The following is a 56,685-nucleotide window of genomic DNA, read 5'->3' as shown; positions in this document are numbered from 1 at the left end:
GGAGGTCCTCTCATCGCTCGGGGTCTCGGCGCTTGCCTGCATCCCTATACTCGCGGAGTCGATCGTCGTCGGCGCGCTCTTTCTCGGGAGCAGGGATAAACAGCGGTTTGAAGACGAAGAACGCCGCCTGCTTGAGGCGGTCGCACGGGAGATCGGTTCGGGTGTTCTCCGGAGCATGCTCCACAAGCGGCTGGAGGCAGCCCACCGTGAGACGAACCTCTACCTTGATATCATGACCCACGACCTTAAAAACGCAGAGAACGTTGCGAACCTCTACTGCGATCTCCTGCTCGATATGCTGGAGGACGACGCCGCGCTGTATGCAAGGAAACTCAAGGGGAGCGTCAGAAAGAGCACCAGGATTCTCCAGAACGTCTCGACCATCCGGCGGATTCATCAGGAACCGCCCGACCTCAAGCCGATCCGCCTCAGCAGCGTGATCCGGGCCGGGATCGACCGTATTCCGGAGGCAAAGGTCGCGTTGTTCGTGGACACCTCGGTGGAGGTCCTGGCGGACGACCTGCTCCCGGAGATCTTTTCGAACCTCGTCGGGAACGCCGTCAAGTTCGGCGGACCGGATGCCGGGATCGCGATCCGGGTGGAGAACGATCCGGGAGAAGACCGCACGGTGGTGGTAACCGTTGAGGATACGGGGCCCGGCATCCCCGACGGGATGAAAGAGGCGATCTTTCACCGGTTCAGAGAGGGCAAGAGTCAGGGGCACGGGGACGGGCTCGGCCTGTACATCGTCGGGATGCTGATCGAGCGCTACGGCGGCAGGATCTGGGCAGAGGACCGGGTTTGCGGGAGACCGGACCTCGGGGCATCGTTCCGGTTCACGCTGCGCGAAGCGGTGCATGGAGAGACCGGCGGGCATAAGGAGTGATGCTCTTCACGCCGCTGCCGCTGCTGTTATGGTCGCGGTCTGTCGGATTTTGAGCCCCGCCGTATACCGGCGCGCCCAGAAATAGCCGAATAGTGCGCCGACCGCGTTTCCCGCGATAACCCCCCACCAGACGCCGGAGAGGCCGAGGCCGAGTTCGATTGCAAACACCCGGACAAACAGGGTCGAGAGGACGACGGTCTGCAGGACCGTGAGCGTGAGAGACCGTGTACCTTTGCCAGTCCCCTGGAAGAACGACGCCGAGAAGAGCCCGAACCCGATCACCGGGAAGATCAGGCTCATAACCCGGAGGAATGCCGTCAGTTCCGGTACGATCTCCGCTGTATCACTCCCCATCGCAAAGAGCGTAGCGATATGGGGGGCGAAGACGAACATGACGGCAGCAAGTCCAAGACCGATACCGAGGCCGAGCCTGACGGCGAAGAGAAGGGCGGATTCCATCCGGACATACGCCCCGGCCCCGTAGGTGGCGCCGGTGACCGCGACCACTGCCGTCGCGATGGCAAGGATAGGGGTTAAGCCGATATTCACGATACGCCACCCGGTCGAGTAGACCGCGACGCTGTCGGTACTCGCTATGAGGACAATGACGCCGTTTAATAGCAGGGTCATCAGCGCAAACGCCAGTTGCTCGGCGGCGGCAGGGACGCCGACCTGCAGGACGTCGCGCACAACTGCAACGTCGGGAGCAAAACCCCGGAGGTGGAGGGAGACGTAGGTATCCCTCTTCACAAAGAGCCAGTAGACCATCGGGACGGCGGAGAGGACCTCAGCGATGATGGTTGCCCAGGCAGCGCCGGCGATCCCCATGCCGCAGGTGTAGATCAGGATCGGATCGAGGATGACATTTGCGAGTGCCCCTACCGCCATCGCATACATGGCCCGTTTTGCATCGCCTTCCCCGTGCATAATCGAGTAGGCAACCTCGCCGAAGAGGAGGGCGAATGTCCCGAGAAAGAGGACCCGGGCATACTCAGCGGCAAGGCCGGCGGCATCGCCTGCGCCCATGAGGACGAAAATGTCCCCGGCGAAGAGGAAGAGCGGGATGGTGACGGCGATGGAAAGGAGGGTCATCAGGAGGATCGTGTGCATCGCGACGCTGCTTGCGCCGTCCCTGTTGCGGGCACCGATCATCCGCGAGAGTGCGGCTTCGCCGCCTGTGCCAAGGCCGCTCGCCAGCCCGATGGTGACGAGGTAGAGCGGAAAGGAAAATCCGACGGCGGCAAGAGCATCGGCACCAAGGCCAGAGACCCAGAACGCGTCGACGACGTTGTAAAGGGTCGTAAGGGTCAGGGCGACCATCATCGGCAGGGAGAGTCTGACGATCGCGGCCTTCGGATCGGCGAGGAGTATCTTTGTTCCTTCTGTATCGTTCTGGTTACTACTGGAGGGTGTATCGTCTTCGGAGTCGCTGGTGGGCATATAGATCGCCTGCTGGCACGTCAACGTCGTTGACGTAATCGAGACGCGTTTACTGATTTGAGAGGACGTTGTGCCGTTATGGGGGGGCTGATTGTCGGACGCGCCCGGGAAGGATGACCGAACTGAAAACGGCCTTCTGGCCGCCGTTCAAATTATCGAATTTCCGGGTAGAATATGACAATACAAGACATATATGGGCCCAGATTGGTAATTATAATTTTGTTCCGGAAGGTTCCGTCCGGAATAGATGAAAAAGAGGAGAGGTATCAGCGGGCGGGTAATTCCGTAACCGCCGGCGCCCCGCGTTTCTTCACGGCACGGTCGTACAAGATCCAGTTATCCTCCCATTCCGGGTTCCGGTCGCGGAGCTGCTCAAGCACCCGCCGCCGGACTTCCCCGGAGGACATCCCGTCGTAGGCAACCCGTTCGACGGCATCCCCGATCGCCCTGGCCTCTTCCAGCGGTGCGCCTGCTTTAAGTGCACTCACGGTCACTTTCTCCCGCACGAATGGTTCTCTCCTGCCATCGAGTTTGACGATATCGACCAGTTCATTCACCTCCTGGATGAGGCTCTGGGCTCATCCGACGATATTAATCTTGTGGTCAGGTCCCATGCCCGGCGGCGACGAGGTTATGCCTTCCCCCGCCCCCGCAGCCGCTCGATCCTCTCCGCCACCCGTTTCCGGGCCTCCGTCGTCGCCGCGACGTCCCGGCGGATCGCGATCTCGAGGATATCCCCTTCCCGCGCGTCGCCGGGGAGGAGGGAAAGGGGGAGCGTGAAGCGGATCGACTCGTCCTCGCGGAGAAGCAGGGCGGCAAGATCCCCCTCGATCCGGTCGAGGCTGACGAGAAACGTTGCTTTGTCCTCCATCATCGCTCCAGGGTGCTGACGGTCGTGCCGTTCGCGGCGGCGAGCGTGGCGGTATCGCCGTCGTTGTTCCAGACCCCCGCTTTCCGGCCCCAGTAGAGGTCGGTCACGGTGTCGTCGCCCTCACCGGAGTGAACGATGACGTCGGCGCCCGGGTCAAGGGTGTAGACAGGGAAGGTATAGGTGTTTCTCATCCCCTCGTCGGCGATCGTCCAGCCGGTGAGGTTGACCGGCGCCGCCTCGCCGTTCGTGATGGTGACCTCCTCGCCCCGGAGGTCAAGGCCGGTGATCTGCACGCCGGCGGGGGATGGAGCGCCGCCGGCCGTCACGGCAAGCGTCTCGCCGTCGGTAGAAACAACGACGGTCCCATCGCGGTCGGTGCGGTAAATGCGCGAGCCGGCCGCCTCAAGGCGTTCGAGCGTCTCCTCATGGGGATGGCCGTAGTCGTTGCCCGCGCCGACCGTGATGACGCTGACCGCAGGGCTCGCCGCAGCCAGGAACTCTGCCGAGGATGCGTAACGGCTCGCGTGGTGGCCGACCTTCAGGACATCGGTATCGAGGTCGAGCCCGGCTCCTATCAGGCACTCCTCCGCGGGTTCCCCGGCATCGCCCATGAAGAGGTAAGAGATCTCCCCATAGGTCGCTTTCAGGACGATGGAATCCTCATTTGGATCGCCCAGCGGCTCGGATGCCGGGTTTAAGACCCGGATCTCGAGATCGGGGTCGAGAGAAATCGTCTGCCCGCGCTCCGCCACCGTGTATGGGATCTTCCGCTCCTCGATCAGGGCAAGCAGATTCTCGTAGGTCGCAGTGGGGTGCGGCTGTCCGGCATCGACGAACAGCCCGACCGGATATGCGGAGATGACTTCCGCAAGGCCGCCGACGTGGTCGGAATGTGCATGGGTCGCCACCACCGCATCGAGTCTTTCGACGTTCTGACTTTCGAGGTACGCAACGACATGCTCCCCCATCTCGCGTTCGCCGGCGTCAATGAGCAGGGTCTTATCGCGGAACTCAAGGAGGATCGAATCGCCCTGTCCGACGTCGATGAAGTGGACGACGAGGTCTCCGGATAGGCCTGGTACAATCGCCGGCTGCTCGTCGAGGACGGAACAGCCGGCGGTGGCGAGACAGGCGAGGATGCAGGCACAGAGTGCGATGCAGGGCAGGTATCGGAGTATGAACGACATGCTTCTCTAGGTTATCAGGCACCCGACTATAAGTGTGCTGAGATCGGGCGGGGAGCAGATCGCGAGTTCCAGACCTATCGAATTACCGGACCGGTCGTCACCGGAGAATCCAGAAGACTGGAAGCCCCGGCGGATCAAAAAGCCTCGTTTTGGGCGCGCAATCGGCCGCCATCGACAGAGAAAGGAGAGCAGCAGGTGGAAGGGACATGCAGGCGCACGAATGGAAAGGGTGATATGCGTCGACCGGCACCAGTTAACAATACGAACTATGAACGGAACCTCTCCTCTGGAGATCTATAACGAGTACCACGACGACGTTCAGGCGATCTTTCGGTCGAGACTGCTGACGCAGGTGCTGATAGCCCTCGGGAGCGGGAGTAAACCCCTCTCGACCCTTCGTGACACCACGGGGAGTTCGTCGCAGGCGCTCATCCCGAAGATCCGGCAGCTCGAGGCCCTGCATTACGTTGAATCGGTGCGAGGCGACTATGTACTCACCCCTCTCGGCAGGATCGTCGAGCCGGAGATCGAGCGGCTGGTAGCGTTGATGGGAGTGATACAGCGCCATCGGAACTTCTGGACCGAACACGATGTCGAGGGCATACCCTATGAATTTCAAAGAGAGATACAACACTTCTACAACGCGGAGGTAATAAAGGATGTCGAAGAGAACATCTTCGTCGTGTACGCGGCCTTTCTCACGATCCTTCGGGAAGCATCATGGATTCACGGCGTGTCGTCGATTATGAGTCAGGTCCTTGCAAACGCGATTAAAGAGGCGGTTCTGGACGGCAGGCCGGTCGAACTCGTCATTTCCCGGAAACTCGCTCAGACATTGTTCACCGAGCCGTATGACGCAGTGCTTGGGTCCCTGAAAGGATATACCAATTTCAATATATATGTCTCCTCCGCGCCGATCAGATTGGGAATGACAGTGACCGACAGATACCTGTCATTAGGTCTGTACAGGCGTGATACCGATGTTTACGACGCCGCTACAGACCTCATAAGTACCGATGCAGCAGCAGTCTCATGGGGCGAGAAACTTTTTCAGTATTATAAAGCAGACTCCAGATTACTGCAAATTTCTGAGTAACCTCTTCTGAATTCTAATCGTCCAATGCTCGACCAGGACCCGCGATACAACGGTACCTCCTGGATTGGTCAGCGGATGAAGCCCCCGTTGAAGTTAGGGTATTTTTTTAGCCGGATCTACCGGGTCGGTCCCGGTCAACATCCAGAACAAGATACGCCTGCTATCGGATCTGGTGCGTGACTGAAATGGAACTCAAGCACCGAAGGGAATGAACAGTATCCGCCGGTAGAGCGACGGATGCCCCTCTCATGCTCCGGGTAGCACACCGCGTTCGGATACCGGGCCGCATCTAACTGATGAATATTCACTGACGCAATAAATGTTCATCAGATTCCCGAAAATACATACATGTTCAACTCAACTTATCGAACCAACCTAGTTCCATCAGCCTGCCAGTCTATCGTTCATCTCATCGTGTACAGTTCCCTGTACCTCTCCATTACAGGGGCAGCGATGGTGTACATCTCGTGCTTTGTGCAAGGCCTTCCCTTCGACCCAGTCGCCGCGGTGATACTGATGTTGATCGTATTCGCCGTCTACAACCTCAATCGCAAAACCGACGAAAACGAGGATGCCATAAACAACATCGAACGGTATACTTTCACAAAAGAGTACGGCTCTCTCCTCTTTCGTTCCGCAGTCAGTGCCTACATCGTCGCCCTCTGCCTCTCTGCTCTCCAAGGATTCGACAGTTTTTTGATAACAGCCGTTCCCCTGATCGCCGGGATCATCTACAGTGTACCGCTCTTTCCCTCCTGGTTCGGATTTCGGCGATTAAAAGAGGTTCCTGTCATGAAAAGTCTCGTTGTGGCGTTTTCCTGGACCGCTCCCACTACCTTCCTGCCGATCTGCCATGCCTCCCTTCCCGTGGATGCCGTCACCGGCATCGTCGGTATCTTCTTCTTTTTCCAGGTATTCATCAACACAGTGATCTTTGACATGCGTGATGTGGAGGGAGATGTAGCTTCAGGCGTCAAAACGATCCCCACGATGTTAGGCATCCGAAGGACACTTATTCTTCTTACAGGAGTGAACCTGATCATCGGAACTCCGCTGTTACTTGTCAGCGGATTTCTGTCAGGTCCCTGTTCAGCACTGCTGCTCGCTGCAGGCGTAGTCTATGCCCAGGGATACCTTCTCTGTTTCCCACGGTTCGGGACAGAAAAATTCTTCTTCGAACTGCTTACTGACGGAGAATTCATTGTGCTGGGTGGTATATTCTACCTGTTCATCCGCGCGATGCCGTATTCGGTATGACCAGAGGCACAACACAGGAACCGGACAACTGCACCTCCATGGTGCTTCCGGCTTCATCCTTTTCAAGGCCCGGCCCGGGCACAGAAGACCCGCGGGATGGCACCTATCCCAACGTCCAGATCTCGGGCCTCCCGAGGTTTCATCAATCCGCTGAAGATTCATCAACGTAATAAATGTGGAGCTGCCCGTGAGCATCTTAGAGTACGACATGAACATACCTGACGACATCAACCTGCTGAAGAATAAACCCGGTGCTCAATATACCGGGACGCCGGAACTGGAAGCACCAGACCGGGCCAGGTATGGCATATACGATGCCGTAACCGGTGAGTTGACCCGACAGAAAGAGAGAAGACCAAAACAATACGAATGTGCGCAGTGTATGTACTATGATCCTGAGCGTGCCTACTGCACCTATATTTATGCGCCCGTGGATATCCTGTTTGTGTGTCCGCAGGTTCTCGATAATCCCATGCGACGCTGAGTGTTGCGCGACAGCAGCAGAGAACGCGACAGTCGTTACAATCCGGATCAGGTATAGAGACGAAACGCGAACCCCCACCACATCTCGGCCAAGCCGGTAGGAACAGCGGTCTCGTCAGGTTAGGAACAGGTCGTCGAACCCGACAATGCCGGATCACCCAACATTTTTGTATCACTCCTGCCATGGCGTAGCCTGATTGCCATGCCAGGTGCGGACTACATCTACCCAAACGTCACAGAAGTCGCGCAACGGGGAGGACTCCTTGAGCGCTGGCATCTTGCCGAACGGTTCGGCTGCACGTATATCGAAGTTCCCGCCGATTTCATCAAGAACAAAACCGAGGTGGAGCGAACCGGGCAGGAGATCGGCTCCATGCTCAACCGGTCGTCTATCCTGCACCTTTACGAGCAGGATACAGACCTTCCAGGCTCTCTCGACTACGTCATGCACACCGAACCGGCCGTCCCGAGAAGAGATCAGCACCATAGGCAGGTGAAAGCGGCGTTGCGGTGGCGCGACCCGGACTGGGTGATCGCGTTCGGGGACATGCTCCTTGAGATCGAGGACCGTCTGGGCATTCCTCCCGGGATCATCGAGATTCACCCCGGCGACAGGAGGAACGCCCACACCGATATCGTCGCGGCGATGCACACCCTGATCGCCGCCCACTGGAACGCGTTTGGGGCAGAACCCCTGGTGCTGCTTGAGAACAACAAGGACCAGAGCATCTCCACCGGGAGCCAGATCCGTGCGTTCTGGACGACGCTCAAGAATGTCCACCCGGAGATCGCCGGACTTGCCGGGATCGCCCTTGACCCCTGGAACCTCTACGCCGCCGAAGGAGAAGATTTTCCGGAAGCGCTCCGGCAGGTCCCGCGCGAGGCCCTGCGGGCCTTTCACATTCACAACAACCTTGCCCCTCCGTCGATGACCGATCCGATACCCTGGCGGCAGGTATTCTCGGTGATCGGCGGCCTTCCCGACACGCCCTGCATCAAACCCGCGGTCTACCGGAAGAACATGGTTTTCGGGGCGATTGCCTTCTGCGAGGAGATGCTTGCCGCCCCAGAGACGCTCTCTCCCGAGCCGCCGGCATGAGATTGGGGGCGACGGCGGTTTACCGAGATCCAGGCCACCGGGCCGGGCCAACATTCATAACGTTAAACCGCCAGAAGGTGCCGCATGAAACTGATAGCAGCCCCTGAGTTCCCCGCAGGCGTTGAGTGGCTCAATACCAATCGCCCGCTCTCCGTCCGCGACCTTGCAGGCAGGATTGTGCTGCTCTCTTTTCAGACGTTTGCCTGCTCAAACTGCATACGCCTGGCACCGGAGGTCCGGCACCTCCAGGATAACCACCCGGACCTGGTAGTTATTGAAGTTCATTCACCAGGGTTTGAGTCCGGCGCGGTTGCCGGGAACCTCCGCGAGGCGGTTCGCCGCGCCGGAGTACGTGGTCCCATCGTCGTCGACCCCGATCGTCTCCTCTGGCAGGCCTTCGGGGTCCGGGACTGGCCGACCCTTATCCTCATCGACCCGGAGGGGAACATAGTCGGGAAGACCACCGGAGAGGGGCTATCTGGGAGGCTCGACCTGAAGATCGACCTGATAGTGAAAGAGTTCGAGCAGCGCGGTTTATTGGCAAGGGGGCCGTTGCAGTCCGGAGCCGATCGGGAGACGGCGCGGGAGGGGACCCTTTACCACCCCGCCAAGATCGCAGCGGACCATGCGGGGGCACGGCTCTTTATAAGCGATACCGGCCACCATCGGATAATCGTCGCCGACAAAGCAGGAAAGATTCTGGAGACAATCGGCTCCGGAGCCGCCGGAAACGCCGACGGGTTGTTTCAGGAGGCGGCTTTCTACCTGCCGGAGGGCCTCGCCTTCGATGAGGAGGCGGGAACTCTCTACGTTGCAGATACCGGGAACCACATGATCCGGCAGGTTTTCTGGCCCGACCGGCGGGTGACGACGGTCGCCGGGACCGGACTTGCCGCCCCCTCGCCCGGTGAAGGCGGACCGGGTACCGATGTAGCGCTGAACGCGCCCCGGGACCTCGTGCTGATGGGCGGCTATCTCTATATCGCAATGGCCGGGGGGAACCAGATCTGGCGGCTGGATCTGGCCGCCCGCACAATAGAACCATACGCCGGGTCGGGCCTGGAGGCCCTGGTCGACGGCCCGTTTCCAAAGGCCGCTTTCGCCGGCCCCGCCGGCATCGTCGCCGACGGCGAGGTGCTCTACGTAGCCGACAGCGGGGCTTCGGCGATCCGGCGGATAAAGCGGGGGATGGTCGAGACGTCCATAGGGCACTCGCTGGAAGACTTCGGCGACCTTGACACCATCGCCGGGATGGCCCGTATCCGTCACCCGAAGGGTATAGCCTACCGGGACGGGGCGGTCTACATCGCCGATACCGAAAACCATAAGATCAAGCAGTTCGACCCGGGCACCGGCTGGGTTCTCACCATAATCGGGAACGGCAGCCGCGGCCACCGGGATGGACTGTCGGGGGACGCGAAACTGAACGAGCCGGACGGCCTGGTCGATTTCGGAGGGCTCTGGTATATCGCCGATACCGGCAACCATGCCGTCAGGGTCTACGACCCGGTGCGCCACGTGGTCTCGACCATGAGACTCTGGAAGTAAAGTGCCCCGGGAGCTCGGGTTCCCGGGCTCTTCTGCCGGTTCCGGAGACAATGAGTTAGAAGGAAAGGTTTGAGTATACAGCCCACAGAGGAGCCATGAGAGCGAAGTACGCACTATTCATAGCCGTTCTGGTTCTCGGGGCGGCGGCCCTCGCCTGCGGCTGCACGGACCCGTCGGAGGACGGCGACCGAAACCAGACGGACGGCACGGCTGCCGCAACGCAGATGGGCGTGAACCTGACAATCGGTGAGGTGCTGGTCGGGGACGGGAACTTCTCGGCATTTACCCGCGCTATCGATGCAGCCGGGCTTGAGAGAGTTCTCGCCGGGCCTGGACCGTATACAGTTTTTGCACCCACCGATGAAGCATTTTCCCGGCTTCCCGAGGCGGTGATGCAAGACCTCTCAAACGACCCGAAGGGCAATCTCGCCGAGGTCCTGCTCTACCACATGGCTCCGGGAACCTATACGAGAGCCGAACTCGCCACGAATGGTACCATCGCAACGGTACAGGGCAACTCAATCTCTGTCGATGCCGACGGCAAGAACATAACGGTGAACGGAGTAGAGATCATCCGGGTCGATATACAGGCTATAAACGGCGTCATTCACGCCATTGATACGGTTATGGTCCCATCCGGCGTTACCCTGTCGGGACAGAACGAGACCGCCGCAAACGTGACGATGAACGTCACCGGCTGAAAGATTGCCTGCCCCGGACGCCCTTTCTGCGGCGCATACGAATTGCATTCGTGCCTGGAGATGTATCCGCATAAAGACCGATTTGATCGCGGATTGTAAAAGAAGCAGCCAATTACGGCTCTGTTGAGACCATATTTTGGTTCCGGAAGTCGTGAAGGCTGAAGGTCTTCAGTGTGCGGCAGGCTGAGCGGTCAAAACGAGAATGTACCGTGTAGCAGACGGAGAACCATCGCCACGGGAGAACGACTGCTAGTCCGGCAGAAACTCGAGCACGGAGGATGTGAGGAGAGGCTGACGGGGAGTGCAATACGCGGAACGCCCGAATCTTGAGAAACCTGAAGGATTTCGAGGGAAGCATCCCTCTCCCCTCACAGGGTCCCCATCCGAAATCCGTGTCAGGGCCGCAATCGACTCTCCAGAGAGGGTTTCAACAGGGGTCCATAACAACAGTTTTCCCGCGACCGCACAAACAGATGAGTCACCGTCGCCATCAGGGAGAACTCCCGACCCTCCCGGCATCGATCGTGAACGCTTATGCCTCGTTTTAACCTCAGTCCGTCGCTCATCGGCTGGTTCTTCTACCACGACTGCGAGCGCCACCTCCGCTACCACGCAACCCCGAGAGAGGAACGGGAGGCCGCCGGTATCCCGGCAGGCGCGATGGACCATAGCCCGGTGACGCAGGCCCTCCTGGATGCAGGAATCCGGTGGGAGGAAGAGGTCGTCCGTATGAAACTCGCAGGACATGTGCAGCTCCCGGCCGGGACCGGCCCCCTCTCCGGACGGTCGTTCTCTATCGAGGAGAGTTTCAACCTCCTCCCCCGGTTATCCCCGGGAGAGGCAATCTACCAGTCAACCATCCCGGTCTCGGTCCACTTCCTGCGCAACTACGGCATCAACCCGGAGGTGTACCGGTTCTCCCCCTGCCGCCCCGACCTCATCCGGCTGGATGGCAGGGGCGACGGGGGGCCGCATCTCTCGGTCATCGATATCAAGGCAAGCGAGGACCTCAGCGTCAGCCACCGGGTCCAGGCGACGCTGTATGCCCTGATCCTCGATCACGCCCTCCGCCTGCTCGGGATCGACCTCCCGGTCAACCTCGCCCGGGCAGGGATCTGGCTGTACGGGGACGACGAACCCAGACCGTTTGACCTGCACCTCAACATCCGGGTGATCGAGGACTTCTTCCGCCATCGCCTTCCGGTTATCTTTGCCGGCCCGCCGGGGGACGTGCCCTGGCACCTCACGGCACGATGCGAGTCCTGCGAATACTACGCGTGCTGCCGCAAGGAAGCGGAAGTTTCCGCCTCTGTCTCGCAGATTCCGGGCCTTTCATCCGTCGGGCGACGCTACCTCCGGGAAGCCCCGTGGGACCCCGGTCTCTCCATCAACACGCTTCCCGACCTCGAAGAGTTTCTCCGGGACCCCGAGAACGACCGGCACCTGGACAACTGCGGGTCGCTTGCAGATCAGGGCGACCGCCTGCGGGCGACCGTCCGGGCGCTCCGGACGGGAGAGGTCATCGCGCTCGCCGCAAGATCGCCGGCCCTCCCTGTCTACGAAGATATCGGTATCGTTCTCACGCTCCAGAAAGACCCCGTCTCCGGCCGGATATACGCTCTCGGGTTCCGGCGCTTCAAGGGCGAGGCGGTCTACGGAACGCCCTCAAACGAAGTTATCTCCGTCGCCCGGAACCCCGACGACTGCAACCGGGTGAGGCGGGAGTTTGTCCGGGCGCTCGCCGGAGAACTTGCAGCCGTCCACGAGTATAACCAGGGCCGGGAATGGACAGGGCAGAAGTCGGTGCAGACCTACGTCTACGACACTTACGAAGAGGAACTCTTCACCAGACTGCTCGACGACGCAATCAGGGACCCCGAAACGGCGGAAGATGCCCTGCGGCTGCGGTTTTACTACCAGGACCCCGGCATTGCTATCGGGTCCAGCCACCCGTCAACATCGATCCCGTTCCCTCTCGTCGTCCTGACGCGCGAGATCCGGCGACTGCTTGCGCTCCCCGTCCCGTTCACCCTCCGTCTGCCGGAGGTCCTTGCGGCAATCCCCTCTTCCCGTTTCGCATACCGGCTCGATCCGGGCACTCTCTTCTGGAACGAGCACAGCAACGCGCTCAAGAGCGACGCCATCATCATGGCGTGGCAGGGAACAAAGCCGGAAGCCGCAGACTGGGTCCGGCAGGAGATGTCGCGGCGTCTGCTTTCAGCGGGGAGCGTCCTCGACGGACTCCGTGAACGGGTTAAACCCGGCCTCGTGCGCTGGGCGGAGAATTTCCGGTTTCCGCGCCCGTGGGATGCCGCGGCACCTGAGATATCGCGCCTCCTCTTCATCGTAGAGTACGAATCGACCCTGGGTGCCCGGAAGGTGCAGGAACTGCGCAGCAAGCCGTGGCCGGTTCGGGTCCGGGACGGGATCAGCATCCCCGTCCGGAAGAGCGAAGGGAACTTCTGGAAGGTGCTCGGTCCCCTGGACCTTGCGCTCTTCGAGCAATCGCAGGCGTTCAGCTACCTCCTCATCCCTCGCGGCGAAGCAGGCGAAGAGGCCATGATCGCGTTCGACGACCTCCGCTACCGGAGCAGTCCGAACCCCGGGACGAGCGGAGTCTGCTTCGCCAGGGTCCGGGACACCATCGTCGACCGGAAGGCGGGTCAGGTCCGGGGACTTGTCCTGGAGGTGACGTACGGCCGGGAGATCGCACCTTTCGCGGAGGGCGACCTCGCGGTGCTGCACCCCCGTTTCACCGACTTTATCGTGGCGCACTACGTCGACCGCCTCCTCACCCTGGACGGACAGCCGGATAACACGTTCATCCGCCTCCTCCGCGACCCGCAGGGGTTCGCCGCCCCGGTCGTTGAACCCGAGGGACTCGTCGCCGATGCAGAACGGCTCGCCGCCGGCGCCGGGTTCACGCAGAGCCAGGCCGGGGCGTTCCGCCACCTGATGAGAGACCGGCTGACACTGGTCTGGGGGCCGCCCGGAACCGGGAAGACGCATTTTCTCGCGACGGCCATCCTCCTGCTCGTCAAAGCACGGAGGCTGCATGGAAAACGGGTCCGGGTCGGTGTCGCAGCGTGCACCCACGCTGCGATCGAGAACCTGCTCGTCAAGGTGCAGGAGTCCGTCGATGAGTTCGATCTCGCCGCCGACTTCCCCATCTACAAGTTAAAGGGCGCCAGAACAGCCGGAGGGGAGCGGAGCCTTGCGGTGCTGCCCCATGATCGGGCCGATACCGTCGTCGGCTACCCGTCCCTCCTCCTCGGCGGGACGGTGCACAGTTTCGGCAAACTCGAGAAGTCCCTCCCGTCTCTCGACCTCCTGATCGTCGACGAAGCGTCGCAGATGAGACCAACCGACCTTGCAATGGTGCTCCCGATGCTTGCCGAGGGGGGCCGTCTCATTCTCGCGGGCGACGACCTGCAGCTTCCCCCGGTCGTCCAGGGGGAGTACCCGCTACCGGAGGACGGCCTCCCCGGGCTTGAAGACTCCGTCTTTGCCTACCTCCGGCACCGCGACGACCCCGCGCGCCCTGCCTACACCTGCCAGCTCCAGGAGAACTGGAGGATGAACCGCACCCTCTCCTGCTTCCCGGCGGAGACGCTCTACGGCGCCGATTACGCCCCGGCGAACGATACGATCGGGCGGCAGCAAATCGCCCTCGTCCCGGGTCCTCCGGGAGAGGAATGGGTCGAGCAGGTCCTCGATCCGGCATACCCGCTCGTGCTCTGTGTGCTTGAGGGTGTCCGGACGACGGTGGAGAACCAGATCGAGGCAGCGCTGGTTACCAGCCTTGTCGGAGCGCTCCGGGAGAAGCTCATCGACCCTCAGTCGGGTAAGCCGTATCCGGCAACGGGGGAAGGAGACTTCCTCTTCTGGCGGCGCGGGCTCTTCATCGTCAGCCCGCACCATGCCCAGATCGGCGCAATTCGGAGTCGCCTTGACAGGATGCGGGCATGGGAGTATCCGCCGTTCGTGGACACCGTCGACAGTATGCAGGGACAGGAAGCAGAGGCGGTTATCGTCAGTTACGGCGTAAGCGACGTCGAGACCGCTCTTGCAGAGGCCGAGTTCATCTACAGCAGAAACCGCCTGAACGTTTCGCTGACCCGGGGACGGTCGAAATGCATCGTTTTTCTGCCCCGGCCGCTGCTGGAGCCGCCGCTCGACCTCGTACAGAACGAGAAGGCGGCAACCGGCCTTCGGCACATGCTCGACCTCCAGGAGTTCTGCCGGGACCACGGAAAGGAACGGACGTTCGACCTGGATGGGGCGGCAGGCGCCCGGCTCACCGTGATGCGGGCGCGGGTGGAGGGAGGTTCCCACCTCGTGCACGGATCTCCATCGGATATTGCAACCGGAGAAAGGGCCTGACGCAATCCGGTTTACCGGGACGGTCGGGAAAATTCCAGTTTCCGCCATCATCCCGGGGCTTTGATCTCCGGCAAGCGCGAAGGGGACGCTTTGGGCAGGAAAGTGTCGGACCTGCCATTCTCAGCGCTATTAACGTCCCATCCCCGACCCAACCTATTTCCCCGGGTCGGACCAAACAGATGGTGTGATCGGCAGTCTCGACCCCGACCAGAACGCACGCGAACGCGACATCCTTGCCGCCATCCGGGAGCAGGGAGCCACCCTGGAGACCATGGGCCTCTTTCAGGACCTTATTCTCTCCCATTACCGGGCTCACGGCCGCGACCTTCCCTGGAGGCAGACCACCGACCCTTACCGTATCCTCGTCTCCGAGATCATGCTCCAGCAGACGCAGGTCGAGCGGGTCGCCGTAAAATACCCGGAGTTTATCGAGCAGTTCCCGAATTTTGAGAGTCTTGCCCGCGCACCGAAGAGCGAGGTGCTGCGTGTCTGGCAGGGCATGGGTTACAACCGCCGGGCAATCGCGCTCCAGAAAGCCGCCGAGCGCGTGGTGGAGGAGAACGGCGGCCGGCTCCCGGCGGATGTCGAGGCGCTTGCAGCCCTCCCCGGCATCGGGAAGGCGACCGCGTCGGCAATTGTCGCGTACGCGTTCAACATGCCTGTCGTCTATATCGAGACGAACATCCGGCGAATCTTCATCCACTTCTTCTTCCAGGGCCGGGAGGGCGTGCGGGACGACGCTATCCTCCCGCTCGTCGAGCAGGCGCTCTACCGGGAGAACCCCGGGGAGTGGTATAGCGCATTAATGGACTACGGCACGATCCTGAAGAAGCGGACGGCAAACCCGAACCGGCGGAGCGCGTCCTACACCCGGCAGAGCCGATTCGAGGGGTCCGACCGGCAGGTCAGGGGCCGGATACTCGCGCTCGTTCTTGATGAGGGGGCGGTCACCGAGGAGCAGGTGATACTCCGGGTCTGCGAGAATCCCGGACGGGTAAGAAAGATCCTTGGTGACCTCGCGCGGGAAGGGTTCGTCGCCGAGAGCGAAGGGACCTATACCTGCAGGTAATGGGGGAAGAACGCTTCAGGGCGCAGCGATATCGATTGTCGGAGGGACAAGCGCCGCGCGGATGGCATGACAGATGCCGTTCGTGCAGAACGCGTCGGCCTCGACGATGGGGACGCTGTTGACGGTGATGCCCCGGTCGGACGACCGTATGACCAGGTCGGTCCCGAGGCTCGACCTGACGGCAGTGACGCTCCGGAGGTCCTCGGAAGTGAACTGCCCCGGCACCACGTGGTAACTCACGATCAGGAGAAGTTTATCCGGGTCCTGCCGGAGTTCGTCCATCCGGTCCTTCCGGACCCGCATAAACGCCTCGTCCGTAGGGACGAAGACGGTAAACGGTCCTCTTTCGCGGAGCATCGGCTCCATGCCAGCAATTCGGACCAGTTCGAGAAACGTCGTGAGACTCCCGGAGTCTTCCAGGGTAGTAATGATGTTCTTCATACTGCTCTTCTCCACGCACACCACTACCCCTGCAGGATTATTTATACGTTCTCCCGGAGCCGGCCCTGCCGGCAACCGTATCGGCAACAGGAGGCCGGAGCAGAGCGTGGACCGCGTGGCAGATCCCGTTTGTGCACCACGCATCGGACTCCACGACCGGCACGTTGTTGACCAGCACCCCCTCCGGGGCGATGTCCACGGTCAGGTCTTCCCCCTGGAGCGAACGCAGGGCCCGTATGCCGAGCAGGTCGATCATAGAATGCACCCCCGGGACGATATGGTAATTCAGCAGATCGGCGAGCCGGTCGGCATTCTCCCGGATTGTGGCGAGGTCCGATACTGCCCGCAATGCATCGTCGTCAGGAACAAAGAGCGTATAGGGCCCTTCGGCGCTCAACCGCCCTTCCATGCCGGCGGCCCGTACCAGGTCGAGGAACGTGGTAAATGAATCCGATTCACGCAGGGTCGCAAGGATGTTCTTCATGAAGGCCAACTCCCGCCGGGAGTATATAAAAATACGGGCGGTTCCTCACGGCCCCGTGGGTCTATCGCATGGAAGAAAGACACCCCGTAGGGTCCCTGTATCCGAAACGGCGTTTTACCATTCCAAGATCGGAAGTCCCCGAGTCAGGCCGGTCTCTTCACCCGCGCCGCAACGGCGCGCGGCAGGAGCACCCGGTCGATGATGTGGTAGATGCCGTTCGTGCACTCAATATCTGGCTCGACAACGGTGGCGTCGTTCAGCCGAATCGCTGCCGGAGGCCCCGTGATATCCAGGTGTTCCCCCTGCAGGGTGGCAATCGCCTCCAGCTGTCCGAGTTCACGCACAGTGAGTTTGCCCCTGACGATGTGATACGCGATCATATCCGCGAGTCTCTCCCGGTCCTTCAGGACAGCGTCCAGCACCTCTGCGGAAAACGCGGAATACGCCTCATTCGTCGGGAAAAACGCCGTATACTCGCCCTCCCCCCGGAGGATCTCCTCCATCCCTCCAGCCTGTATCATCCTCGTGGAGATGCTCAGCCGGCTGTCTTCCCGGTTTGTCTCAAAGATACTCTTCATCGATGATCCACCTACGGACACCGGGGGTACTTTGATGGATATATAAAATTGCATTCATAATAACGACAGGTCCCGGGGGCGGACTGCCAGCCCCCGGAAGGACGGCGACAGAAAGAAAAAGGGTATTCTGGTCCGGGTTTAGTCCGCTGCGTATGCTTCGTAAGCCTGGGCGAGCGTCGCAAAGGGGACGCCGTCAAGGACGTGGAGGACGCCGTTATCGGCCTGCACGTCTCCCTCAAGCACGAGGGCCTCATCCACCTGGGTGCCCTTCCCGGTCTTCCGGACCATGATGGAGTTTCCTTCGGCGGTCTTCACGACATTCTTTGCCAGCAGCGTATCGAGCTTGCACGCATGGTTGCGGATGGTGAAGAAGTCGATGAGATGCGAGAGCATCTGCTTATCGTTTAAGATCATTGCCCGGTTTGGTTCGGGGATCGCATCCCACGCCGAGTCGACCGGAGCAAAGAACGTCATCGGCCCCTCCCCCTGCAGCACCGCATCTTCGCCGAGCGTCTGAATGATCGTGACAAGCCGGCTGAACCTTCCATCGCTCTTTAACGTATCAAAGATCTTCGCCATATCAGGCACCTTCCTGTAAGGGCCCTTCGTAGGTTATTGTATATATTGATTATTATACAAATGTTAAGATACAAATGAGGGAGAGAATAACGACCCGGGTAAAATGCCGGCCCGATTGACCGAAGACGCCGGAGCACCGCCTGGCTGTGCTCCTCAGGGGGTCCCGCCGGTCAGGTCACGGATATACCGGTTAAGGAGTTCGAGCGCCTCCCACTCCCGGGGGCCGCCGCACTTCCGGGCAAGGCCGGTATGGTGTTTGACCAGTTGTCCGAGCCACGGATCGCGGTTCCTGATATAGCGGGTGGCATGGACCGTCGCTTCAACGATGCTCGAAAACCCCCGGTTCACCGGGTGCAACCGCAGGTCAAGCACCTCCTCGCGGAAGGGGACGAGCCGAACGGTGATCGCCTCGTCGCTCGACCGTTCCACATCGGCGACGAACGCGGCCCAGGCCTCCACGTCGCGAAGACGAGAGACGACCCGCCCATCGATCTTCTCCATAACGAAGGCCTCCGGAGGCAGGTCATCAAAAGTGGTCCGGACGTAGAGCACCGGGTCAAAGATGAAGTTCGCCACCACCCAGCGGTCCCGGGCGATATTCCTCGCCGTATGACTCCCCCGGAAGAGAACCATGTGCAGGGAGCCGCTCCGGTTGATGATCCCCATAGGTGCGGCGTTGCAGTCGGTGGTCGCAATCACTTCGTTGATCCCCTCGCTCAACAGTCCCACTGCCATCCCTCCCCGAGCGCCACGTAAATTCCGGCGATGGTGATATCGGCAAGCGAACCCGGGTTGATACCCTCCCGGATGCATTCGGCGTCGAAGGCAGCGAGATCGCGCCCTCCGTCAAGTACTTCGGCCGCACACCGCATCGTCTTCTCAGCCGTCTCCATCCCGTGCTTCTTTGCAATGAAGGTGTCGGGCTCCGAAGCAAGGAGGTCGAGGAACGCCTTGACGATTGCCTCCCGTCCGTGCCCGTGCGCATGGAGCAGGTCGGCGCTTCGGCGTGTCAGGCGGAATCCGTTCGTCCACTCCCGGGCAACCATATCCCGGGGCGCCGAGTAAGCCATGATGTCGGCAAGCGTCATGCCCCGTTCCCGGATCGCAGCAACCGAAGCCGGGTCGTTCACGTCCAGATCGTCGCGCTCCGCCATCCGGACATTGGTGAGGCCGAACGCCGCGTAGAAATCGACCGCATCTTCGACGTCGGTCCCGGCGACAACCCGCAACGCCCCGTCGATATCCTCCCCGAGGACGAGCGGGATGAGAAGAATGAACGCTCCGAAGTGGGTGTTTCCCCCGGCGTAACCGCTGGTGAGCCGGACCGCCTCCCGGATCAGTCGCCCGACCCGGCCGCCGGTCTTCTCGGCCGCATCAAAAGCAGGTCTCGCGAGGATCGTTGAAGCGAGGAAGTGCTCGAGACGGGTGCCGGAATAGTCGTGGCACCGGTCAACGTTCCCTGGTTTCGGGTAGGCGCAGACCTCGAGCATCATCGCCATCTGGGCCTGTTCAGCTCGATTCATCGGCGGTCTCTTTTTCATCGAATATCCTGTGCATAATCTTCTCGGAGAGACGGTGCTTGCAGCGCATGTACTCCCGCGCAGAGAGGCCCACATTCTCAAGCGTCATGTTCCGGAACATGCAGGGCGAACTGATCTTGCAGCACCAGGCGAGGCTCCCGAAACAGGTGGTCTTCCCGTTTTCGAGTGCCGTTCCCTTCACCGCCTCCTGCTTGAGTTTCAGGTACTCTTTCCGGGAGAGCCCGATCCTCTCGAGGGTCGGGATGAGCGGGCAGGCCTTCACCGGCATACAGCAGAAAGCGAGCGCCCGGATGTCGCCGCCGCGGCAGAGTTGCTTCGGAGCGTTGTACCAGCCGCCTTCATCGGCGGCCCGGGTTATGGCGGCATCAAGACCCGCAAGCGTCCAGGGGTCGGATTTTCGAGCGAGCGAGACGAGGTCCGCCCCGTGAGAGAAGGCGTCCATCGCCCGGTCGAACGTGTTGATGGAGTTGTTTGCGATGAGCGTCAGGGGCGAAGCGTTGCGGATCTGGCGGAGTTTGTTGTGCCCATAGTCCATCAGGTCCACGTGGAGGATATCCGCTCCCGCCTTCCAGACGGTGCGGGCGAGGTCGGCGTCATTGGCCGCAACACCGGCACGGACCTTCACTGAGACGGTCACATCTTCCGCTTTTAAGGCCCGGATGATCTCGACGAGGGCGTCCGGGTGATGGAGGAGATACTCGCCGCATCCGGCGTTAAGCATCGGCGACTGCCGGCAGTGGGCGTCAATCTCGTAAACCACGCGGTCTTCAAACGCGCTCGCGACCCCGGCGTAGGCAGCGGGGGTGCTGCCGCGAAGGTTGATGCCAGCGACGACGCTGCTCTCTTTCAGGGCGTCGATCTCATGCCCCAGCGCTTCGATGGGATCGGCATACAGGAATTCTTTGCGGCCATCCTCCGCCATCCGCCGGCTCACTTCAAGGGTAGGGCCGTCAATGGAGTAGCCGCCGATAAAGGCGACCCCGACGTGAGCCGCGCGCTCAAGAACGTAGGCCGCATCCACGATCCCGGCCATGGACGCGATAGCCACCGGTGTTTTCACGACCTGATCGTTTATGAGAAGTTCAAAACGATCATATGCTTCCATCATCTTCCCGATCCGTTGGTGGTGAGAGCGGATATTGATTTGTATCGAGCCCCGGGAGGTCATACTCCTCATCGGAACGGGTAAGCGCACAACAGAGCCGAAAATCGTCGATCGAGATACCGGGCGCGCTGCCGTAGTATCCGAGCACCGTGCTCCAGGGCATGAGATACGCCTCTTTTGCCCTCCCCGCACCGAACCGGAACTCGACGGCAAGGAATCCGCGGCGTCCGGTCTTCCGGATGAAGTCCGTGATCGCATCGACCTGGTGAACATTGTTTCTGTCGGAGTGGAAGTGCTGGGTGAAGTAAAGTTTCTTTCCCGATATCGACTTGCACTCGATGGCAAGGTAGTAGCGGGGGTCGAGAGAATCGACAAGTACATCGACGTACTGGGTATTGAACTTGCTCTGTTTGAGCCGGTAGGCAAATCCCTGCATCTTTCGGTGGGCGAAAAACCGGTTGACGCAGGAAGTGATCGCCCGTTCGAAATTATCCATCCATTAGAGGTTTAGGAACGGTCCCATAAAAACAATCGGTAATTATTTTAAGGTCCTCTCGTAGTACCTTGTAACATATGAGTAAAAAAGGGATGTTACTGATCGGTCACGGGAGCAAACTCCCCTACAATAAGGAACTCATCGAGACCACCGCAAACCTCATCGCCAAAAAAGCCGATGAATATATCGTCAAACCCGGCTTCATGAGCCTCAACACCCCGACGGTGGAGGAGCAACTGGAGGCGTTCCGGGGCGAGGATATCGACATGCTGGTCGTCGTCCCGCTCTTCCTCGCACGGGGCATTCACATCAACCGGGATATTCCCGAACTTCTCGGCCTTCCCGAAGACTCCAGGAGAGGTGAGTTTCGGCTGAACGGCAGGACCGTGCCGCTTGTCTACGCAAACCCTATCGGCAGCGACCCGCTCCTCGCCGAACTGATGCTGAAGAACGCATCCGACGCGATCACCGAACTGAAGGCCTAGGAGCATGCGAATCCTGGTGCTGGACACCATCCACGGCGGGGCGGAACTCGCCGGGGCGCTCCGTGGTGCCGGCCACCAGGTGGACGAGGTGGACGTCTACCGCGGAAAGACCGGCATCCCCGTAGAGGAGGCGCTCGCCCGCACTTACGACCTCGTCACCGCGCCGGTGCACCTCGACCCGGATCACCCCCTCCTCCGGCAGCATGGCCCTGTGGTCTCGCACCACGAGATGGTGAGGCGGGTCCTCGGCGACCGGCTCCTCCCGCACCCCTTCATTGAGATCACCGGGGCGCGGGGGAAGACCACCACCGCCCATGCCCTCGCCTCGCTGCTGCCGGGCCCGGGCATCCTGCACACATCGACCGGGACCTACCGCTACCCGGAGCGGGAACGCCTCTGGAAGAAGAGCATCACGCCCGCTTCATTGATCGCGGCGGCGCGCGAAGCGGAGCGGATAGGGGGCTGGTTGATTGCCGAAGAGTCGCTCGGGGTTACGGCCGCCGGAGACGTGGCGGTGCTGACCTCGACGGAAGACTACCCGATCGCGGCAGGGAAGAAACACGCGATAACGGAGAAATGCCGGCTGCTCTCCCGGGCGAGGACGGTCGTGCTTCCGCCGGGGATCGACCTTCCGGGGCGGACGGTCGTCGCCGACGAGGTCGTGTCCTTCGACGGCGAGACCTGTCGATACGCCGGAAACGGGGTCGCCGGTACCTTCGAAAATCCGCTCTGCACCCTCGTCGGCTACCGTCCGGCGCTCTCGTTCGCGGCCGCGACCGCCTGTGTGCTCGGGATCGATCCTGCGCCGCTTGCGGGGTTCACGGCTCTCTCCGGCAGAATGGCGACCAGATGGGAGGGAAAACGTCTGATCCTCGACAACGCAAACAGCGGGACGAACATGGCCACCACCGTTGAAGCCGCCCGCTATGCGAGGACCCTTGCCGGCGACGGCGCCCTGACGCTCGTCATCGGCGAAGAGGCGCGGGCGATCTGCGAAGGGTTCCCGACGGAGGAGGTCCGGCGGACGGTATCTGCCGTCGACCCGGCGGCGACCGTCTACGTCGGGGAGGCGTGGCCTGGAGAGGAGCATACCGCCGCGACGCTCGAGATGGGGCTGGACCTTGCCCGGGAGATAACCCCGGCGGGAGCAATCGTCCTTGCAGTAAAGACATGGCGATAATATGCATTACATTCAACCGAGACCAAGTTCCATCGTCGCGGCGCTCTACACCGCCCGCGACCTGGGGGTGGACGTGGCGATCCTTCACGGTCCGTCGGGCTGTTCGTTCAAGCACGCCCGGCTCCTTGAGGAGGACGGCATGCGGGTGCTGACGACCTCGCTCGCCGACAACGAGTTCATCTTCGGCGGGCACGATCCGCTCGTGCAGGTGCTCCGCTATGCGGAGGAGACATTTCGCCCCCGGCGGATAGCGGTCGTCGGGACGTGTGTTGCGATGATCATCGGAGAGGACCTCCAGTCCGCAATCGAGGATTCCGGGATCGAGACCCCGGCGATTGCCGTGGATATTCATGCCGGGTTCCGGGAGAACATCGACGGCGTGCTCGCAGCGCTCGAACCGGCGGCGACCGCCGGATGGATCAGCGGCGACGAACTGGAACGGCAGCGCTACCTTCTCGCGAAAGCAAACGAGGTCGAACGGCTGCGGGGAGCGGCCTCCCGGACCTACATCGAGCCCTCGCGCGGCGACCTCAAGCATGTTGCAGCCGGTCGCCTCGTGGAACTCGCCGCCGCCGGTGCAAGAGGGGTTGCGGTCATGAACGCGAAGAAAGAGACCGCCTATATGTTTGCCGACGAGCTCCTCGCCCTCCACGATGCCTGCCCGGATGCCGCGGTCACGTATATCGCAAACCTCGAAGACCGGGGCCTCCCGAAGGTGCGGGAGGATGCCGCCCGGATCGTTGCCGGGATGCGGGGGCGGGGGGTCGACCCGGAACTTCTCGGGGCTCTGGACGAGTACGGGGCGAACGGCCCCGCGATCGGGGAGCGAATCAGGGAACTCAAACCCGACTTCGCCCTCCTCGTCGGGGTGCCGCACGCCGTCCCGTCGGAGTACACGGAAGGTATCGAGGTCTTCTCGGTCACGAACGGCCCCCGGCAGGTTGAGCCGCTCCGGGAGATGGGCCACCGGCACGTCATGGTCGAGATCGACCTGCACCCGAAGACCCTTGGTGTCCGGGAGATCGTCGAGAGCGAGTTCGGGGCGATCCTGCGGAGCATGCGATGAAGTCCTTCCTCGTGGCCGGTGACCGTTCCGGAAGCGGAAAGACGAGCATCACCCTTGCGCTTTCGGCCCTCCTTTCAGCCACCCGGTCCGTCCAGACCTTCAAGGTGGGGATGGACTACATCGACCCATCGTACCTTGCCGGGGTGACGGGACGGCCCTGCCGGAACCTGGATGGCTACGTGATGAACCCCGACGAGGTCCGGGCGGTCTTTGCGCACGGGTGCCGGGGAGCGGATATCGCCGTGGTCGAGGGGGTGCGGGGGCTCTTTGAAGGTGCGGAGGCCCTCACCGACCTCGGGAGCACGGCCGCGATTGCAAAGCAACTCAACCTGCCGGTTGTTCTGGTCGTCAACGCCCGGAGCATCACCCGGAGCGCGGCGGCGATCGTGAGGGGATTCCAGGTCTTCGACCCGGACGTCACGATCAGGGGGGTCATCTTAAACAACATCACCGGCGCCCGCCACCAGGAAAAGGCTATCCGGGCGATCGAGCACTACTGCGGCATCCCGGTCGTCGGCGCCGTCCCCCGGACGGCGGAGATGGAACTTGCGATGCGCCACCTCGGCCTTGTGCCCTATCGGGAAGGGCAGGGGCACGGGGAGTTTCAGAGGCGTATCGAGGCGGTGAAGCGGATGATCGCCGATCACGTCGATCTCGACGCCCTGCTCGCGCTCGCCCGCGAGACTGAACTGCCGGCGGAAGAGAGCCCCCTTTACGCGGCGACCGGCGAGACGGACGTTCGGGTCGGCGTCGCCCTGGACGAGGCCTTCAACTTCTACTACGCCGATCTCTTCGACGTACTCTCATCGCTCGGGGCGGAAGCGGTCCCGTTCTCCCCGCTTCACGACTCCCTGCCGGAGGCCGACGGCTACATCCTCGGCGGCGGCTACCCGGAGGTCTTCGGCCCCGAACTCGAGGCGAACACCGCGGTGCGGGAGGGGATTCGCGAGGTCTCCCGGAACGGCACTCCAATCTACGCGGAGTGCGGGGGGCTCATCTACCTCACCGACCGGATGGTGCTCGCCCCGGGCTTTATGGACGCAAAGACGGAGAGGGCCTACGACCTCGCCGGTGTCTTTCCCGGCACAACGAGGATGCCGGCCCGGCGGATGCTTGGTTACGTGGTGGGGACGAGCGCGGCCGGGAGCCCCATGGGCGAGGCGACGTTCCGGGGCCATGAGTTTCACTACAGCAGTGTCGATCTCTCTTTGGAGACCCGCTACGCCTACCGGCTGAGCCGCGGGAGCGGGATCCGGGACGGGCTCGACGGTGCGGTGCGGGACCGGACGATCGGGAGTTACACTCACCTCCACCCGGTGACGAGCCGGGGGATGCTCGCGCATTTTGTGGACTGCTGCCGAACCTAAGACGGGCGCGAACGGTATAAAACGCAAAACATACAAACGAACCGGGACCACACGTATTGCATGATAATCTACCTTGACGGTAAATATGTCCCCGAGGAAGAGGCGAAGGTCTCGGTCTTCGACCACGGCCTCCTCTACGGCGACGGCGTTTTCGAAGGGATACGCGCCTACAACGGGAGGGTTTTCCGTCTCGACGAACATCTCGCACGGCTTTACGACTCGGCAAAGACGATCGACCTTGCCGTCGCGATCACGAAGGAGGAGATGGCCGAAGCGATCAAGGAGACATTGCGGCGAAATAACTTAAAAGACGCCTACATCCGCCCGATCGTGACGCGGGGCAGGGGCGACCTCGGCCTTGACCCCCGAAAATGCCCGAAACCGACCGTCATCGTCATCGCCGTCACGTGGGGCGCCATGTACGGCGACCTCTACGAGAAGGGCCTTCGGGCGATCTGCGTCTCGGTCCGGCGCACTCCGCCGGAATCGATGCCGCCGAACGTCAAGAGCCTCAATTACTTAAACAACATCCTCGCAAAGATCGAGGCGAACCACATGGGTGTGGACGAGGCGATCTTCTTCGACACCCAGGGTCATATTGCCGAGGGATCGGGGGACAACCTCTTCCTCGTCAAGAACGGCGTCCTCATCACCCCGCCGACATTAAACAACCTGCGCGGCGTCACCCGTCTGGTCGTGCTGGAGATCGCGGCGTCGATGGGGCTTACCGTCATCGAGCGGAACCTCGGCTACTTCGATCTCTATGCGGCCGACGAGGTCTTCGTCACCGGGACCGCGGCGGAGATCGGGCCGATCCGTGAGATCGACGGCCGCGTCATCGGGAACGGGAAACCCGGTCCCGTCACCCGGCAGTTGATGGCGGCCTTCAAGACCGTCACCCAGAAGGAAGGGACCCCGGTCTACGAGTGAGGGGAAAGGGTCTTTCAGAAAGATCCTTTTTTCTAACCGTTTGCTGATCTCACGGGCGCCTCGCATGTATATGTAGTATGCAGAACAAGACAGGGGTAACCGTTCCGCCCCGTGCAAGATCAGAGCCGGGCCAAATCGATGAAGGATGGTTACGATGACCACCAGGGCAGTGAAGATCCCCCGGGCGACGTGCAAGCTCTTCGGCGCAATAAAGGCGCTCGCAACCATCAAACGGTGTGCCGTGCTCGTCCACGGGCCGAAGGGCTGCGTCTACCATATCAACTACATCCTCGGGATGCGGGGCGACCGCCCGTCCGAGATCTACTCGACGTGCCTTGACGAGCACGACGTCATCTTCGGCGCCGAGGAGAAACTCAAAGAAGCCATCGAAGAACTCGATGCGAAGCTGCGGCCCGATCTCATCGCGGTCCTTTCCTGCTGCGTCTCAAGCATCATCGGCGAGGACATCGCCGCCGCGGTGAAAGCCGCCTCGACCGACGCACGGGTCGTCGGGATCGAAGCCGGGGGATTCGAGGGCGACTTCCGGACAGGCTACAGCGAGACCCTCTGTCGGCTCGTCGAGGAGTTCGTCTGTGAACCGTGCGGGGCAAACGAGCGGTCCGTCAACCTGATAGGCCTTCTCCGAGGCGGACCGGACCTGCGGGAGCTCGTGCGCATCCTCGACCTCATCGGCGTCCGGGTCAACGCGGCGCTCACCGCCGACGCAACGGTCGAAGAGATCGAGCGCCTGGGTTCTGCGGCGCTCAACATCGTCGTCTGCGAACCGGCGGGGAAGGAGGCCGCAGAGGTGCTCGAACAGGTCTGCGGTACCCCGTTCATCGTCGCCGACATCCCTGTCGGGCACGCCGCCACCGTCCGGTTCCTGGACCATATCGCCGAATCCCTCGGGCTTCCGCACTACGCGGGGCACGACCCCGACACCGACGGCGCCTGCCGCGAGGTCCTCGCCGGCCGGCGAGTGGCGATCGTCAGCGGGCCGACGCGGGCAATCTCCATGACTCTCTTCCTCGCAGGTCTCGGCCTTGCACCGTCTCTCATCGTCGTGGACTTCGATTCGGACACCCTGGACCGGCTGAAGGACCTGGCCGGCCCGGAGTGCGAGATCCTGATCGAGCCGGAGCAGGAGGAGATCCGGGAGAGGCTCAAGACCTGCCGGATCGACCTGGTCTTCGGCGGCATGCTCGAGAAGCCCCTTGCCGCATCCCTCGGGATCGAGCACCTGGACATGATGCACGGCAGCCAGAGGACGCTCGGGTTTGCCGGCACGGAGCACCTCGTCGCGGCGCTCACGAAGCAAAAGCCCCGCCGCCCCGGCGGATGCGGGTAAGGTGGACGACGGCGCGTACACACCCCGGGGAATGGCAGGCCGTCATCGAATCCGCCCGGCTCCCCCGGCACAACTTTTTTATCTCCCGGCATCGAAGTTGTATGGCAACATCGTGCATGCTGCTATAGTGTAGAGGCCAATCATGTCGGCCTTTCACGCCGACGACAGGGGTTCGAATCCCCTTAGCAGCATCTGTTTTCAGGCTCAAATTTGTCTCTAAAAGGTTTTATATCCCTGTTCCGACCCCCCTTGCATGGGAGTGTGCATAGCACCAACCCAAACAGACAGAGAGTTCATCACATCGATAGAACCTACGCCAGCACACCGTCCGGGGAAGCCCTGGCCAGAGACATACTCGCGACGACGCCGACCTCATCAACGAGTTCGTGACGGGACTCCAAGCATCGCACGGGATCACCCTGAGCAAGGGGTTGAGGCGTTCAAGAAGAGTACTCCTCGATATAAATGCTGTGAGCACTTGTTCCTGGGATGATTCACGTGGCATGCAGTGTCATGATCGGGAGAATACTAGGATGACTTCATAGAAAGAAGGAAAAAGGAGCTTTTTTTATATGATCAAACTGGTTTCACCCACCGATGAGACTGCAAGCCCCGAACAACAGCACATCAAAAAGGTCACCATTTCTATTTTTTATATTGGTTTACGCTCTTTCTATTCCACTTTGGGTGCTTAATGTCATTTACCCGGTGAATCTTTCTGTGGATAATCTTCCCGTGACAGACATTGTGGCCACTTTTACCCCGATGATAGCGGCATCCATCCTTGTGTACCGGGAAGAGAAACTTTCAGGGGTAAAGAATCTGTTGAAAAGAGCCTTCGATTATAAGAGGATCACGAAAAAAGTCTGGTATGTTCCCATCATTTTCTTGATGCCGTTTATCTACGTTCTGACCTACGTGACAATGCGTCTCGTCGGGCTGCCGGTCCCAACTGTTTGGAACCCGCCCCTATTTACACCGCTCCTCTTTATTGCGTACTTTTTTGCCGCTGCAGGTGAAGAGCTTGGCTATACGGGATATGTCACCGATCCTATGCAAGCCCGATACACCGCACTGACAGCCAGCCTCATCATTGGGTTGATTCATGCGGTATGGCATTTCCCGTCGGAGATTGCAATTGGCCAGACCCTGGGACTGATTATATGGGGAGGAGTTATGCTGGCCGTTAGTTTCCGGATTCTGACTGTCTGGCTCTATAACAACACTGAAAAAAGCGTCTTTGCAGCCATACTCTTTCATGCCGTGACCAATACCGGAAGGAGCATATTTCCCGGTAGTCGTTCAGCTTTCGAACTGTATGACGGGGTTATCGGCTATGGGCTCATTGCCATCACGGCTGTGATCGTGGTGTTTTTATGGGGATCAAAGACGTTGGCGCGATTCAGGTATGCCCATAGAGCAGATTAGGCGGGCTAGAACGACTCTTCCGATCGGTTCGCCGGGCATTTGGCGGAAGTTTGAAATTGGAAGAATTAACATAAACCGGCATTATCGGACTGCTGTTCCGGGCAAAGTACGAAGGGCAGGCCTCCTCGCTTGCAGAGGAGATGGACCGGCTAAGAGAACAGGGTAATTTCCGGATCCACGATGCCCTCTACAGGCGTGTTCTTAAAGTGGAGAAGGAAAAGGACCTGATCCGCCTGGTTAAACCAACCCGGGCTGTTTCGCTCTGCTTCTCCACGAAGCCCGACCTCGTCTCTCTCTGGTTGCTTTCCAGGGTTTATACGACTTTGAGGCACCTCTTAACACCAACTCATTAGGTTGTCCCACGTATTCCCGCCGTATTCCTGTATATTTTCGTGCCCCTATGCCAATGGTCGATCCCGCCATACCCCCAACACGCAACTCCCGAGGCGCCCGCCCCTCTGGGATGGCAACATCGTTCAGCACCTCAAACAGCCGCAGCCCTATATCGGTCGGCTCGTAGAACACCTTCCGTTTATCCACGAAATCCTCGAACTTGGCTATCTTTCGTGCTACAAGCCCGCCGTCGACGAGACCTTTCAGAACCGGACCGATCGTGTTCGGATTCGCCTTGAACTCCTCTTTTATCTCGCTGAAGTACTTCCTGCCTTCAAGTACCAGGGCTATGTACACGGCCCACCGCAGGTCGTTATTCAGCTCCATCACGGCAACCCTAGCTTCATAGGGGATCTCATTCAGGAATTTTTCGACGACTGCCTGCTCCATACCTCACCTCAACATAGATATCGATTACATATGGCTAACGAATATTAACCCTATCGCCAACATTAGTTAGTATTATGTAACTAATTGTTATAATATCGAGATGATAATACTTTCTTAATGGCACCTCCGAGGGGACACTCAACCAGACAGAACGCAGCTCGCATTCGTTTTGAAAGAATGAAGCGAGAACTTCCCATCGGCATTTATGGCTCGTTCTACCAGGAGAGAAAGAGTGACCTGCTCAGACTGAGGGATGCCCTCAGACAGCGTGGCTACCTCAACGCGTGCATATCGGAAGACTTAGACGACAGACTACAAAGGTTACGAAACCCACAAGACCCCTTATATGATCGTCGCTTGAGCATACAACTGATCGACCTTGAGTGTGGCTCATATCTTCGTCCTTGCAATGCCTAGAGATGACGAACCGGCCAACCTGATACAGTCCGTCTCGATGGAACTGGAACGGCTCACCACCCTCATGGATTATGGAATAAAAGATCGTCAGGATATCATGCTCCTTGTCCAGGACGGGCTTACCGACTGCATCGCCGGGAGTGCCGGGAACGTATTCAAGGGATTGATTGCCGAGAAAGAGCATGACTGGGATATCGAATACTATACGCAAATAAGTGCCACCTTCAAACCAACACTTAACTTCTGTTATCGGTGTATTGAAAAACGGTGGGACCTATAACAAACACACCTCGGAATGAACAGAAAGACGGGATTCACTCGATCTGAACTCCCTGAAAGGCTTGAATTCCTTGCTTGTACAGCACTGCCAAGTGCCAGCGTATCAAGGTATGCAGCAGCTCTCTCACTTACTCCCATGTCCTTTCTCATCTCCGTATCGATAGCCGATCCCGCCACACCCCAACTCGCGACCCCGGAGGCATCCGCCCCTCAGGAATGACGACATCGTTCAGCACCCCTGCCGGACAGAACCACTCTCCCGCCGCCGCTTCCCAAATCGGGAATCGCACGAAATTCACCACAGCCGCCGCAGGCATCTATATATACTCCGTCCCCAATCCCGCCGCGGCGTGCGATCATTGTACCGCAGATATCTTCCCCGCGATCGTCTACAGGAGGATCCACCCCATTTGAGAACAGGCAGAGAGGGGTGCACAGACCCGGGCGCAAGGAAGAGAGGACAACATATGCGGGATCGTGATCGCATGCAACAGGGCTCTCCCCCTGAGAACGAGACGGAGAAACGACAACAGTCAAGGAAGGTGAAACATATGAGAGTGATAACGTTCGGGGTGACGGCCGCGATCCTCGTCATCGTCGTCTGCGCGATGGGACTTGTCTCAGCAATGCCACTCCCCATACAGCCGGATCAACCGCCGGAAGTCCAGATTCCGCCGACACCGACGCCGACGGCCGTGCCCACCCGCCCGCCGATAATCGGGCCGCCGATAGTGGTAGAACCGCCGATAGCCGAGCCCCCCCCGGTGACAACGGTGACACCGACTCCAACGGCAACACCCAACCAGACACCGACGCAGACCGCGACGCCAAATGCAACGGTAACGGCAACATCCAACCAGACACCGACGGCGACGCCGACACAAACCGCAACGCCCACACCAGCACAGACATCGCCCCCGACAGCCCTGCCCCAGCGTCCGTCACCGCCGACAATCACACCTCCGCAGTCACCGACGACACAGCCCCTGCAGAGCGTCCCGACAGGTGCCGCAACACAGGTATCGAGCGGTCCGGCGGACAAGATGTTCCCCGCAATATCCGGAGACAACATCCTCTGGGTTCTCAACGATTCGCAAAACGAATCGCTCTCGGTGGAACTCTACAGCATCTCCTCAGAGAATACCTCGACCATATCCAACGCCACATCGGTTCCTCTCGGCGTGCCGCACCAACTTGCCATCGCTGAAAGCAACGCGGTCTGGTCGGGGCAAGACCCCGGGACAGGAGACATCAGCATTTACCTCTACGACATCTCTTCGGGCGGGCTGCAGCAGGTGACGGATGAAAGCGGCGGGACGCAACTGGACCCGGGTGCCTCGCAGGGCTACATCATCTGGACGAACCTTACGACCGGGTCGAGCGACGTGTACCTCTATGCGATTGCAAACGAGAGCACCATACCCGTGGTCACCGATAACTCCTACCAGATGGAGACGGCCATCGGCGGGAATACAACGGCCTGGGCGGATAACGCAACCGAGAGTGGAGATTTCAACATCGTAGTGGCGCCTGTCGGGGAATCTGAAGGAACCTCCCTAGGCGGTTCCGGTGACGACCGCTACCCGGACGTATCGAGCGACGGCCGGTACGTCGCCTGGATCGGCTTCCTCGGCAACCGGAGCGCCGTGTATCTCTACGACGTGGAAGAAGACAACACGACGGAGATTACCGGAGAGTCGGATCTACCGGACTCCGTTGCGGTCGACGGCAACCTCGTGGTCTACTCGGACCTGCGGAGCGGAAACCACGACATCTACATGTATAACATCACCACCGGAATGGAATCGCCGGTTACGCAGGACCAGTACGATCAATCTTACCCGGACGTCTCCAACGGCGAGATCGTCTGGATGGGCAACAACACCGGCCGGTGGGAGGTCTACCGTGTCTCAGCCGGCGGGTAACGGAAGCGGGGCATAATGCCCGCGAGTTCGGCATCCACCGCGGCATGGACGCAACCCCGGGATGCGGCACCGCCGGGCTCGACCTTCGGGCTGCAGAACAGAGCAGGAACCGCAACAGAGCAAAGAGAACCGTATCGACCACGCAGGACCCTGCACACTGTGGCATGTCTGCTCGCCGCAGTGCATTCCACCCTTTTTACGAGAGGTATCCTGAGACAGAAAATCCGGGAGAAATCCCATAAATACCCGTAATATCGGCGGCTATGATACCCTTTCAGCTCCCTACGGCGGCACCTGATCCTGTGCCTCGTCGCCGAACGGCGCGGCATCCATGGCGGTGATACTACCATTTGCATCCATCCACACAAACCATGGACCTCCGTCTCCATCGTCGACCCGGGAGTCCGGTGGATCTGGCCGTAGAAGTCCGGGTTCAAGAACCCGATGGCCGCGAGCTGCATCGGCCCATATTGATAACGAAACACCAGAGCATGCACTCTCTGTAGGGAAAAAGAGAGAGAACCAGTCAAACCGCGAACGCCAGAGAAGCCGGATCACTGCTTTTCCCGGCCCTCAGATGAGGGCGCAGGATAGCGCGGCGAGAGAAAACTCGGCAGTCCTGCCTGGCGTATGAAGTAATACCCGCCGCAGAGAGCGATGATAATCAGCCCGATACCGATGAGCTCGCCCGCAGTTGCCGTACCGAGGAGGATAACTTTCCTTGCAATAGCAATGATCGCAACGAGAATGATGGTCTCGACGTGGAACTCTCTCCGATTCAGGTACGCCTTTATCGTCTCCAGAAGTTCCAGACCGATGAGAATCAGAAGAAAATGCCCGAGGAGATCGAACAGGTCCAGACTATCGAATCTGTAGAGAGTGTCGTCGAACAGTCCCTCAACCACCAGCCAGCCCAGTTCGAGGAGGGCAAAGAATAACAGCAGCATCAGGAATATGATAAGCACAATGTAGACGGTGTGCTCAAACCGTTCGACGAAACGGTACATATATAGTTTATCCTCCAGATCGGCATAAAAATCTGTCGAGATTTCGCTGTTTCTGCCTCGGGGATCGTTGCTGGCGCCTCATCTCCCGTTCTCGCCCTGGCGGCCGGATCATTACCCCGAGCACCGAAATGACGCCGGACCCAGAATGGCCGCCCACCCAGATAGCGCGGGAGGCAAAGGGGGATCAACTTCTTTCGGTTCATCCGCTCAGGCTCGCCTGGCGGCATGCCCCGCCGGGGAAAAAAGATGGGCAATCTTCCCCGGTGTCCTCCGGCTTAGCCCGCACCCGGATCGATCATCGCGTCGATCGCCGCACCGGGGGGAACCATGGGAAAGACGTTCTCCTCCCGCTCGATCCTGAAATCGATAAGGTATGGGCCGGCATGATCGAGTGCGTTCGATAACGCATCCCTCACGTCCTCATCGGCCTCGACCGTCTCGCCCTCGATGCCGTAAGCCCGGGCAACTCCGACGAAATCCAGGGGAGGCAGGGCGGTGCAGGCATACCGACGGTCGTAGAAGAGTTCCTGCCACTGACGGACCATGCCGAGGTACCGGTTGTTCAGGACCAGGATCTTGAGGGGGATGTTGTACTGGGCGATCGTCCCGAACTCCTGGATATTCATCTGGAGACTGCCGTCCCCCGCGATGACACAGACCGTCTCATCCGGGCGGGCGAAGTGCGCCCCCATAGCCGCGGGAAGGCCGTAGCCCATCGTCCCGAGCCCACCGGACGAGATCCATGCCCGGGGCCGCTTGAAACAGTAGTGTTGCGCCGTCCACATCTGGTTCTGGCCCACCTCGCTTGCGATGATGCCGGCTCCGTCCGGGAGCGAACAGAGGGCCCGAACGATCCGTTGCGGGCGAAGACCGCCTTCTAGCGGGCAGCGGAGGGGGTGCTCCGCCTTCACCTGTGAGACTCTCTTGACCCAGGCATCGCGCTCCTTCCTCTTCTGCATGAGCCCGAGCATCTCCGCCAGGATGGCCTTCGCATCGCCGACGACGGGGATATCGACCGGTTTGTTCTTTCCGATCTCCGCCGGATCGATATCGATGTGCACGACCGTGGCGCCGGGGGCGAAGGTCTCGATCCGCCCGGTAACCCGATCGTCGAACCGCACGCCGACGGCAAGCAGGAGGTCGCACTCCGTGATCGCGGCATTCGCGTATCTCGTTCCGTGCATCCCGGGCATGCCGAGGTTGAGCGGGTGGTCCCCGGGAATGAGCCCAAGCCCCATCAGGGTTGTCGTCACCGGGATGAGCATGGTCTCCGCGAGCGCGACGACCTCCGGGGCCGCCCCGGAGGCCACCACCCCGCCCCCGGCGTAGATGACCGGCCGCTCGGCCGCTGCGAGGGCGGCGACGGCCTTCTCGATCTGCATCCGGTGCCCCCGGAGGACCGGGCGATAGCCCTTTCTCACGACCGGTTGCCGGTGTCCGCCGTCGTATTCGATCCGGCTCTCAAGCACATCCCGCGGGAGATCGATAAGGACCGGGCCGCACCTCCCCGTCCGGCTGATATAGAAGGCTTCACGGACGATTGGCGCGAGGTCTTCCGTTCGTTTGACGAGGTAGTTCTGCTTGGTGATCGGGGTGGTGATACCGGTGATGTCGGCCTCCTGGAAAGCGTCGTTCCCGATGGATGTCGTCGGGACCTGCCCGGTCAGCGCAACCATGGGCACCGAGTCCATGTACGCCGTCGCGATCCCCGTGACGAGGTTGCAGGCCCCCGGGCCGGACGTTGCGAGACAGACCCCGGTCCTGCCGCTCGCGCGCGCGTAACCGTCGGCGGCGTGCGCTGCCGCCTGCTCGTGCCTTACCAGAATGTGCCGGATCTCCGAGCAGTAGAGTTCATCGTAGACGGAGAGGACCGTCGCACCGGGGTACCCGAAGATGGTCGTCACCCCCTGTTCCGCGAGCCCTTCGAGCAGGATGCCCGCACCTGACTGCATCATGCGGCCACCCGGAAGGAGAGACCAGACGGTTCGGCAAAACGTCCGCAATCAGAAGGCGAGACTGTGCAAAGAACCGCAGAATAGTCGTTTGAGCGTTCGCTTTTCAGCCGATCAGAGTCGGACTGTTCACAAATCCTTCCCGCCGTATGCCGTTCGGCATGAGTACAGCGGCTGTACAAAACGATCCGTCATGGTTGTCCACCACGCTATGGTGTTTGCTCTCCAGCGATATGAATGGATCGGGAACGGTTCGCAGACGATGAACCCTTCCCGTGCGAGCACAGGCCCCCTTTCACCGGGCCGGGACCGGAAGTACCGCGACGCGAAGGGCGATTTCCCCATCACGTTCTCTCACGGCAGCCGTTCCGATCACTTCGGCTCTCCGCGCATCAGGTTGTGTTTTCGCCGTCGGTCACAGGGGCCGGACAATGCCTGCGGAATAGCATCCCCTGCTGCCGTTGCCCAGATGCGCAGGGCTCCGCCCCCCCTATATTAAAAATATTTATATAATGAAGGAAGGAATGTTCCTTCCATAAATTATAAATAGTTGTATGCAGACAATTCAGGTGGCAACGAAAGAGGAAAACACCATGAGACAAGTGGCAATCTATGGAAAAGGCGGTATCGGCAAATCGACGACAACGCAGAACACGGTGGCAGCGCTCGCGGAGGCCGGTAAGCACGTGATGGTGGTAGGGTGCGACCCGAAGGCCGACTCTACCCGGCTCCTGCTCCACGGATTGTGCCAGAAGACGGTTCTCGATACCCTCCGGGACGAAGGCGACGACATCGATCTCGAGGAGATCCTCAAATCCGGATTCGGGAACACCCGCTGTGTCGAATCGGGCGGCCCCGAACCCGGGGTCGGCTGCGCCGGCAGGGGGATCATCACGTCCATCAACCTCCTCGAGTCTCTCGGAGCATACACCGACAACCTCGACTACGTCTTCTATGACGTGCTCGGCGACGTCGTCTGCGGCGGTTTCGCCATGCCGATCCGGGAAGGAAAGGCACAGGAGATCTACATCGTTGCCTCGGGCGAACTGATGGCTCTCTATGCCGCAAACAACATCTCCAAAGGCATTCGGAAGTATGCCCAGACCGGCGGCGTCAGGCTCGGCGGCATCATCTGCAACAGCCGAAAAGTGGACAACGAACTCGAACTCCTGCAGGCGTTCGCCAAGGAACTCGGGTCACAGTTGATCTACTTCGTCCCGCGCGACAACCTGGTGCAACGTGCCGAGATCAACAAAAAGACGGTCGTCGACTTCGACCCCGAGTCCAACCAGGCGAACGAGTACCGGAACCTTGCCCGGGCCATCGACAACAACAAGATGTTTGTCATTCCCGAGCCCATGACGCAGGACCGGCTTGAAGAACTAATGATGGAGCACGGGTTCCTGGGCCTGTAACAACCAGACAGAGAGTGAAGCGCATGCAGTTTGTACGAGCGATAGTCAGGCCTGAAAAGAAGGACGAAGTCCTCGAAAACCTGTCGGCAGGAGGATTCAATGCCGCAACGGTCGTCGACGTCGTGGGCCGCGGCAAACAGAAGGGCATCAGGATGGGGGACGTCTACTACGACGAGATCCCCAAAACCCTCATCCTCGTCGCGATAGAGGACGAGGATAGGGACAGGATCGTGGATATAATCCTCAAGACCGCCAGAACCGGCCCTAACGGCAACTTCGGCGACGGGAAGATCTTCATCAGTCCCGTGGAAGAGGCGTACACCGTCTCAAAGGGGACGAAAGGTCTCTGAACCGGAGGTGCCGAACGATGAAAGAGATTATGGCCATCGTGCGGATGAAAAAGACCGGTGCGACGAAACGTGCCCTGATCGAGGCGGGCGTCGCCGGCTTTACCGCCGTCAAAGCAATGGGCAGAGGAAAATTGCTGCCGCATGAGGAGATTAACGTCCCCTGCAAGGAGAAACTCATGGGGATGGCCGCTACCGACGTCATCGAGAGGGAGGAATCCGAAGAACAGGTCGTCGCGTTCCTCGACGACAAAACAATGTTCCCGCGGCGGCTGTTCACCATCCTCGCCTACGACGAGGACGTGCCGCGGATCGTGGACGCAATCATCAAGGCAAACCGCACGGAGCGCGGTGCAGGCGACGGGAAGATCTTCGTGACGCCTGTGGCCGATGCAGTCCGTGTCCGCACGGGCGAATCCGGTGACGCTGCAATCTGGTAAGGACTACAGGAGACAGAAGACATGACGATGACGGACGTAAACGTCGACGATATACTGGCACCGATGCCGGACAAAGTAAAAAAGAACAGGAAAAAACACATCGTCAAAAAGGATGTATCCGCCGGCTCCTGCCCGCAGATCGAGGCAAATACCAGAACGGTTCCCGGGATCATAACGCAGCGCGGATGCTGCTACGCCGGATGCAAGGGCGTGGTCGTCGGACCGATCAAGGATATGCTCACGATCACCCACGGCCCGATCGGGTGCGCGTACTACAGCTGGGGGACACGGCGGAACAAAGCACGGGTCGACGAGAAAACTCCTCCCGAGCAGATCTACTCGACGATGTGCTTCTCGACCGACATGCAGGAGAGCGACATCGTCTTTGGGGGCGAGAAGAAACTTGCGAAGATGATCGACGAGGTCGTGGCGATCTTCCACCCGAGGGCCATCAACATCTGCGCGACGTGTCCGATCGGACTCATCGGCGACGATCTGGCCGCCATTGCAAAAGCGGCGGAGGAGAGGCACGGTATTCCGGTGATCCATTACAACTGCGAGGGCTATAAGGGGGTCAGCCAGTCGGCCGGCCACCACATCGCCAACAACCAGGTTATGGAACGCATCATCGGAACCGGCACCGAGAAACCTGACGGGAAATACGTCCTCAACATACTCGGCGAGTACAACATCGGCGGAGATACCTGGGAGATCGAGAGACTCCTCAACGAGATCGGCTACACGATAGGCTCGACACTCACCGGCGATTCGGCCTATGTAAACATCAAGAACATGCACAAGGCCCACTTAAACCTCGTCCAGTGCCACCGTTCGATCAACTACATCGCCGAGATGATGGAGACGAAGTACGGCATCCCCTGGCTGAAGGTGAACTTCATCGGCATCGATGCGACGATCGACACGCTCCGTGAGATCGCACGGTGCTTCGGCGACGAAGAACTGATCGCAAGGACCGAGCTCGTCATAGAGCGTGAACTCGCCGCGGTCACGCCGGAGATCGAGCGGTACGAGAAGATCTGCAGGGGCAAGACCGCCTTTGTCTTCGTCGGCGGGTCGCGCAGCCATCACTACCAGTTCCTGCTCAGGAATCTCGGCATGGAGGTCATGGTTGCGGGGTACGAGTTCGCTCACCGCGACGACTACGAGGGGCGTGAGGTGATACCGACCATCAAGAGCGATGCGGACTCAAAGAACATCCCCGAGCTCCACCTCGAACCGGACCCCGAGATGTACAGAGCACCCCACCTGCACCTGAACATGTCGAAGGAGAAGTACGACGAACTGGTCGCGTCCGGCATCCTCAACGACTACAAGGGAATGTACCCGGACATGGTGAACGGCGGCATCATGATCGACGACGCCAACCACTTCGAGACCGAAGGGCTGGTCGAGATCTTCAAGCCCGACCTGATCTTCACCGGCATAAAGGACAAGTACGTCACGCACAAGATGGGCCTCCCCTCAAAGCAGATGCACTCGTACGACTACAGCGGTCCGTACACGTGCTTTAAGGGTGCGGTGACCTTTGCAAAGGATATAGCGCACTCGCTCTCCACGCCCGCATGGAAGATGATCACGGCGCCCTGGAAACAGAGCAAAACCTGACAGAGGTGATGAAACAATGCTTGACTGCACACCAAAAGAGCCGCTTCCCGAAGATGCGCACACGACAGGAAAGATCAACCCGGTAAAGACGTGTCAGCCGGTCGGCGCGATGTATGCAGCCCTCGGCATTCACGGCTGTCTCCCGCACAGCCACGGGTCGCAGGGGTGCTGTTCCTACCATCGGATGGTATTGTCCAGACACTTCCACGAGCCCGCGATGGCCTCGACAAGCTCCTTCACCGAAGGGGCGTCCGTATTCGGCGGCGCTGCAAACTTAAAGACCGCGATAAAGAACGTCTTTGCGATCTACGACCCCGAGATCATCGCGGTCCACACCACATGCCTCAGCGAGACCATCGGGGACGACATCCCGACGATCATCAAGCAGTCGGAGATCCCCGAAGGCCGGTACGTCATCCACGCCAACACGCCGAGTTACCACGGCTCGCACATCACCGGCTTTGCGAACATGTGCAAGGGGATCGTCTCCTACCTTGCTGAGTCGGACGGCGGTCCGAAGAAGGAGCAGGCAAACATATTCCCGGGGTTCGTCAACCCCGGGGATATGAGGGAGATAAAAAGGATCGTAACCGAAATGGGCGTCCCCTCGATCATGTATCCCGACACCACGGGCGTGATGGACGCACCGTTGCGGGGCTCCTACGAGATGTACCCCCGGGGCGGCGCGACGATCGAGGCGATCAAGGACTCGGGCAACTCGAAGATGACCTTTTCTCTCGGAGCCTGGTCGTCCGACGAGGCGGCGGCGGCCCTTCAGTCGAAGTGCGGCGTGCCCGGCGTCCCCCTCAGGGTCCCGATCGGGATCAGGGCGACCGACGACCTGATCATGGCGGTGAAGGAGGGGTTCGGGGTCGACGTGCCCGAATCCCTCGAAGTCGAGAGGGGACAGGTCGTCGACACCCTGATCGACACCCACTTCCAGTACGAGGGGAAGAAGGTGGCGCTCTACGGGGACCCGGATGTCCTGATCCCGCTCGCGGAGTTCCTCATCACGATGGGCATGGTCCCGAAGTACGTCGTTACGGGAACGCCGGGCAACAGATTCGAAAAGACCGTCAACGGGATGTTCGAAGAAGCGGGGATAGAAGGAAGCAGGGTCAAGGCCGAAGGGGATCTCTTCGACCTCCACCAGTGGATCAAGGAGGAGCCGGTGGACCTCCTCATCGGCAACACGCACGGCAAGTACCTCGCGCGGGCCGAGGACATCCCCCTGATCAGGGTCGGGTTCCCCGTATTCGACCGGGCCGTGCACCCGCTGATGCCGATCGTCGGTTACCGGGGGTGCCTCCGGCTGATCGAGATGATCAGCAGCGCATTGCTTGAGAGGCGCGACCGCGACTCTCTGGACGAAGACTACGAGTTGATCCTGTAAGATTGGTGAGAAGACATGGAGAACGAATGTTTTGTGCCCGCCGAGCCTGCAGCGTGCATCGATGAACGGCAGTTCTCCATCATGACCACGGGAAAGAACAAAAGCCGGATTCACTGCGCTGACGACAGTCTGGCCGGGGCCGTGAGCCAGCGGGCCTGCGTATACTCCGGGGCGAGGGTGGTCTTAAATCCGGTGACGGATGCGGTCCACCTCGTCCACGGCCCCATCGGGTGTGCGGCGTACACGTGGGATATCCGCGGCAGTCTGTCCAGCGGCTCGGAGATCTTCAGGCAGAGTTTTTCCACCGACTTAAAAGAGAGGGACGTGGTCTTTGGTGGAGAAAAGAAACTTGTCGCCTGTATCGACGAGATCGTCGAGAAGTATCACCCGCCGGCGATGTTCGTCTACGCGACCTGCGTCGTCGGGTTGATCGGCGACGATATCGTCGCCGTCTGCAAGGAGGCATCGGAGAGGCACGGCATCGACGTGATCCCGGTGGAGTCGAGCGGTTTCATATCGGGAAACAAGATCGTCGGCTACCGGGCGGCAGGAGAAGCCCTGCTGAAGTTGATCCGCCCAAAAGATGGGGAAACGGTCGAAAAAACGCGGGAACTCAACTTCCTCGGGGAATACAATCTGGGCGGCGAGAAGTGGCTCGTCGAGCGCTACCTTCGGGAGATAGGCATCGAGATCAACGTGGCCTTCACCGGGGACTCGACCGTCGCAGCCCTGAAGAGAGCGCCCGGAGCATGCCTGAACCTGGTGCAGTGCAGCGGCTCCATGCACTGGGTGGCGATGAGCCTGGAGAAGGAGTACGGCATCCCGTACATCGACGTGAACTTCTTCGGCGCGGAGAACACCGCGGAAAGCCTGCGTAAGATCGCCCGTTTCTACGGAGACGAGGAGGTAGCGCGCCGGACGGAGGCGCTCATCGAGCGCGAGATGAGGAGGGTCAGGCCGGTCATCGAGAAGTACCGGGAGAAACTCGCAGGAAAGCGGGCGGCGATCTACGTGGGCGGCGCTTTCAAGGCGCTCGCCATCATCCGCCAGCTGCAGGAACTCGGCATGGAGGTCATGTTCACCGGCACGCAGACCGGCAAGCAGGAAGACTACGAACGGATCGGCGCCATCGTCAGCGAGGGGACGGTCGTGATCGACGACGCCAACCCCGCCGAGATCGAGAAGTTTCTGCTGGAGAAAGGTGTCGACATGATGGCCGGCGGCGTGAAAGAGCGTTTCCTTGCGCACAAACTGGGCATAGGCTTCGTCGACCACAACCACGACCGCAAAGACGGTCTTGCCGGGTTCGACGGGGCGATCAGGTTCGCCCGCGAGGTCTACGCCACCACCTGCTCCCCGGTCTGGGAGCGGGTGAAGAAGAACCCCTTCGAGGAGGCGGAAGGATGAGCGGGCACGAGGTCACGTCACGGGCAAGACAGGTCAATGAGAACCAGTGCCACATGTGCATGCCCCTTGGCGGCGTCATTGCTCTCCGGGGCGTCGAAGACTCCATCGCACTGGTGCACGGTTCACAGGGGTGCAGCACCTACATGCGCCTTACGAACGTCGAGCACTTCAACGAACCGATAGACATCGCCTCCTCGTCCTTGAACGAGAAGCAGGCGATCTTCGGAGGGGAGGCGAACCTGAGAATCGCGCTGGACAACGTGATCCGGGTCTACCGCCCGAAGGTCATCGGCATCCTGACGAGCTGCCTTGCCGAGACCATGGGCGACGACATCAAGAGGTTCGTCGAGACCTACAAAACGGACCGAGATATCAGGGGCATCGAGATCATCCCCGTCTCCACGCCGAGTTACGGCGGCACGCACACCGAGGGGTTCTGGGCGACGACACGAGCGGTCATCGCCCACTACGCCCGGCCGACCGAACGCCACCAGGGGATCAACATCATCGTCCCCAACATCAGTCCGGCCGACATCAGGGAGATAAAACGCATTCTCGACCTCATGGGACTTGAGTACACACTGCTGCCCGACTACTCCCTGACGCTGGACCGCCCCTTCGGGGGACGGTACAAAAAGATCGCACCGGGCGGCACGCCGACCGCCGCTATCGCACGCATGAGCGGGGCGCGGGCCACCATCCAGTTCGGCCTCACCTGCCCGGACAACCTCTCCCCCGGTCGCTTCCTGGAAGAGCGGTTCGGTGTCCCGCTGATCAACCTCCCGCTCCCCATCGGCCTCGACAGCACGGACCTGTTTATCGGGACCTTGAAGGACCTCAGCGGGCAGTCCGTACCTGACAGCCTCAGGCTCGAGCGGGGATGGCTTTGCGACGCGATGGCCGACGCCCACAAGATCAACGCGGCGGCGCGGCCGGTCATCTACGGCGAACCCGAACTGGTCTATGCCCTGGCAAAACTCTGTCTGGAGAACGGTTCGATCCCCGCCGTCATCGCCAGCGGGACGCAGGAGAGCGATCTATCCGCGTTGCTGCAGCCCCTGCTCGAGGATGCGATGGAAGAAACGCTCGTCTTCGAAGAAGCGGATTTCGTGACGATCGAGGACGCAGCGGTGCGGACGTCGGCGAACCTTGCCGTCGGCCACTCGGGCGGCCGGTACCTGACCGAACGGCAGGGGATCCCCGGACTCAGGGTGGGCTACCCCGTCCACGACCGGGTCGGGGGGCAGAGGATCCTCTCGGTCGGGTACACGGGCACCCTCGCCTTTCTCGACCGATTCACCAACACCCTGCTGGAAGCGAAGTACGGTTCCTACCGCAGACTGCGGAAAGAAGAGTTGCTCAACGAAAGAGGTGTATCCAATGCAAAAGCCTGAACGTCACATCTTCATCTGCACGAGTTCACGCGCAAACGGCCAGCAGAAAGGGTTCTGCCACAGCAAGGACGGCGTGACCGTCATGATGAAGTTCATGGAAGAGATCGAGGACCGTGAACTCGGCGGCGAGGTCTTCATCAACAACACCGGCTGCTTCGGCATCTGCGAGAAGGGGCCGATCGTCGTGGTCTACCCCGATAACGTCTGGTACGGGTCGGTCACGCCCGACGACGTCGAGGAGATCCTGGATGAGCATATCGAGGGCGGCAACGTCGTGGAACGCCTGGTGATCTAGATGTGCAAAAGGTGCGAAGGTCACGGCGGTGTCGGAGAGATCGCAGTGCTCTTGGATGCGGACGGTTTCTCCGGCAGGTTCACCGAACCCGGAAAGGTCGTCGTGTACAGGAGGTGCGGACCCTCCTTTACGGCCGAGCGCGAGATGGAACTCGCATTCAACCGGAGCCGAGGGCTCGCGGAACTGCGATCGAGGATGAGCGAACTCCTCCAGTTCCTCGGCCCCTGCAAGGTCTTCGTCGCGGAGTCTGCGAGCGGCGCCGTCTACTTCGAACTCGAGAAGGCAGGGTGCAGCGTATGGGAGGTCCCCGGCAGACCCGTCGAGTTTCTCGACGGCGTGCTGAAGGGCGAGGAGGAGGCGGAGAGCGCAGCGGCAGCGGAGACCGTGGAGATCCCCGTGCCCGTCGAGGTCTCGCCCGGCAGATTCTTCGTCTCGATCAAGGAGGTCCAGGGAAAGACACCCTTTGTCAGCAGCAAGCAGGTCCTCCAGGAGTTCATCTGCCGGGCCGGTTTCGATGCGCTGGAGGTGGTCTGCGACCACGTGCCCCCCTGGATCGAGGTGGAAGCGCAACGGAGAGGGTATGCCGTGGAGAGCGAGCCGCGCGGGAAGAACGAGGTTTGCGTGAGGCTTTCGAGGAAGACGGCCGCCCGGTGAGGCGCCGTCTCCGAAGCCGCAGTCGGTCCAGGCAACTTCGACGTATACCGATAATCCGGCGTACATTCGAGGCACACGATGAGATCTCATGATACCGTTACACTGCTGGTGCCGCTTCTCCTCATCGCCGCAACGCTCGCCGTCGCAGGATGCACCGGCACCACGCAGCCGACCGCACAGCAGACGACGCTGACGGTCTTTGCCGCGGCATCGCTCACGGGGGCCTTCTCCGAGATCAAAGAGGCCTACACGGCGGAGAACCCGGACGTCGTCGTGGACTTTGTCTTCGACGGCTCCCAGGCGCTCCGCACCCAGATCGAGCAGGGAGCTTTGCCCGACGTCTTCGTCTCGGCGAATGAAAAGCAGATGGAGGCCCTGCAGGAGGGTGGGTTCATGGAGAACGACACGGTCGCGGTCTTCCTCGAGAACTCGCTTGCCGTGATCGTTCCCGCCGAAAACCCGGCGAGTGTCACGAATCTCGCCGGTCTCGCCCGGCCGGGCGTCAGGGTCGTCATCGGAACGAAGGACGTCCCGTTCGGGGCCTACACCAGGCAGGTGCTTGATGCAATGGCGGCCGACCCCGCCTACGGCACGGCGTACCGGGACGCCGTGATGGAAAACGTCGTCTCCGAAGAAACCGCAGTCTCGACGGTGATGCCGAAGCTGACGCTCGGCGAGGCGGACGCGGCGTTTGTCTACAAATCGGACGTCCGGCTCGATGATCGCTCTCGGGTCCGCCAGATCGAGGTTCCGGCGGAGTACAACGTCGTCGCGGAGTACCCGCTCGGAATACTCGCGTCCTCGGAGCAGAGGGCCGAAGCGGCCGCATTCATAGCGTTCGTCCGCGGCCCGACCGGCAGCGCCGTCCTGGAATCCTATGGATTCGACCCCGTTCAATAGGGCCGCAAGGCCCTGGGAGGCCGTCCTCTCCCTCCTTGTCTTCTGCCTCATCGCGGGTTTCCTCCTCTTCGTGACGATCCCGGTAGCCTCGCTCTTCCTGCGGATCACCCCCGAGGCGTTCTTCTGGTCGCTGCAGCAGCCGGTGGTCCTCGACGCCCTCCGGCTCTCCCTTCTCACCGCCTCGGCAAGCACCGCAATCGTCGTCCTCCTGGGGACGCCGCTCTCGTACGTGAACGCAAGGGTGCGCTACCGCGGCCGGGCGATCGTCGACACCCTTACGGACCTTCCGATCGTCCTCCCGCCCGCGGTTGCGGGCATCGCTCTCCTCATGGCCTTCGGCCGCCGGGGCGTCGTCGGGGAGTTCCTCGACGGGTTCGGCATAACCGTCGCGTTCACGACGGTCGCGGTGATCCTCGCACAGGTCTTCGTCGCCTCGCCGTTCTACATCCGGCAGGCGCGGGCGAGTTTCGAGGCGGTCGACCCGCTCTACGAGGACGCGGCCCGGACGCTCGGGGCGTCGAGGCTCGCCGTCCTCCTCCGCGTCTCGATCCCCCTTGCACGGAGCGGGCTCGTATCGGGGGCGATCCTCTCGTTTGCCCGGGCGCTCGGCGAGTTCGGCGCGACGATCATGTTCGCCGGGAACCTCCAGGGCCGGACCCAGACGATGCCGCTTGCGATCTACACGACGATGCAGGGAAACCTCGACGAGGCGATCAGCATCGCGATCGTCCTCGTGGTCATATCGTTCGCCGTGATCCTGACTGTTAAACACACCACCCGGAGGAGTGCCTGATGCTTACCATACATGCCGCAAAACAGTTGCGGGACTTCGAACTCGACGTCTCCCTCTCGGTCGGACCGGGGGAGACCCTCGTCCTGATCGGGGAGAACGGAGCCGGAAAATCGACCGTGCTCAACCTGGCCTCAGGGCTGCTCGTCCCGGACCACGGCGAGATCGCCCTTGCGGGCCGGGTGCTCTACTCGGACCGCCTGCGCCTCGACGTCCCTGTCGAAGACCGGAACATCGGTCACCTCTTCCAGTCCTACGCACTCTTCCCGCACCTCTCGGTCTTCGAGAACGTCGCCTTCGGCCTCCGGTGCCGGAAGGTCCCGGCCGGCGAGATCGCCGCCCGCGTCGCCGGGGAACTCGAACGCATGCACCTCTCCGATCTCGCGGGCGTCAACGTCGGCCGGCTCTCCGGCGGGCAGCGCCAGCGGGTGGCTCTCGCCCGGGCGCTCGCGGTAAAGCCCGGCCTCCTCCTCCTGGACGAGCCGCTCGCCGCGGTCGATGTTCGAGCCCAGGGAGAGATGCGCCGCGAACTCCGGGAAACCATCCGGGCCGCTGACATTCCCTGCATCCTCGTCACCCACGCGCTCCGCGACGCCCTCGAACTCGGCGACCGAACCTGCGTCATGGAAGAGGGGAGAGTCGTCCTCGAGGGGACGCCGGAGGAGGTGCTGGCGTCGGGGGAGAATGAGTTTATCGCGGAGTTCTCGTGTGGATGCAGGAGGTACCGGGAGTAGGGAACGGGGCGGCCGGGGAACGTCGTGAACGTCAACTGAGGAGCGTCTCGACCTTCTGGATCAGAGCCACAGCTGAATTCACCGCAAATTCGGCCTCGGCCCCGGAGATCGTCCCCGCGGCATCATAGACCGAACTGTGCCGTTTGCGACGCATCCTGTCGAAAACGAGAGCATCGTCCTCGTCGATGAAAAGTCCGGCAAACTTCACCACGGAGATATGCTGATTTGCACCGTCAGGGCGATACCCTTTTGCAAACATCAGGGCACGCCCGGCCTGGAGTGCTGCATTATACGCGATGGTATACGCCCAATCACAATCAATCGGGAGAAGTATCCTGGCGGTCTCAATGTCCCGGCGGGCAAGGGCCATTGCGTCGTCCACTTTCTTCCGGTCGGGCGGGAGCCGCTTGATCAACCCCTGCCTCTCAAGATCTTCAAGCATCACAGGTTCCAACGATCATGATCTTTCTCTCGCTCATTACATTCTTTACGAAAGGATCTCCGGTTTCCCGTCGTCGGGCAAACTCGCTGCCCTGCATGAGCGTGTAGTTGATCTCCCGGCTGATTGCACGTTCGCTCGTGTTTACGAGGGGGATCAGTGCCTTCTCATCCACGTCGCCGACGATGAAGAGGTCGATGTCGCTCTTTCCTCCAGCGGTCCCTTTAGCAAACGATCCATAGATGAACATACACTCGATATTCTGCAGGAGCGAGAGGTTCTCCCGGATGACTCGTGCAACTCCCTCCGTCTTGAGCACGAGTCGCTGGAGGTCAGTATAGAGGAAAAAATCACGGTTGACGGTGAAATACTGCTGATTTCCCCTTTTCTTCCCGACCAGAAGCCCGAACGATTCCAGATTCGCAAGCTCGCGGCGCACTCCGGTGATGTTCTCACCGGTCATGCGGACAATTTCGCGAACGTAAAACTCGCTCTCCGGGTTGAGCAGAAACAGGGTGAGGAGTTTCACCCGGACCTTCGAAGGGATGAGCGCCTCAATCATGAATATATAATGTATTCAACAGGATAAAAAATGTATTCGATCGAATACAAAAATATTCTTTTCGATCCTGTTCATGAGCCTCGTCGGGCTCCCACGGAAGACTGGGATGATGGTGGTGGGTGACCAGGTCGCTGGAGGCGACAAAGAGGGATTATCCTGCACGGGTGCGGGGCTGGCATAATTCCATCTTCAACTAAAAGGGCCGATGCAGGACCATCTTCTCCAAGGAGGTTGACGCCGGGCTTTCGGCCTGCAGCAATGTCCCTGTTAAGCAATAGGTGGGTGGGGATCTCCGGGTGCTCTCTACGTAACTCCGGAGAGACCATCTTTGCCGCCTCGCCGATAATGGTCAGCATACGTTCGATCCCGGCGCGTTCCAGCCGGCGGTTCCGAAGATCTTCCGCCGATATGATGTTTTCGGAGAATTCCTCGATGCTTATGATGGCATCAAGGATGTGGTGAAGATACGCGAGGTCCTCCGGCGTCATAGATCACCACAGCATCACGGTATATCGCATCGGCGAGGTAGGGGCTCACGGCGTTTTCGGTGACGAGGTCCACCTTCATGCGGAGAGACCGGGCGAGTTCGTCCTCGATCCGCACAAGCGAGAAAAGGCTCTTTTTGCGGGCGAATCTGACCAGGATGTCGATGTCGCTCGCCGGGCCGGCGGATCCGCGTGCGTAGGAGCCGAAGATCGCGATCCATTCGGCATCGTTTTGGGTGAATTTCGCAACGATTGTCTCCCGTGCTGTCCTGGTTAATCTACGTCCTGCTATTTCACCCGACCGCATCTGTATGCTGGTTAGTATGACGCTCACCCCGTATCAGTCTTTTGAAGAATGAAGCGGCTCCCAGACATGAACGAACGATTACCTCCCGATGAGGCGTCTCTTCAGAGCAGGGTGAAACCAGCCCCGGAATGAACAGACATCCACTTGAAGCAAAATTTATTGCAAACTTCAGATCATCATGAAGATCCCGATCGCTGCGATCAAAAAGCCGAAGACAAGCTGGATTGTCCGGGCCGGTATCCTTGCCGCAACCTGCGCCCCGGCGAACGCCCCGAGCGAGACCCCGATCGCGTACGATACAAAATACTGCAGCGAGTAGTTCCCCTGCACGATATGGGCCAGGGCCCCGGTCGACGAGGTCGCGAAGATGATCGCCATTGAGGTCCCGACCGCGGCGTGGACCGGGAGCCCCCCCGAGATCATGGCGGAGACCATTGCAATCCCCGAAGAAAGGCCGGTTGCCCCGCTCATGGCCCCGGCCACGAGCCCCCATATACCGAGGTGGAGGTAATACATCCTGACCTCCGGGAGTTCCTCGGTATCCGAAGAATACGCCTGGCAGAAGGAAGGGCCCTTCACGATCGCCGGGACGAGGGAGAGGCCGGGAAGGACCATCTGGGCCGCAAGGATCAGCATAACGGCTCCGAAGAGAAGGGTAAGGGTGCCGTCGGAGACGAAACCCGTCAGAAAAGCCCCGATGAGGCTTCCCGCCATGCAGGGGACTGCCGCAACAGCAATCGTCTTCCAGCACAGTCTCCCCTGCCGCCCGTAGACGATGCCCCCCGATAGCGCGGTAAAGGGGGCCACGGCAAGGCTCGTCCCGATTGCAGTCTTCAGGTCAAGGCCGAAGAGGAGCGTGAGGGTCGGGACGGCGAGGAAACCTCCGCCGAGACCGAGGATCGCGGAGACCCCGCCGATACCGGTTGCAATGATGAACGCGAGGATGAGCTGGATCAAAGACGGAATCATTGATTGGTCATCCTGCTCGGCTCCGTCCTTGCAGGCTTAAAAACGGGGAACCCGTTATCCCCCGGTATGACCCCAAAGTCATGCGCCGTGAACGGGGATGAAGCGGGGGCCTCCCGTAGATCCGCCGGGGGCCTTTTGTCCCAGTACGTCTTCTCAGTCATTCAGGACCCACAAAGGTCAATTCAGTTGCTCCAATCTGCGGGTGGCCTCCAGGAGGGTCTCATCCTTCTTTGAGAAGGTGAACCGGACCCGGTTCTCCCCGCCGTCTCGGAAGAACGAACTCCCCGGAACCGCTGCAACACCGACATTCTCGACGAGGTGCCGGGCAAACTCCGTATCGTTCATCCCGAACTCCGAGATGTCGGCGAAGATGTAGTAGGCCCCTTCCGGGAGACGGCACCGGAGACCGGCTTTTGTCAGGCCCGAAAAGAGGATCTTTCGTTTCCGGTCATAGAGAGCCGCAAGGTCCCGGTAATACGAGGGAGGGAGATCCAGCGCTGCAACACAGGCACGCTGGAGGGGAGCCGGGGCTCCCACGGTCAGGAAGTCATGGATCTTCCGGATCCGGGCCGTCAGGTCCCGGTGGGCCAGGGCATACCCGACCCGCCAGCCCGTAACGCTGTAGGTTTTCGAGAAACTCCCGATCGTGACCGTTCGCTCCTCCATCCCGGGAAGCGAGCCGATCGAGATATGCTTGCGCCCGCCATAGAGGATGTGTTCGTAGATCTCGTCCGTGATCGCGACGACATCGTTCTCGACGCAGAGATCGGCAAGGAGCCGCAGCTCCTGCCCGGAAAAGACCTTCCCGGTCGGGTTGTTCGGGGTATTGAGGATGAGGACCCGGGTCTTCTTGGTAAACGCGGATTTCAGGGCCTCCTCGTCGAGAGAGAAATCGGCCTTCAGCCGGATGAACCGGGGTACGGCCCCGGAGATGACGGAATCAGGCCCGTAATTCTCGTAGAACGGCTCGAAGATGACCGCCTCGTCGCCCGGCGAGATCAGGGCAAGGAGGGAGGCCATCATGGCCTCCGTTGAGCCGCACGTCACGGTGATCTCGGTCTCCGGATCGAACTGCATCCGATTGTACGCCTCCACGTTCCGGGAAAGAGCTTCCCGAAGGGACCTGTCCCCCCAGGTGATCGCATACTGGTTCACATCGGCATGAAGCGCCGCACAGGCCGCATCCTTGAGTTCCCGCGGGCACGGAAAATCGGGAAATCCCTGGGCAAGGTTGATGGCGTTATTCGCTATCGCAAGCCGCGTCATCTCACGGATGACCGACTCGGAAAAATGGTCGGCACGGGACCTCCGGGAGGGCTCCATCGCCCCGCAGTCAGTGTATGGTGCAGGAGACAAGCCGCTACACCCCACATCTCTCATACCTTGGCATATTGATCATAAAGAGAAATAGTTCCGGGGAAAGGAGAAAATTTTGCCGCAATCATTCTGAAAGTTCCCTCAAACAACCAATATCACTCGTTATCATCCCGAACGAAAGAACGACCGATGAGATTGCGGGTTGTGGTTCAGCGTATCTGCGGAGAAAGGATATATTTTATACGACCACATATTCAGGTGGTGTAATGAAAGAGTCCCCCTGCGATTTTGATATGTGCGAAGAGGTGTGCGAGCATCCTCAAACGATATGTCAGGCAAAAAAAGAGATGGCGCCGGAGGAAGACATTCAGCATGCGACAGAAATATTCCGGCTTCTGGGCGATGTGACCCGGTTTAAGATATTATACGCTCTCTCTAAGCGCGAGTTGTGTGTCTGCGATATTGCAGCGGTGGTGCAGATGGCGCAATCGGCGGTATCGCATCAGCTCCGTCTTCTGCGCGGGGCCCGCCTGGTCAAGTATCGCAGAGAAGGGACCATGGCCAAGTATTCGCTGAACGACGAGACTATCGCCGTTCTGCTGCAGCATGGGCTCGACCACGTCCGACAAAAATAACAAGAGATTCGCCGGAGCGGCCCTAGCCCGTCCAGCAAGAAAAAAAAAATCAAAACTGACCTGTTTGCAGCGCGTCAGTCTCTATGTAGTTGATCGGCTTACCCCCTGCATCAAACGCATGCCATTCAAGGTAACGAGAAGCGACGACCCCATGTCGGCAAGCACCGCCAGCCAGAGATCGACGAACCCGAGAAACGTCAGGGCAACGAATACCAGTTTGACCATGATGGCAAAACCGATGTTCTGCTTGATAACGGTCACCGTCCTGCGGCTCAGGTCGATCACATAGGCCAGCTTCCCCAGATCGTTGGACATCAGGGCGATATCGGCCGTTTCCAGCGCCGTATCCGAGCCGGCCACACCCATCGCAACACCGACGTTGGCGGCTGCCAGCGCCGGGGCGTCGTTGACGCCGTCCCCCACCATCACGACGGTGCCGAACTCTTTCGTCAGTTTCTGCACGGCAGCCACTTTGTCCTGCGGCAGCAGGTCGCTGTAGTAGGCATCAAGGCCGAGGTCTTTTGCTATGGCGCCGGCCACCCGGCGATTGTCGCCGGTCAGCATGGCGATGTGCTTCATGCCGACCCGGCGAAGGGCCCGGACGGCATCCCTGCCGCTGCCGCGCAGCGTGTCGGCCACTGCAATCATGCCGAAGATTGCACCCCCGGAGCCGACCAGCATGACCGTCTTGCCCTGCTCTTCCAGCCCGGTCACCCTGTTCATATATTGCGCCGGGTTCAAACCCAGGTCCTCGAAGAGACGCAGATTCCCGATATAGACCGTCTGCCCGTCGACGTCAGCCCGGGCGCCGCGACCGACCAGAGCCTTGAAATTCACTGCCGGCTGCAGGGGTAAACTCCCGGCCTTTTCGACGATGGCCACGGCCAGGGGGTGTTCCGACCATTTTTCGACGGCCGCCGCCATGGCCAGGAAGTCCTGCTCGGTATGTTCACCCAGCGGCAGGACATCCGTAACAACCGGGCGGCCGTGGGTCAGGGTGCCGGTTTTATCAAGAGCAATGGCCTGAATGGCGCCCATCTGCTCGAGGTAAGCGCCGCCTTTGATGAGGACGCCGTTACGGGATGCGTTGCCGATCGCCGACACGATGGACACCGGCGTCGAGATGACCAGGGCGCACGGGCAGGAGATGACCAGCAGCACGAGCCCGGTGTAGAACCAGTACGCAAAGTCCTGACCGAACAGCAGCCAGGGGAGGACCATGGTTCCGGCAGCGGCAAGCAGGACCGCCGGGGTATAGTACCTGGCGAAGAGATCGACAAACTGCTGCGAAGGCGCTCTCTGGGCCTGGGCCTCCTCCACAAGGTGCATAATCTTCGCCAGCGTCGAATCTGCGGCGACCCGGGTGACCTCAACCTCCAGAGCGCCGTGTTCATTGACGGTCCCGGCATACACCGCATCGCCGGCTGCCTTCTCCACCGGGAGCGACTCCCCGGTGATCATCGCCTGGTTGACGGCCGACATACCGCTCCTCACCGTGCCGTCCATCGCAATTCGCTCTCCGGGTTTGACGATGATCAGGTCGCCGACGGCAACCTCCTCCACCGGCAGCCTCTGCTCCACCCCGTTGCGCCGCACCAGAGCGTCGGGCGGGGCCAGATCCATCAGCGTCCGGATAGACTGCCGGGTCTTATCCATCGTATAGGTCTGGAGGGTGTTGCCGAGAGAGAAGAGAAAGGCAACGGTTGCCCCTTCGCTCCACTCCCCAATGGCCGCCGCCCCGATGATGGCGACGGTCATGAGAAGGTTCATGTCGAAGGTGAGGGAACGCAGGCCGTACAGTCCCCGTTTTGCCGTGCTGTAACCGCCGACAATCGTAGCCGCGGCGTACAGCGGGATCACGATGGGGTCGCTGAAACCCAGCAGGTCCAGGGCACCGGCCACCGCCAGTATGATGCCGGAGGCGACGGTTGCCTGGGTGCGCCGGTGGGCCCACCACGAGATCCCGGTTTCCGGGCGGTGCCGACCCGCTTCTTCGCGTTCGGCTTTATACCCGGCCTGCCCCACCGTCTTCAGGATCTCGGCAAAGGGAGCGGTGTGCTCCACCGTCATTTTGCTGGCGGCAAAATTGACCTGCACCGAGCGTACTCCCTCCAGCGCGCCGACCCGTCTCTCCAGGTTGGCTGCGCAGTCGGCGCAGTCGAGGCCGGAGAGCCGGAACACCGAACGCCGGACCTCCGGATGGCCGGCGTCTGCGGAAAGGAGCGTGGCCCGGTAGCCGAAACCGCCGACCGCCTTCTCGATCTGCTCCGGCCGGATCCGCACCCGGTCGTAGGTCACTTTCATCTTTGCCGTAGCAAAGTTGACGTCTGCATCGATGACGCCGTTGAGTCTTCCAATGCCCTTTTCGAGCGTAGCGGCGCAATCGGCGCAATCAAGACCGTCCACGGCGAATGTGTCGGTCAGAGCATCGGCAGCGGCTGCCGCCCCGGGACCCGCGTGTCGGTGCATGTCACCCTCATGGCAGCAGTCACAAACGGGCTCGGCGGACGCAGGTTGTGCGGGCTCTTCGTCCGGGCAGCAGTCGCAACCCGCCCCGGCGGTCGCCGTGGAGTCTTCCGGCAGAGAACAATCGGAAGCTGCTGCCGGATCAGATTCGGGGGGTTGCTCCGACGAATCCGGGCGGCAGCCGCACCGGCAGGCGGTTTTCTCCGCTTCATCATCCGGTGATGAATGATTATGGGCCATTGTTTTACTCCGGCCCGTATCCGATGTGTTTGATATCCTGCGACAGCAACGAGCCGACGTGTTCGCTGGTTAAAGAATACCCGGGCGATCTTTCCCCGCGGCGGCGGTCGACCGGGAGTACACCGGGCAACGGCCGTAGTCGATGAAATGCTGCCGGCGGTCTCGTTGACACAATGACACCGGTATCGCAGGCGTGTGCCTCCGGGGGAGATATGACTCGCAATGTCTTCGCCCCGGCTGTATTCGGCGGTTTGAATATCCCGCCCAATTTCCGGGCTTCCGGTGCAGGGCTCATCTCTTCGTTTGCAGAGTTGCCGTCCCGACGTCCGCAACGGCGTGAGCGCAGGTCCTTTCGGTCTTCTCCGATAGACATAAACAGTCCCTTCTCATCGATACACCACAAATATGAATATATATTCACATATCGAGTATATGAATTCATCCCCGGGCACAGGTTCGACCGACGAGAACTCGGTAAGATCTGCCGGATCAGGCGGCACATGCAGGTGTATCTGGCAGGAAGAGAAACGCGAAGACTGCCTATATGAACATCTTCTGTCCACTCGCCGGTTCCCTCATCTTCACGGCGCCCGCCCAGGAAGTTCCGGGTCGTACTTCAGGGGATACAGGGCTGCAGAAGCCATGGGCATGAATTTTCCTTCACGTTCCCCATAGGCATCACCCATACTCCGGATCAGTCTTTTGAAGGGAGACGCGTTCAATCCGGCCGCCCCACACCCCGCACAGGAACATATATACGAAGTGTCTGCAATCAGAAGACCGCCAGCAGGCAGGAGAAGAACTATCATGGCGTGGAGAAGATCGGCACGCGAACCATGGAGCGAGTTTGAAGATATGCTCTCGGGTATGCAGAGGCAGTTCACCGAGATGATGGAGAACCTTTCACGAACCGCGCAGCAGCCACCTCTCCCCGGCGGGGCCGGGACGATGGTCGACGTCCTCGAACACGACACCGACGTCGTGGTCGTTGCCGACCTCCCCGGCGTTGAGAGAGGAGACATAACCGTCCGGCTCCTTGACCCGCGGACGCTCCGGATCGCCGCCCGGCGGGAGGAGGCAAGCGAAAAGGAGCAGACAGGATACCATATGCGGGAGCGGAGGATCGGTTCTCTCTCCCGGACGGTCTCTCTCCCAACCGATGTCAAGGACGAAGGGGCGGGCGCCACGTTTAAAAACGGGACTCTCGAGGTGCGGCTGAAGAAAGCCGCCGAGGCCCGCGGCGAGGAGATTCCAGTGGGCGGACCGGCCGGCCAATCCGTCGCACAGGAGCACCGGCAACAGATTGAGGAAGAGTACCGGGAGGACAGGGAGAAGATGAGGCCGTCCGGGTACCGGAGTCGCAGCGACCTGATGGAAGAAGCGCAGAAGATCAAGATCGAGGAGAAAGGAGACCCCGACGAGCAGAAGAAGGCCGCAGAACTCCGTCGACAGAAGGAGAGGATGTACGAAGAGGGGAAAAAGACGTTCCGGTGAGGCGGTCAGGCCGCAAGGTCCCGGACGGCTGAAAATCCCGCCTCGATAAGATCCATCCGGCCCCGGTTGCGCCAGCCGGGATAGGGCAGACAGAGAAGGTGATTCTCCTCGAAGAGGACCTCCCGGAGGTCTCCGGAGATCTCTGTAATCGTCCTGACACCGGCGAGGGCATTCGCATAGGGCTCGATCTCGCGAAGCCCGGCGAATGCCGTACTTCCGAGGGCGACGACGTATCCGGGGGCGAGACCGGCGATCTCCCGTCCGAGAATTTCCCGCGCGCTCAACCGGACGAGGCCTCCGGGAACGGCCGCCCTCCGGTTCTTCCGGAAGACGCACTTGACGGTATCGACAAGGAAGAAGCCGTTCCCGGTGAAGAGATCAAGGTTTTCCCGGCGCGATTCGCCGTTAAGCCCGAGCAGCAGAAACAAATTTTCCGCAAACCCGAGGGAGAGCGGAGCGCGTCCCCCGCGATGTCGCACGTCGTAGCGGCCGTTCCAGAAGTAGGGGTAGTCGGGATTCAGACAGTCGGAAGGTGCGGCAACCTCGCGCCGCCCGGCAGACCAGGGTGGGGATTCGGCGACGAAGAGCACCCGTATGCGGTCGGGCGGCCTGCAGTATGCGCTGCAAACGTCGTGAGGCAGGAGTTCCGGCAGGATGACGTCGCAGAGATCCGGGCGACCGACGGAGTAGCGGCGGTAGACCTCCCGAACCCTCGCGGCGCTCACCGGCGGAGGGTTTTTGACATCCATTCCAGGAGGTTTGCTTCGCAGAAGTGATATATCTTTCAGGAAGGCACCACACGCGATACGATACACGGACACACGCCCTGTATTCTTCATCCTCACGCTACTGAGATCTGCTGCGCGCCCCCGTCACCCCCACAAGATAAAGATACATAAACACCAAGATATGAAAGAATGGAAAATAACGTTACCTTTCAGGATTTCAATATCTCGCAAAAGACA

General features: G+C 60.5%; 58 protein-coding genes and 1 tRNA gene (2 of these 59 only partly in view). 35 read left to right on the top strand and 24 right to left on the bottom strand.

Features of this window, described 5'->3' with window-relative positions; genetic code table 11:
* Positions 1-886, top strand: partial view of a PAS domain-containing sensor histidine kinase gene (locus BRA42_RS13860; RefSeq protein ID WP_342771312.1) — the 3' portion only. 722 nt of this gene lie to the left of the window's left edge; only the last 886 of its 1,608 coding nucleotides appear in the window; the start codon falls outside the window, past its left edge; the stop codon is at positions 884-886.
* Positions 887-892: 6 nt separating this feature from the next.
* On the opposite strand, the gene BRA42_RS13855 is transcribed toward BRA42_RS13860, so the two are convergent.
* From BRA42_RS13855 to BRA42_RS13840, 4 genes are all read right to left on the bottom strand, one after another.
* Entirely contained in the window at positions 893-2,326 is a 1,434-nt protein-coding gene (locus BRA42_RS13855; protein WP_342771311.1) for an MATE family efflux transporter, read from the bottom strand.
* Between the two features lie 266 nt (positions 2,327-2,592).
* A complete protein-coding gene (locus BRA42_RS13850) occupies positions 2,593-2,883 on the bottom strand; it encodes an ATP cone domain-containing protein (protein ID WP_342686135.1) in 291 nt (96 codons plus the stop codon).
* Positions 2,884-2,957: 74 nt separating this feature from the next.
* Positions 2,958-3,200 (bottom strand): DUF3006 domain-containing protein, encoded by a 243-nt coding sequence (locus BRA42_RS13845; protein ID WP_342771726.1) that lies wholly within the window; start codon positions 3,198-3,200, stop codon positions 2,958-2,960.
* The gene (locus BRA42_RS13840; protein WP_342771309.1) at positions 3,197-4,384 is read right to left on the bottom strand and encodes an MBL fold metallo-hydrolase; all 1,188 of its coding nucleotides are present in this window, start codon (positions 4,382-4,384) and stop codon (positions 3,197-3,199) included. The genes BRA42_RS13845 and BRA42_RS13840 overlap by 4 nt, the downstream gene beginning before the upstream one ends.
* Before the next feature lie 268 nt (positions 4,385-4,652).
* On the opposite strand from BRA42_RS13840, the gene BRA42_RS13835 reads away from it, so the two are divergent.
* From BRA42_RS13835 to BRA42_RS13800, 8 genes are all read left to right on the top strand, one after another.
* Positions 4,653-5,480, top strand: a complete 828-nt coding sequence (locus BRA42_RS13835; protein ID WP_342686138.1) for a helix-turn-helix transcriptional regulator — start codon at positions 4,653-4,655, stop codon at positions 5,478-5,480.
* Positions 5,481-5,933: 453 nt separating this feature from the next.
* Entirely contained in the window at positions 5,934-6,737 is an 804-nt protein-coding gene (locus BRA42_RS13830) for a UbiA family prenyltransferase (protein ID WP_342771308.1), read from the top strand.
* A 187-nt stretch (positions 6,738-6,924) separates the two neighbouring features.
* Positions 6,925-7,221 carry a hypothetical protein gene (locus BRA42_RS13825; RefSeq protein WP_342771307.1) on the top strand — a complete coding sequence of 99 codons (297 nt, stop codon included), beginning with the start codon at positions 6,925-6,927 and terminating at the stop codon, positions 7,219-7,221.
* 201 nt (positions 7,222-7,422) lie between these two features.
* Positions 7,423-8,319, top strand: a complete 897-nt coding sequence (locus BRA42_RS13820) for a hypothetical protein (RefSeq protein WP_292410112.1) — start codon at positions 7,423-7,425, stop codon at positions 8,317-8,319.
* Between the two features lie 84 nt (positions 8,320-8,403).
* Entirely contained in the window at positions 8,404-9,867 is a 1,464-nt protein-coding gene (locus BRA42_RS13815) for a redoxin domain-containing protein (RefSeq protein ID WP_292410114.1), read from the top strand.
* Between the two features lie 95 nt (positions 9,868-9,962).
* Positions 9,963-10,568 (top strand): fasciclin domain-containing protein, encoded by a 606-nt coding sequence (locus BRA42_RS13810; protein WP_292410116.1) that lies wholly within the window; start codon positions 9,963-9,965, stop codon positions 10,566-10,568.
* Positions 10,569-11,102: 534 nt separating this feature from the next.
* The gene (locus BRA42_RS13805; protein ID WP_292410118.1) at positions 11,103-14,951 is read left to right on the top strand and encodes a bifunctional RecB family nuclease/DEAD/DEAH box helicase; all 3,849 of its coding nucleotides are present in this window, start codon (positions 11,103-11,105) and stop codon (positions 14,949-14,951) included.
* A gap of 184 nt (positions 14,952-15,135) precedes the next feature.
* Complete coding sequence (locus BRA42_RS13800; RefSeq protein ID WP_342685974.1) at positions 15,136-16,020, top strand: A/G-specific adenine glycosylase; 885 nt, start codon at positions 15,136-15,138, stop codon at positions 16,018-16,020.
* Between the two features lie 15 nt (positions 16,021-16,035).
* Here BRA42_RS13800 and BRA42_RS13795 read toward each other — a convergent pair whose 3' ends face one another.
* The 8 genes from BRA42_RS13795 to BRA42_RS13760 all read right to left on the bottom strand — a co-directional run bounded on the left by BRA42_RS13795 (position 16,036) and on the right by BRA42_RS13760 (position 21,244).
* On the bottom strand, positions 16,036-16,476 hold the full coding sequence (locus BRA42_RS13795; RefSeq protein WP_342770874.1) for a fasciclin domain-containing protein: 441 nt from the start codon (positions 16,474-16,476) through the stop codon (positions 16,036-16,038).
* Positions 16,477-16,498: 22 nt separating this feature from the next.
* Positions 16,499-16,945: a fasciclin domain-containing protein gene (locus tag BRA42_RS13790; RefSeq protein WP_292410124.1), complete on the bottom strand. Its 447-nt coding sequence runs from the start codon at positions 16,943-16,945 to the stop codon at positions 16,499-16,501.
* A 143-nt stretch (positions 16,946-17,088) separates the two neighbouring features.
* Entirely contained in the window at positions 17,089-17,523 is a 435-nt protein-coding gene (locus BRA42_RS13785; protein WP_292410125.1) for a fasciclin domain-containing protein, read from the bottom strand.
* Between the two features lie 138 nt (positions 17,524-17,661).
* A complete protein-coding gene (locus BRA42_RS13780; RefSeq protein WP_292410126.1) occupies positions 17,662-18,102 on the bottom strand; it encodes a fasciclin domain-containing protein in 441 nt (146 codons plus the stop codon).
* A 153-nt stretch (positions 18,103-18,255) separates the two neighbouring features.
* Positions 18,256-18,831 (bottom strand): DUF447 domain-containing protein, encoded by a 576-nt coding sequence (locus BRA42_RS13775; RefSeq protein WP_342685986.1) that lies wholly within the window; start codon positions 18,829-18,831, stop codon positions 18,256-18,258.
* Positions 18,819-19,625: a triphosphoribosyl-dephospho-CoA synthase gene (locus tag BRA42_RS13770; RefSeq protein WP_342685975.1), complete on the bottom strand. Its 807-nt coding sequence runs from the start codon at positions 19,623-19,625 to the stop codon at positions 18,819-18,821. Before BRA42_RS13770 ends, BRA42_RS13775 begins: the two co-directional genes overlap by 13 nt.
* A complete protein-coding gene (locus BRA42_RS13765; protein WP_342685976.1) occupies positions 19,612-20,751 on the bottom strand; it encodes a methanogenesis marker 9 domain-containing protein in 1,140 nt (379 codons plus the stop codon). Before BRA42_RS13765 ends, BRA42_RS13770 begins: the two co-directional genes overlap by 14 nt.
* Positions 20,735-21,244, bottom strand: a complete 510-nt coding sequence (locus tag BRA42_RS13760) for a Holliday junction resolvase (protein WP_292410131.1) — start codon at positions 21,242-21,244, stop codon at positions 20,735-20,737. The genes BRA42_RS13765 and BRA42_RS13760 overlap by 17 nt, the downstream gene beginning before the upstream one ends.
* Before the next feature lie 77 nt (positions 21,245-21,321).
* Between BRA42_RS13760 and cfbA the strand changes: the two genes are divergently transcribed.
* From cfbA to BRA42_RS14575, 9 genes are all read left to right on the top strand, one after another.
* Positions 21,322-21,729: a sirohydrochlorin nickelochelatase gene (cfbA, locus tag BRA42_RS13755; RefSeq protein ID WP_292410133.1), complete on the top strand. Its 408-nt coding sequence runs from the start codon at positions 21,322-21,324 to the stop codon at positions 21,727-21,729.
* Positions 21,730-21,733: 4 nt separating this feature from the next.
* A complete protein-coding gene (cfbE, locus tag BRA42_RS13750; protein WP_292410135.1) occupies positions 21,734-22,909 on the top strand; it encodes a coenzyme F430 synthase in 1,176 nt (391 codons plus the stop codon).
* A 1-nt stretch (position 22,910) separates the two neighbouring features.
* Positions 22,911-23,975, top strand: a complete 1,065-nt coding sequence (gene cfbD / locus BRA42_RS13745) for a Ni-sirohydrochlorin a,c-diamide reductive cyclase catalytic subunit (RefSeq protein ID WP_292410137.1) — start codon at positions 22,911-22,913, stop codon at positions 23,973-23,975.
* Positions 23,972-25,342, top strand: a complete 1,371-nt coding sequence (gene cfbB, locus BRA42_RS13740; RefSeq protein WP_292410139.1) for a Ni-sirohydrochlorin a,c-diamide synthase — start codon at positions 23,972-23,974, stop codon at positions 25,340-25,342. Before cfbD ends, cfbB begins: the two co-directional genes overlap by 4 nt.
* A gap of 60 nt (positions 25,343-25,402) precedes the next feature.
* Entirely contained in the window at positions 25,403-26,272 is an 870-nt protein-coding gene (gene ilvE, locus BRA42_RS13735) for a branched-chain-amino-acid transaminase (RefSeq protein ID WP_292410140.1), read from the top strand.
* Between the two features lie 154 nt (positions 26,273-26,426).
* Positions 26,427-27,620, top strand: coding sequence for a nitrogenase component 1 (locus tag BRA42_RS13730; RefSeq protein WP_292410142.1), 1,194 nt, complete (start codon positions 26,427-26,429; stop codon positions 27,618-27,620).
* Positions 27,621-27,738: 118 nt separating this feature from the next.
* A tRNA-Glu gene (locus BRA42_RS13725) sits at positions 27,739-27,811 on the top strand.
* Between the two features lie 406 nt (positions 27,812-28,217).
* Positions 28,218-29,048, top strand: coding sequence for a CPBP family intramembrane glutamic endopeptidase (locus BRA42_RS13720; RefSeq protein WP_342770872.1), 831 nt, complete (start codon positions 28,218-28,220; stop codon positions 29,046-29,048).
* 80 nt (positions 29,049-29,128) lie between these two features.
* On the top strand, positions 29,129-29,401 hold the full coding sequence (locus BRA42_RS14575) for a DUF3368 domain-containing protein (protein ID WP_394339251.1): 273 nt from the start codon (positions 29,129-29,131) through the stop codon (positions 29,399-29,401).
* On the opposite strand, the gene BRA42_RS13715 is transcribed toward BRA42_RS14575, so the two are convergent.
* Positions 29,286-29,831 (bottom strand): MarR family winged helix-turn-helix transcriptional regulator, encoded by a 546-nt coding sequence (locus tag BRA42_RS13715; RefSeq protein ID WP_292410146.1) that lies wholly within the window; start codon positions 29,829-29,831, stop codon positions 29,286-29,288. The two genes, BRA42_RS14575 and BRA42_RS13715, sit on opposite strands and share 116 nt — an antisense overlap.
* A 409-nt stretch (positions 29,832-30,240) precedes the next feature.
* Here BRA42_RS13715 and BRA42_RS13710 point away from each other — a divergent pair, with 409 nt between their 5' ends.
* Positions 30,241-30,528, top strand: coding sequence for a hypothetical protein (locus BRA42_RS13710; protein ID WP_292410148.1), 288 nt, complete (start codon positions 30,241-30,243; stop codon positions 30,526-30,528).
* Between the two features lie 648 nt (positions 30,529-31,176).
* Here the strand turns inward: BRA42_RS13710 and BRA42_RS13705 are convergent.
* Complete coding sequence (locus BRA42_RS13705; RefSeq protein ID WP_342770871.1) at positions 31,177-31,569, bottom strand: hypothetical protein; 393 nt, start codon at positions 31,567-31,569, stop codon at positions 31,177-31,179.
* Between the two features lies 1 nt (position 31,570).
* On the opposite strand from BRA42_RS13705, the gene BRA42_RS13700 reads away from it, so the two are divergent.
* Positions 31,571-32,452 (top strand): TolB family protein, encoded by an 882-nt coding sequence (locus tag BRA42_RS13700; RefSeq protein ID WP_292410152.1) that lies wholly within the window; start codon positions 31,571-31,573, stop codon positions 32,450-32,452.
* A 554-nt stretch (positions 32,453-33,006) separates the two neighbouring features.
* On the opposite strand, the gene BRA42_RS13695 is transcribed toward BRA42_RS13700, so the two are convergent.
* Both BRA42_RS13695 and ilvB read right to left on the bottom strand, forming a co-directional pair.
* A complete protein-coding gene (locus BRA42_RS13695) occupies positions 33,007-33,459 on the bottom strand; it encodes a phosphate-starvation-inducible PsiE family protein (protein WP_292410154.1) in 453 nt (150 codons plus the stop codon).
* 275 nt (positions 33,460-33,734) lie between these two features.
* Positions 33,735-35,411 carry a biosynthetic-type acetolactate synthase large subunit gene (gene ilvB, locus BRA42_RS13690; protein WP_342771319.1) on the bottom strand — a complete coding sequence of 559 codons (1,677 nt, stop codon included), beginning with the start codon at positions 35,409-35,411 and terminating at the stop codon, positions 33,735-33,737.
* 593 nt (positions 35,412-36,004) lie between these two features.
* Between ilvB and nifH the strand changes: the two genes are divergently transcribed.
* The 12 genes from nifH (at position 36,005) to BRA42_RS13630 (ending at position 46,806) form a co-directional block, all read left to right on the top strand.
* Positions 36,005-36,826: a nitrogenase iron protein gene (gene nifH / locus BRA42_RS13685; protein ID WP_342685978.1), complete on the top strand. Its 822-nt coding sequence runs from the start codon at positions 36,005-36,007 to the stop codon at positions 36,824-36,826.
* Between the two features lie 23 nt (positions 36,827-36,849).
* Positions 36,850-37,176, top strand: a complete 327-nt coding sequence (locus BRA42_RS13680) for a P-II family nitrogen regulator (RefSeq protein ID WP_292410158.1) — start codon at positions 36,850-36,852, stop codon at positions 37,174-37,176.
* A gap of 17 nt (positions 37,177-37,193) precedes the next feature.
* Positions 37,194-37,613 (top strand): P-II family nitrogen regulator, encoded by a 420-nt coding sequence (locus tag BRA42_RS13675; RefSeq protein WP_292410159.1) that lies wholly within the window; start codon positions 37,194-37,196, stop codon positions 37,611-37,613.
* Positions 37,614-37,634: 21 nt separating this feature from the next.
* Positions 37,635-39,239, top strand: coding sequence for a nitrogenase molybdenum-iron protein alpha chain (gene nifD / locus BRA42_RS13670; RefSeq protein ID WP_342770868.1), 1,605 nt, complete (start codon positions 37,635-37,637; stop codon positions 39,237-39,239).
* A gap of 16 nt (positions 39,240-39,255) precedes the next feature.
* Positions 39,256-40,632 (top strand): nitrogenase component 1, encoded by a 1,377-nt coding sequence (locus BRA42_RS13665; RefSeq protein WP_342771306.1) that lies wholly within the window; start codon positions 39,256-39,258, stop codon positions 40,630-40,632.
* Between the two features lie 15 nt (positions 40,633-40,647).
* Complete coding sequence (gene nifE, locus BRA42_RS13660) at positions 40,648-42,039, top strand: nitrogenase iron-molybdenum cofactor biosynthesis protein NifE (RefSeq protein ID WP_342771305.1); 1,392 nt, start codon at positions 40,648-40,650, stop codon at positions 42,037-42,039.
* Positions 42,036-43,433: a nitrogenase component 1 gene (locus BRA42_RS13655; RefSeq protein WP_292410168.1), complete on the top strand. Its 1,398-nt coding sequence runs from the start codon at positions 42,036-42,038 to the stop codon at positions 43,431-43,433. Before nifE ends, BRA42_RS13655 begins: the two co-directional genes overlap by 4 nt.
* Positions 43,420-43,728 (top strand): 2Fe-2S ferredoxin, encoded by a 309-nt coding sequence (locus BRA42_RS13650; RefSeq protein WP_292410170.1) that lies wholly within the window; start codon positions 43,420-43,422, stop codon positions 43,726-43,728. Before BRA42_RS13655 ends, BRA42_RS13650 begins: the two co-directional genes overlap by 14 nt.
* Positions 43,729-43,773: 45 nt before the next feature.
* On the top strand, positions 43,774-44,382 hold the full coding sequence (locus BRA42_RS13645; RefSeq protein WP_342771304.1) for a Fe-only nitrogenase accessory AnfO family protein: 609 nt from the start codon (positions 43,774-43,776) through the stop codon (positions 44,380-44,382).
* A gap of 78 nt (positions 44,383-44,460) precedes the next feature.
* Positions 44,461-45,282: a molybdate ABC transporter substrate-binding protein gene (gene modA / locus BRA42_RS13640; protein ID WP_292410174.1), complete on the top strand. Its 822-nt coding sequence runs from the start codon at positions 44,461-44,463 to the stop codon at positions 45,280-45,282.
* Positions 45,260-46,075 (top strand): ABC transporter permease, encoded by an 816-nt coding sequence (locus tag BRA42_RS13635; RefSeq protein ID WP_292410176.1) that lies wholly within the window; start codon positions 45,260-45,262, stop codon positions 46,073-46,075. The genes modA and BRA42_RS13635 overlap by 23 nt, the downstream gene beginning before the upstream one ends.
* On the top strand, positions 46,075-46,806 hold the full coding sequence (locus tag BRA42_RS13630) for an ABC transporter ATP-binding protein (RefSeq protein WP_342770892.1): 732 nt from the start codon (positions 46,075-46,077) through the stop codon (positions 46,804-46,806). The genes BRA42_RS13635 and BRA42_RS13630 overlap by 1 nt, the downstream gene beginning before the upstream one ends.
* Before the next feature lie 31 nt (positions 46,807-46,837).
* On the opposite strand, the gene BRA42_RS13625 is transcribed toward BRA42_RS13630, so the two are convergent.
* From BRA42_RS13625 to BRA42_RS13600, 6 genes are all read right to left on the bottom strand, one after another.
* Complete coding sequence (locus tag BRA42_RS13625) at positions 46,838-47,248, bottom strand: HEPN domain-containing protein (protein WP_292410180.1); 411 nt, start codon at positions 47,246-47,248, stop codon at positions 46,838-46,840.
* Complete coding sequence (locus tag BRA42_RS13620) at positions 47,241-47,807, bottom strand: nucleotidyltransferase domain-containing protein (RefSeq protein ID WP_292410182.1); 567 nt, start codon at positions 47,805-47,807, stop codon at positions 47,241-47,243. Before BRA42_RS13620 ends, BRA42_RS13625 begins: the two co-directional genes overlap by 8 nt.
* Before the next feature lie 71 nt (positions 47,808-47,878).
* On the bottom strand, positions 47,879-48,295 hold the full coding sequence (locus tag BRA42_RS13615; RefSeq protein WP_292410184.1) for a DUF86 domain-containing protein: 417 nt from the start codon (positions 48,293-48,295) through the stop codon (positions 47,879-47,881).
* Positions 48,255-48,626, bottom strand: coding sequence for a type VII toxin-antitoxin system MntA family adenylyltransferase antitoxin (gene mntA, locus BRA42_RS13610; RefSeq protein ID WP_292410186.1), 372 nt, complete (start codon positions 48,624-48,626; stop codon positions 48,255-48,257). Before mntA ends, BRA42_RS13615 begins: the two co-directional genes overlap by 41 nt.
* Before the next feature lie 141 nt (positions 48,627-48,767).
* Positions 48,768-49,568 carry a sulfite exporter TauE/SafE family protein gene (locus tag BRA42_RS13605; protein ID WP_342770891.1) on the bottom strand — a complete coding sequence of 267 codons (801 nt, stop codon included), beginning with the start codon at positions 49,566-49,568 and terminating at the stop codon, positions 48,768-48,770.
* Positions 49,569-49,745: 177 nt separating this feature from the next.
* The gene (locus BRA42_RS13600) at positions 49,746-50,924 is read right to left on the bottom strand and encodes a pyridoxal phosphate-dependent aminotransferase (protein WP_292410188.1); all 1,179 of its coding nucleotides are present in this window, start codon (positions 50,922-50,924) and stop codon (positions 49,746-49,748) included.
* Between the two features lie 227 nt (positions 50,925-51,151).
* Here BRA42_RS13600 and BRA42_RS13595 point away from each other — a divergent pair, with 227 nt between their 5' ends.
* The gene (locus BRA42_RS13595) at positions 51,152-51,520 is read left to right on the top strand and encodes an ArsR/SmtB family transcription factor (RefSeq protein ID WP_292410189.1); all 369 of its coding nucleotides are present in this window, start codon (positions 51,152-51,154) and stop codon (positions 51,518-51,520) included.
* An 81-nt stretch (positions 51,521-51,601) separates the two neighbouring features.
* Here BRA42_RS13595 and BRA42_RS13590 read toward each other — a convergent pair whose 3' ends face one another.
* A complete protein-coding gene (locus BRA42_RS13590) occupies positions 51,602-53,989 on the bottom strand; it encodes a heavy metal translocating P-type ATPase (protein WP_292410191.1) in 2,388 nt (795 codons plus the stop codon).
* A gap of 1,044 nt (positions 53,990-55,033) precedes the next feature.
* Here BRA42_RS13590 and BRA42_RS13585 point away from each other — a divergent pair.
* Positions 55,034-55,720, top strand: a complete 687-nt coding sequence (locus BRA42_RS13585) for an Hsp20/alpha crystallin family protein (RefSeq protein WP_292410193.1) — start codon at positions 55,034-55,036, stop codon at positions 55,718-55,720.
* Positions 55,721-55,725: 5 nt separating this feature from the next.
* On the opposite strand, the gene BRA42_RS13580 is transcribed toward BRA42_RS13585, so the two are convergent.
* Positions 55,726-56,469: a uracil-DNA glycosylase family protein gene (locus tag BRA42_RS13580; RefSeq protein ID WP_292410194.1), complete on the bottom strand. Its 744-nt coding sequence runs from the start codon at positions 56,467-56,469 to the stop codon at positions 55,726-55,728.
* 168 nt (positions 56,470-56,637) lie between these two features.
* On the opposite strand from BRA42_RS13580, the gene BRA42_RS13575 reads away from it, so the two are divergent.
* A protein-coding gene (locus tag BRA42_RS13575) for a DEAD/DEAH box helicase (protein ID WP_292410196.1) crosses the window boundary here: on the top strand, positions 56,638-56,685 show its 5' end (the start). It continues 1,566 nt past the right edge of the window; 48 of the gene's 1,614 nt are visible here — the first part of the coding sequence; the start codon lies at positions 56,638-56,640; its stop codon lies off the right edge, out of view.

Source organism: Methanoculleus sp. UBA374, from assembly GCA_002508705.1.
GTDB classification, from domain to species: domain Archaea; phylum Halobacteriota; class Methanomicrobia; order Methanomicrobiales; family Methanoculleaceae; genus Methanoculleus; species Methanoculleus palmolei.
Note: the sequence above shows the minus strand (reverse complement) of the source record. Positions and strands in the feature narration are given on the sequence as shown.

Excerpts from the sequence above, each read along its gene's own strand:
- BRA42_RS13785 (WP_292410125.1), bottom strand. The coding sequence starts at position 17,523 with ATGAAGAGTATCTTTGAGACAAACCGGGAAGACAGCCGGCTGAGCATC.
- BRA42_RS13790 (WP_292410124.1), bottom strand. The coding sequence starts at position 16,945 with ATGAAGAACATCCTTGCGACCCTGCGTGAATCGGATTCATTTACCACG.
- BRA42_RS13835 (WP_342686138.1), top strand. The coding sequence starts at position 4,653 with ATGAACGGAACCTCTCCTCTGGAGATCTATAACGAGTACCACGACGAC.
- BRA42_RS13625 (WP_292410180.1), bottom strand. The coding sequence starts at position 47,248 with ATGCTTGAAGATCTTGAGAGGCAGGGGTTGATCAAGCGGCTCCCGCCC.
- BRA42_RS13630 (WP_342770892.1), top strand. The coding sequence starts at position 46,075 with ATGCTTACCATACATGCCGCAAAACAGTTGCGGGACTTCGAACTCGAC.
- BRA42_RS13595 (WP_292410189.1), top strand. The coding sequence starts at position 51,152 with ATGAAAGAGTCCCCCTGCGATTTTGATATGTGCGAAGAGGTGTGCGAG.
- BRA42_RS13805 (WP_292410118.1), top strand. The coding sequence starts at position 11,103 with ATGCCTCGTTTTAACCTCAGTCCGTCGCTCATCGGCTGGTTCTTCTAC.
- BRA42_RS13715 (WP_292410146.1), bottom strand. The coding sequence starts at position 29,831 with ATGGAGCAGGCAGTCGTCGAAAAATTCCTGAATGAGATCCCCTATGAA.
- BRA42_RS13855 (WP_342771311.1), bottom strand. The coding sequence starts at position 2,326 with ATGCCCACCAGCGACTCCGAAGACGATACACCCTCCAGTAGTAACCAG.
- BRA42_RS13810 (WP_292410116.1), top strand. The coding sequence starts at position 9,963 with ATGAGAGCGAAGTACGCACTATTCATAGCCGTTCTGGTTCTCGGGGCG.
- BRA42_RS13655 (WP_292410168.1), top strand. The coding sequence starts at position 42,036 with ATGAGCGGGCACGAGGTCACGTCACGGGCAAGACAGGTCAATGAGAAC.
- cfbD (WP_292410137.1), top strand. The coding sequence starts at position 22,911 with ATGCATTACATTCAACCGAGACCAAGTTCCATCGTCGCGGCGCTCTAC.
- BRA42_RS13615 (WP_292410184.1), bottom strand. The coding sequence starts at position 48,295 with ATGACGCCGGAGGACCTCGCGTATCTTCACCACATCCTTGATGCCATC.
- BRA42_RS13620 (WP_292410182.1), bottom strand. The coding sequence starts at position 47,807 with ATGATTGAGGCGCTCATCCCTTCGAAGGTCCGGGTGAAACTCCTCACC.
- BRA42_RS13700 (WP_292410152.1), top strand. The coding sequence starts at position 31,571 with ATGTTCCCCGCAATATCCGGAGACAACATCCTCTGGGTTCTCAACGAT.
- BRA42_RS13710 (WP_292410148.1), top strand. The coding sequence starts at position 30,241 with ATGCCTAGAGATGACGAACCGGCCAACCTGATACAGTCCGTCTCGATG.
- BRA42_RS13760 (WP_292410131.1), bottom strand. The coding sequence starts at position 21,244 with ATGGATAATTTCGAACGGGCGATCACTTCCTGCGTCAACCGGTTTTTC.
- cfbE (WP_292410135.1), top strand. The coding sequence starts at position 21,734 with ATGCGAATCCTGGTGCTGGACACCATCCACGGCGGGGCGGAACTCGCC.
- BRA42_RS13815 (WP_292410114.1), top strand. The coding sequence starts at position 8,404 with ATGAAACTGATAGCAGCCCCTGAGTTCCCCGCAGGCGTTGAGTGGCTC.
- BRA42_RS13675 (WP_292410159.1), top strand. The coding sequence starts at position 37,194 with ATGAAAGAGATTATGGCCATCGTGCGGATGAAAAAGACCGGTGCGACG.
- BRA42_RS13730 (WP_292410142.1), top strand. The coding sequence starts at position 26,427 with ATGACCACCAGGGCAGTGAAGATCCCCCGGGCGACGTGCAAGCTCTTC.
- BRA42_RS13695 (WP_292410154.1), bottom strand. The coding sequence starts at position 33,459 with ATGTACCGTTTCGTCGAACGGTTTGAGCACACCGTCTACATTGTGCTT.
- nifH (WP_342685978.1), top strand. The coding sequence starts at position 36,005 with ATGAGACAAGTGGCAATCTATGGAAAAGGCGGTATCGGCAAATCGACG.
- BRA42_RS13830 (WP_342771308.1), top strand. The coding sequence starts at position 5,934 with ATGGTGTACATCTCGTGCTTTGTGCAAGGCCTTCCCTTCGACCCAGTC.
- BRA42_RS13770 (WP_342685975.1), bottom strand. The coding sequence starts at position 19,625 with ATGAATCGAGCTGAACAGGCCCAGATGGCGATGATGCTCGAGGTCTGC.
- cfbA (WP_292410133.1), top strand. The coding sequence starts at position 21,322 with ATGAGTAAAAAAGGGATGTTACTGATCGGTCACGGGAGCAAACTCCCC.
- BRA42_RS13780 (WP_292410126.1), bottom strand. The coding sequence starts at position 18,102 with ATGGCGAAGATCTTTGATACGTTAAAGAGCGATGGAAGGTTCAGCCGG.
- BRA42_RS13840 (WP_342771309.1), bottom strand. The coding sequence starts at position 4,384 with ATGTCGTTCATACTCCGATACCTGCCCTGCATCGCACTCTGTGCCTGC.
- BRA42_RS13580 (WP_292410194.1), bottom strand. The coding sequence starts at position 56,469 with ATGGATGTCAAAAACCCTCCGCCGGTGAGCGCCGCGAGGGTTCGGGAG.
- BRA42_RS13680 (WP_292410158.1), top strand. The coding sequence starts at position 36,850 with ATGCAGTTTGTACGAGCGATAGTCAGGCCTGAAAAGAAGGACGAAGTC.
- nifD (WP_342770868.1), top strand. The coding sequence starts at position 37,635 with ATGACGATGACGGACGTAAACGTCGACGATATACTGGCACCGATGCCG.
- BRA42_RS13605 (WP_342770891.1), bottom strand. The coding sequence starts at position 49,568 with ATGATTCCGTCTTTGATCCAGCTCATCCTCGCGTTCATCATTGCAACC.
- BRA42_RS13650 (WP_292410170.1), top strand. The coding sequence starts at position 43,420 with ATGCAAAAGCCTGAACGTCACATCTTCATCTGCACGAGTTCACGCGCA.
- BRA42_RS13590 (WP_292410191.1), bottom strand. The coding sequence starts at position 53,989 with ATGCACCGACACGCGGGTCCCGGGGCGGCAGCCGCTGCCGATGCTCTG.
- ilvB (WP_342771319.1), bottom strand. The coding sequence starts at position 35,411 with ATGCAGTCAGGTGCGGGCATCCTGCTCGAAGGGCTCGCGGAACAGGGG.
- modA (WP_292410174.1), top strand. The coding sequence starts at position 44,461 with ATGAGATCTCATGATACCGTTACACTGCTGGTGCCGCTTCTCCTCATC.
- BRA42_RS13665 (WP_342771306.1), top strand. The coding sequence starts at position 39,256 with ATGCTTGACTGCACACCAAAAGAGCCGCTTCCCGAAGATGCGCACACG.
- cfbB (WP_292410139.1), top strand. The coding sequence starts at position 23,972 with ATGAAGTCCTTCCTCGTGGCCGGTGACCGTTCCGGAAGCGGAAAGACG.
- BRA42_RS13585 (WP_292410193.1), top strand. The coding sequence starts at position 55,034 with ATGGCGTGGAGAAGATCGGCACGCGAACCATGGAGCGAGTTTGAAGAT.
- BRA42_RS13765 (WP_342685976.1), bottom strand. The coding sequence starts at position 20,751 with ATGATGGAAGCATATGATCGTTTTGAACTTCTCATAAACGATCAGGTC.
- ilvE (WP_292410140.1), top strand. The coding sequence starts at position 25,403 with ATGATAATCTACCTTGACGGTAAATATGTCCCCGAGGAAGAGGCGAAG.
- BRA42_RS13720 (WP_342770872.1), top strand. The coding sequence starts at position 28,218 with ATGAGACTGCAAGCCCCGAACAACAGCACATCAAAAAGGTCACCATTT.
- BRA42_RS13820 (WP_292410112.1), top strand. The coding sequence starts at position 7,423 with ATGCCAGGTGCGGACTACATCTACCCAAACGTCACAGAAGTCGCGCAA.
- nifE (WP_342771305.1), top strand. The coding sequence starts at position 40,648 with ATGGAGAACGAATGTTTTGTGCCCGCCGAGCCTGCAGCGTGCATCGAT.
- BRA42_RS13635 (WP_292410176.1), top strand. The coding sequence starts at position 45,260 with ATGGATTCGACCCCGTTCAATAGGGCCGCAAGGCCCTGGGAGGCCGTC.
- BRA42_RS13845 (WP_342771726.1), bottom strand. The coding sequence starts at position 3,200 with ATGATGGAGGACAAAGCAACGTTTCTCGTCAGCCTCGACCGGATCGAG.